At 53.5% G+C, this 45,345-nt stretch carries 38 protein-coding genes; 18 read left to right on the plus strand and 20 right to left on the minus strand.

Annotation, left to right across the window (positions count from 1 at the left end; translation table 11 throughout):
• Nucleotides 1-105: 105 nt before the first annotated feature.
• Both RSX24_RS26775 and RSX24_RS26780 read right to left on the minus strand, forming a co-directional pair.
• Nucleotides 106-789 (minus strand): S-layer homology domain-containing protein, encoded by a 684-nt coding sequence (locus RSX24_RS26775; RefSeq protein ID WP_343262272.1) that lies wholly within the window; start codon nucleotides 787-789, stop codon nucleotides 106-108.
• 92 nt (nucleotides 790-881) lie between these two features.
• A complete protein-coding gene (locus RSX24_RS26780) occupies nucleotides 882-1,784 on the minus strand; it encodes an AraC family transcriptional regulator (RefSeq protein ID WP_343262273.1) in 903 nt (300 codons plus the stop codon).
• Between the two features lie 238 nt (nucleotides 1,785-2,022).
• On the opposite strand from RSX24_RS26780, the gene RSX24_RS26785 reads away from it, so the two are divergent.
• Nucleotides 2,023-3,081, plus strand: a complete 1,059-nt coding sequence (locus RSX24_RS26785) for a lactonase family protein (protein WP_343262274.1) — start codon at nucleotides 2,023-2,025, stop codon at nucleotides 3,079-3,081.
• A 214-nt stretch (nucleotides 3,082-3,295) separates the two neighbouring features.
• On the opposite strand, the gene RSX24_RS26790 is transcribed toward RSX24_RS26785, so the two are convergent.
• The 6 genes from RSX24_RS26790 to RSX24_RS26815 all read right to left on the minus strand — a co-directional run bounded on the left by RSX24_RS26790 (nucleotide 3,296) and on the right by RSX24_RS26815 (nucleotide 10,384).
• Entirely contained in the window at nucleotides 3,296-4,261 is a 966-nt protein-coding gene (locus RSX24_RS26790; RefSeq protein WP_343262275.1) for an ABC transporter ATP-binding protein, read from the minus strand.
• Entirely contained in the window at nucleotides 4,254-5,237 is a 984-nt protein-coding gene (locus tag RSX24_RS26795; RefSeq protein WP_236417572.1) for an ABC transporter ATP-binding protein, read from the minus strand. Before RSX24_RS26795 ends, RSX24_RS26790 begins: the two co-directional genes overlap by 8 nt.
• Nucleotides 5,238-5,249: 12 nt before the next feature.
• Nucleotides 5,250-6,281: an oligopeptide ABC transporter permease gene (gene opp4C, locus RSX24_RS26800; protein WP_339275817.1), complete on the minus strand. Its 1,032-nt coding sequence runs from the start codon at nucleotides 6,279-6,281 to the stop codon at nucleotides 5,250-5,252.
• 12 nt (nucleotides 6,282-6,293) lie between these two features.
• The gene (locus tag RSX24_RS26805; protein WP_343262276.1) at nucleotides 6,294-7,250 is read right to left on the minus strand and encodes an ABC transporter permease; all 957 of its coding nucleotides are present in this window, start codon (nucleotides 7,248-7,250) and stop codon (nucleotides 6,294-6,296) included.
• 122 nt (nucleotides 7,251-7,372) lie between these two features.
• Complete coding sequence (locus tag RSX24_RS26810) at nucleotides 7,373-9,109, minus strand: ABC transporter substrate-binding protein (RefSeq protein WP_236417569.1); 1,737 nt, start codon at nucleotides 9,107-9,109, stop codon at nucleotides 7,373-7,375.
• Between the two features lie 327 nt (nucleotides 9,110-9,436).
• Entirely contained in the window at nucleotides 9,437-10,384 is a 948-nt protein-coding gene (locus tag RSX24_RS26815) for an ArsR/SmtB family transcription factor (RefSeq protein WP_343262277.1), read from the minus strand.
• A 256-nt stretch (nucleotides 10,385-10,640) separates the two neighbouring features.
• On the opposite strand from RSX24_RS26815, the gene RSX24_RS26820 reads away from it, so the two are divergent.
• From RSX24_RS26820 to RSX24_RS26840, 5 genes are all read left to right on the plus strand, one after another.
• Nucleotides 10,641-12,515 (plus strand): rhamnogalacturonan lyase, encoded by a 1,875-nt coding sequence (locus tag RSX24_RS26820; protein WP_497198220.1) that lies wholly within the window; start codon nucleotides 10,641-10,643, stop codon nucleotides 12,513-12,515.
• A gap of 382 nt (nucleotides 12,516-12,897) precedes the next feature.
• Nucleotides 12,898-13,983, plus strand: a complete 1,086-nt coding sequence (locus tag RSX24_RS26825; RefSeq protein WP_343262278.1) for a sulfate ABC transporter substrate-binding protein — start codon at nucleotides 12,898-12,900, stop codon at nucleotides 13,981-13,983.
• A 105-nt stretch (nucleotides 13,984-14,088) separates the two neighbouring features.
• Complete coding sequence (gene cysT / locus RSX24_RS26830) at nucleotides 14,089-14,925, plus strand: sulfate ABC transporter permease subunit CysT (RefSeq protein ID WP_339275824.1); 837 nt, start codon at nucleotides 14,089-14,091, stop codon at nucleotides 14,923-14,925.
• Nucleotides 14,926-14,983: 58 nt separating this feature from the next.
• Nucleotides 14,984-15,859: a sulfate ABC transporter permease subunit CysW gene (cysW, locus tag RSX24_RS26835; protein WP_236417565.1), complete on the plus strand. Its 876-nt coding sequence runs from the start codon at nucleotides 14,984-14,986 to the stop codon at nucleotides 15,857-15,859.
• A 229-nt stretch (nucleotides 15,860-16,088) separates the two neighbouring features.
• Nucleotides 16,089-16,328 (plus strand): YezD family protein, encoded by a 240-nt coding sequence (locus RSX24_RS26840; protein WP_236417564.1) that lies wholly within the window; start codon nucleotides 16,089-16,091, stop codon nucleotides 16,326-16,328.
• Between the two features lie 105 nt (nucleotides 16,329-16,433).
• Here the strand turns inward: RSX24_RS26840 and RSX24_RS26845 are convergent, their stop codons facing one another.
• On the minus strand, nucleotides 16,434-17,306 hold the full coding sequence (locus tag RSX24_RS26845) for a hypothetical protein (protein ID WP_343262279.1): 873 nt from the start codon (nucleotides 17,304-17,306) through the stop codon (nucleotides 16,434-16,436).
• A 138-nt stretch (nucleotides 17,307-17,444) separates the two neighbouring features.
• On the opposite strand from RSX24_RS26845, the gene RSX24_RS26850 reads away from it, so the two are divergent.
• The 3 genes from RSX24_RS26850 (at nucleotide 17,445) to RSX24_RS26860 (ending at nucleotide 20,573) form a co-directional block, all read left to right on the plus strand.
• Nucleotides 17,445-17,858 carry a GNAT family N-acetyltransferase gene (locus RSX24_RS26850; protein WP_339275828.1) on the plus strand — a complete coding sequence of 138 codons (414 nt, stop codon included), beginning with the start codon at nucleotides 17,445-17,447 and terminating at the stop codon, nucleotides 17,856-17,858.
• A gap of 199 nt (nucleotides 17,859-18,057) precedes the next feature.
• Entirely contained in the window at nucleotides 18,058-18,690 is a 633-nt protein-coding gene (locus tag RSX24_RS26855) for an NAD(P)-dependent oxidoreductase (protein WP_343262280.1), read from the plus strand.
• A gap of 218 nt (nucleotides 18,691-18,908) precedes the next feature.
• On the plus strand, nucleotides 18,909-20,573 hold the full coding sequence (locus tag RSX24_RS26860; protein ID WP_343262281.1) for an NAD(P)H-hydrate dehydratase: 1,665 nt from the start codon (nucleotides 18,909-18,911) through the stop codon (nucleotides 20,571-20,573).
• A 305-nt stretch (nucleotides 20,574-20,878) separates the two neighbouring features.
• On the opposite strand, the gene RSX24_RS26865 is transcribed toward RSX24_RS26860, so the two are convergent.
• The 4 genes from RSX24_RS26865 to RSX24_RS26880 all read right to left on the minus strand — a co-directional run bounded on the left by RSX24_RS26865 (nucleotide 20,879) and on the right by RSX24_RS26880 (nucleotide 26,499).
• Nucleotides 20,879-22,531, minus strand: a complete 1,653-nt coding sequence (locus RSX24_RS26865) for a methyl-accepting chemotaxis protein (RefSeq protein WP_343262282.1) — start codon at nucleotides 22,529-22,531, stop codon at nucleotides 20,879-20,881.
• Nucleotides 22,532-22,596: 65 nt separating this feature from the next.
• Entirely contained in the window at nucleotides 22,597-23,613 is a 1,017-nt protein-coding gene (locus tag RSX24_RS26870; RefSeq protein ID WP_236417558.1) for a BMP family lipoprotein, read from the minus strand.
• A 257-nt stretch (nucleotides 23,614-23,870) separates the two neighbouring features.
• The gene (locus RSX24_RS26875; protein ID WP_343262283.1) at nucleotides 23,871-25,481 is read right to left on the minus strand and encodes a gamma-glutamyltransferase family protein; all 1,611 of its coding nucleotides are present in this window, start codon (nucleotides 25,479-25,481) and stop codon (nucleotides 23,871-23,873) included.
• A gap of 118 nt (nucleotides 25,482-25,599) precedes the next feature.
• Nucleotides 25,600-26,499, minus strand: coding sequence for a glucose 1-dehydrogenase (locus RSX24_RS26880; RefSeq protein ID WP_236417556.1), 900 nt, complete (start codon nucleotides 26,497-26,499; stop codon nucleotides 25,600-25,602).
• Nucleotides 26,500-26,648: 149 nt separating this feature from the next.
• Here RSX24_RS26880 and fosB point away from each other — a divergent pair, with 149 nt between their 5' ends.
• Both fosB and RSX24_RS26890 read left to right on the plus strand, forming a co-directional pair.
• Nucleotides 26,649-27,074, plus strand: a complete 426-nt coding sequence (gene fosB / locus RSX24_RS26885; protein ID WP_236417555.1) for a metallothiol transferase FosB — start codon at nucleotides 26,649-26,651, stop codon at nucleotides 27,072-27,074.
• A 196-nt stretch (nucleotides 27,075-27,270) separates the two neighbouring features.
• Nucleotides 27,271-29,085 carry a S9 family peptidase gene (locus RSX24_RS26890; protein WP_343262284.1) on the plus strand — a complete coding sequence of 605 codons (1,815 nt, stop codon included), beginning with the start codon at nucleotides 27,271-27,273 and terminating at the stop codon, nucleotides 29,083-29,085.
• A gap of 187 nt (nucleotides 29,086-29,272) precedes the next feature.
• Here RSX24_RS26890 and RSX24_RS26895 read toward each other — a convergent pair whose 3' ends face one another.
• From RSX24_RS26895 to RSX24_RS26905, 3 genes are all read right to left on the minus strand, one after another.
• A complete protein-coding gene (locus tag RSX24_RS26895; protein WP_339275840.1) occupies nucleotides 29,273-30,247 on the minus strand; it encodes an SMI1/KNR4 family protein in 975 nt (324 codons plus the stop codon).
• Nucleotides 30,248-30,479: 232 nt separating this feature from the next.
• Complete coding sequence (locus tag RSX24_RS26900) at nucleotides 30,480-31,511, minus strand: ribonucleotide-diphosphate reductase subunit beta (protein ID WP_236417551.1); 1,032 nt, start codon at nucleotides 31,509-31,511, stop codon at nucleotides 30,480-30,482.
• 148 nt (nucleotides 31,512-31,659) lie between these two features.
• A complete protein-coding gene (locus tag RSX24_RS26905; RefSeq protein WP_339275842.1) occupies nucleotides 31,660-33,993 on the minus strand; it encodes a ribonucleoside-diphosphate reductase subunit alpha in 2,334 nt (777 codons plus the stop codon).
• Nucleotides 33,994-34,758: 765 nt separating this feature from the next.
• On the opposite strand from RSX24_RS26905, the gene RSX24_RS26910 reads away from it, so the two are divergent.
• Nucleotides 34,759-35,094 carry an MTH1187 family thiamine-binding protein gene (locus tag RSX24_RS26910; protein WP_236417549.1) on the plus strand — a complete coding sequence of 112 codons (336 nt, stop codon included), beginning with the start codon at nucleotides 34,759-34,761 and terminating at the stop codon, nucleotides 35,092-35,094.
• 122 nt (nucleotides 35,095-35,216) lie between these two features.
• On the opposite strand, the gene RSX24_RS26915 is transcribed toward RSX24_RS26910, so the two are convergent.
• Entirely contained in the window at nucleotides 35,217-35,738 is a 522-nt protein-coding gene (locus RSX24_RS26915; RefSeq protein WP_236417771.1) for a stalk domain-containing protein, read from the minus strand.
• 356 nt (nucleotides 35,739-36,094) lie between these two features.
• Nucleotides 36,095-37,231 (minus strand): PsbP-related protein, encoded by a 1,137-nt coding sequence (locus tag RSX24_RS26920; RefSeq protein WP_339275844.1) that lies wholly within the window; start codon nucleotides 37,229-37,231, stop codon nucleotides 36,095-36,097.
• Nucleotides 37,232-37,588: 357 nt separating this feature from the next.
• Here RSX24_RS26920 and RSX24_RS26925 point away from each other — a divergent pair, with 357 nt between their 5' ends.
• The 3 genes from RSX24_RS26925 to RSX24_RS26935 all read left to right on the plus strand — a co-directional run bounded on the left by RSX24_RS26925 (nucleotide 37,589) and on the right by RSX24_RS26935 (nucleotide 40,235).
• Nucleotides 37,589-37,693: a YjcZ family sporulation protein gene (locus tag RSX24_RS26925; protein WP_236417547.1), complete on the plus strand. Its 105-nt coding sequence runs from the start codon at nucleotides 37,589-37,591 to the stop codon at nucleotides 37,691-37,693.
• Nucleotides 37,694-38,104: 411 nt separating this feature from the next.
• A complete protein-coding gene (locus RSX24_RS26930; protein WP_236417769.1) occupies nucleotides 38,105-38,227 on the plus strand; it encodes a YjcZ family sporulation protein in 123 nt (40 codons plus the stop codon).
• Between the two features lie 484 nt (nucleotides 38,228-38,711).
• The gene (locus RSX24_RS26935; protein WP_343262285.1) at nucleotides 38,712-40,235 is read left to right on the plus strand and encodes an HD-GYP domain-containing protein; all 1,524 of its coding nucleotides are present in this window, start codon (nucleotides 38,712-38,714) and stop codon (nucleotides 40,233-40,235) included.
• Here the strand turns inward: RSX24_RS26935 and RSX24_RS26940 are convergent.
• The gene (locus tag RSX24_RS26940) at nucleotides 40,228-40,881 is read right to left on the minus strand and encodes a phosphatase PAP2 family protein (protein ID WP_343262286.1); all 654 of its coding nucleotides are present in this window, start codon (nucleotides 40,879-40,881) and stop codon (nucleotides 40,228-40,230) included. The two genes, RSX24_RS26935 and RSX24_RS26940, sit on opposite strands and share 8 nt — an antisense overlap.
• A gap of 221 nt (nucleotides 40,882-41,102) precedes the next feature.
• On the opposite strand from RSX24_RS26940, the gene RSX24_RS26945 reads away from it, so the two are divergent.
• Nucleotides 41,103-42,515 (plus strand): ATP-binding protein, encoded by a 1,413-nt coding sequence (locus RSX24_RS26945; RefSeq protein WP_339275848.1) that lies wholly within the window; start codon nucleotides 41,103-41,105, stop codon nucleotides 42,513-42,515.
• A gap of 157 nt (nucleotides 42,516-42,672) precedes the next feature.
• A complete protein-coding gene (locus RSX24_RS26950) occupies nucleotides 42,673-43,047 on the plus strand; it encodes a RidA family protein (protein WP_236417543.1) in 375 nt (124 codons plus the stop codon).
• 115 nt (nucleotides 43,048-43,162) lie between these two features.
• Here the strand turns inward: RSX24_RS26950 and RSX24_RS26955 are convergent, their stop codons facing one another.
• A complete protein-coding gene (locus tag RSX24_RS26955; RefSeq protein ID WP_236417542.1) occupies nucleotides 43,163-43,921 on the minus strand; it encodes a TspO-related membrane protein in 759 nt (252 codons plus the stop codon).
• Nucleotides 43,922-44,143: 222 nt separating this feature from the next.
• On the opposite strand from RSX24_RS26955, the gene RSX24_RS26960 reads away from it, so the two are divergent.
• On the plus strand, nucleotides 44,144-45,112 hold the full coding sequence (locus RSX24_RS26960) for an arsenic resistance protein (protein ID WP_343262287.1): 969 nt from the start codon (nucleotides 44,144-44,146) through the stop codon (nucleotides 45,110-45,112).
• The last annotated feature ends 233 nt before the right edge of the window (nucleotides 45,113-45,345 follow it).

Genomic DNA, 45,345 nt, shown 5'->3' on the forward strand with positions numbered 1-45,345 from the left:
TAATGGAATTGCGGTTGTTTGCGTTTTGTTTGCGTTTTTTTGATTGCTTTTGTCGGGACGCGTTGTCCACGTATCATGGATCGATTAAAGCATCGCTTTGCCTCGTTATTTTTCCGGCATTTCCGGAATTTGAGGCGCATGGAAGCTCTCCATGTGTTTGATCGCGTTGTACATCATGACCGCGGCTTCGGCGCGGGTGACCGTTTGTTTAGGATTGAACTTGCCGTTCTCGTCAAGGGTATTGATTTTGAATACGAGGGAACGCTGGATGGCTCCCTGATAACTTGGCGTAATCTCATCTTCGTCAGCAACGTCGAGCGGATTGATTTTGATCATGGGGAGAGCACCTTTGCTCTCGATGCCTTGCATCAGGAACATGGTGAACTGCTCGCGCGTCAGCGGCTGGGACGGATCGATGTCGGCTTCAAGCTGGATTCCATTATATTGGGCGCGGATAAAAGCGTCGCTATACCATACCCCGTCGAGCACCTTCGAGAACCTGTCGCTTGGCAGCGGCTGTTTGACGAAACGGATGGCATCGAGATTGAGGTCCAGTCCATCCGCAATAAGTTGTATGCCTTGAGCGGTGGTGAGCTGCTGCCCTGGTTTGAACAGGGAATCGGTGATGCCCTTGATCCGGCCGTCCTGATGCAGCGATTCGATCTTGTCCGCTCCGGCGAGACCCTGAATATCGGTGAATTTGGCCTGATCGGCATGAATCGGACCGGCGCCCAGCGAAATGGTAAGCAGTGCTCCAGCGGCAACTGTGGCTAAAATGTTCTTTTTCATTGAGGTTCGCCTCTCTTTTCCAGGGGATATCCCTTTAACTAAAAGCTATTTGCCCCTTTAGACGAACCTTGGATTCAAAAGGTTGCTGCCATTTATCCTTTCGATTTGTTGCGATATTCGGTAGGCGAACGGCCCATCATTTTGCTGAATAGACGTGAAAAGTAGTAGGGGTCCTTGAACCCGAGCTCCGAGCTGATCTGTTTGACCGTCCAATCGGTAAAATCAAGGTAGCGGCAGGAATGCTGGATTTTGAGCCGCAAATAATAGTCGATGGGCGAGTAACCGGTCGCCTGCTTGAACAATTGCGAATAATGAGGGACGGACAGGCGGGCTTGAGCCGCTAGTTCCTTGAGACTGACCGCGCCTTCGAGATGCTGGAGCATGTATTGCACCGATTTCTCGGCTGCCCGTTTGCTGCTCATTGACTCATGATCTGTCCCGGAGCCGTATGCGAGCATGCCGAGCATGTATCCGGCGATCTGGGAGGCATACATCATCGTTTGCATCGAGTAACCGGTCTCCAATGTACCGTAACATTCGTGAAAAAGTTCAAGCCATTTTTGCGTTTTGGCGGGAGCCATGGCGGTCACGCCTTCGTTCAACAACGGCTCGATGTAATTGTTCGACAGGGTGCCGCGCAAGTGAACCCAGTAGATGCTCCAAGGTTCGGACGCATGCGCCCCGTACACGTGAGCCATGTTGGCAGGGAGAACAACCAGATTGCCTGCATTCACCTCATGCCGCTCGCTTCCACCGACGGAATACCATCCTGTGCCCTCGGCACAATACATGATGATATGGGAAGGGCAACCGGCAGGACGATTGCGGTAATGGTGCTCTGCCTTGTGGAAATACCCGATATCGGTCACGTGCAGTCCGGCGGTAACGGGATGGTCGGAGGCTTCTTGCAGCAGCGGGTCAGGCAGAACGATCAGCTTTTGCAGGTGAAATCCGTCCGATTTGCGCATGGCGAGAAGTTTGTCATATGGTTTCATACTTGTATTATGGTAATGGCGCGGCAGTGGAGTCAATCCCCAAACCGATCGCGTTATCATGGGCATGAAGCGGGGATGAAAATCGATCAGGATGAAGCATATGGACCTGGGATGGGTAAATACATAACAGCCAAGATTGCCGGTGGACTTTTAATGGACAGACATAAGTTATGGGGTTCGTCGGGGGATAGAGATCAGATGTTTTTAGATAAAAGACAGACAAAGGAGAGGGTACGCGATGGAACAGTCAATCCACAATGAGACGTTATTTTATGTAGGGACGTATGCTTCTGCCGATCAGCCGGGAATCTACCTGTGCGCCTTGAATAATGACACGGGCGAAATGAGAGTGGTCAACTGGATGCAAGGCGTGGACAACCCTTCGTATCTGGCGCTCTGCCCGAAGGCCAACTGCCTGTATGCGGCGAGTGAAACGGAGGAGGGCGAATTGTTCGTGTACCGCCGCGACCCGGCGACGAGCGAGCTTCATTTGATGGATCGCAAACGTACGGAAGGATCGTCCCCTTGTTACGTGTCGGTCACTCGCGATGGTCGATGGGTCCTGACCTCCAATTACGGAAGCGGCAGCGTCAACGTGTTTCCGGTCGGGGATCAAGGTACGCTGGATGAAATGAGCGCAATGGTGCAGCATGTCGGCAGCGGGGAGAGCAAAGAGCGTCAGGAAGGCCCGCATGCGCATTCCATCCAGCCTGACCCGTCTGGCCAATACGCCGTGGTGTGCGATCTGGGATTGGATCAAATGATCGTCTATCGGCTGGATGAGGAGGGACGCCTTGTTACCCACCGCGAACTCAAGCAGCCGCCTGGTTCAGGTCCAAGGCATCTTGTGTTCCATCCGAGCGAAAAGTGGGCATATGCCGTCAATGAACTGAACAACACGGTTTCTGCGTATTTGTACGACCTTCGCAGGGGAGAATTTACGGTCATCCAACATGTCTCCACACTGCCTGAAGGGCATGACGGCACGGGAACGGCAGCCGATATTCGCGTATCGGCATGCGGACGATTCCTGTACGCGTCCAATCGCGGCGACGACAGCATCGTGCTCTATCACATCGACCAGGAAACCGGAAAGCTGGAAGCAGCGCAATGGACATCCACGATCGGCCGGACGCCGCGAAATTTCAACCTTTTGCCCGGAGGCATTCTGCTCGTGGCCAATCAGGATACCGACAGCATTGTAGGCTTCCGAATGGATGAGGAGGACGGAAGGTTGACCCATAACGGGTTCAAGCTGGAGATACCGCGCCCGGTGTGCATCGTGCCCGTCGTTTGACGTGAACCTTGACATGAACAGAACAGGCGCGAATGGAATGGATTGCAGAACATGTTATGCTGTTCGGGTGCATTTGGATTGAAGAAAGGCCGCTTAATCATGCATAGAGCATGATTAAGCGGCCTTTTTCGGAATCTGCGCTGCGGTGGGAGTTCAATGGATCGGACCCTCGAAGCGCCCTTGACCATTGCACGAAACAAGTCGATGAGGAGGCCTATACCAAATGGCAGGCTACCCAGTGATCGCCGCCGGCATTTCGGTACTCGGGCACTTGCTGCGAGCAAACTTCCTGTGCCCACGGGCAGCGGGTATGGAATTTGCAGCCAGCCGGCGGGTTGACCGGACTGGGGATGTCTCCTTGCAGCACGATGCGTTCCCTTTTGAGCTTGGGAATCGGCAGGGGCACTGCCGACAGCAAGGCTTTGGTATATGGATGAAGCGGGTTGCGAAACAGCTCGTCCCGGCTCGCCGTTTCCACCATGGAACCCAGGTACATCACGCCGATGCGGTTGCAGAGATGTTCGACGACGCTCAAGTCATGGGAGATGAACAGGTAGGAAAGGCCCCGTTGTTGCTGCTGCCGTTTGAACAAATTGATGATCTGTGCCTGGATCGAAACGTCCAGCGCGGATACCGGCTCGTCGGCAATGATCAGGTCGGGATTCAGTACCAAAGCTCTCGCAATGCCGATCCGCTGTCGTTGACCGCCCGAAAATTCATGCGGAAAGCGGTCGATGTGGGCGACGGAAAGGCCGCATGCCTCCAATATTTCCTTAACCTGGTCGCGTACATTGCCGGCATCGCTCAGTCCGTGGTCGAGCAGGGCTTCTCCGATAGCGTCCCCAATGCGTATTCGGGGATTCAGGGAGCTGTATGGATCTTGAAATATCAATTGCAGCCGGGGCCGAATCCGCCGGATGTCTTGAGGAGACAAGGCGTGAAGGTCTGCCCCCTTGAACAGAACCTGTCCGTCGGTTTTATCCGTCAGCCGAACGATCGTGCGTCCAACCGTGCTTTTGCCGCTGCCGGATTCGCCAACCAGGCCGAAGGTTTCGCCCGGGCGGATCGTAATGCTGACGTCGTCCACCGCTTTGACGTATCCGGTCGTGCGGTTAAGCAGCCCTTTTTTGATCGGAAAATACGTCTTCAGGCGTTTTACTTCCAACAGAGGCTCACTCATGGGCATTTACCTCCTCATAGAGCCAGCAGGATGCTTTTTGTCCTTGGCCCACGTCCCGCAGCCGCGGCGGGCGCTCCCGGCAGATGGGCATGCACTGCCCGCAACGATCATGGAAATGACAGGAGTCCGTTAGGGAAAGCGGGTCCGGAACTTGACCAGGAATCGAGTACAGTTCCTCGTGCCGCTGATTCAGAATGGGCTTCGAACGGAGCAGTCCCTGAGTATAAGGATGCTTGGGATTTTCGAACAGCTGTACGACTTCTCCCTCTTCCACCACCTGGCCTGCATACATGACGACCACGTAATCCGCCATCTCGGCAACGACTCCAAGATCATGGGTGATCATCAGGATGGACATGCCCGTTTCGGATTTGATGGTACGGAGCATATCAAGAATTTGTGCCTGGATAGTTACGTCCAGCGCCGTCGTAGGCTCATCCGCAATCAATAGCTTGGGACCGCAGGAGACCGCCATGGCGATCATGATTCGCTGAAGCATGCCGCCGCTAAGCTCATGGGGATAGCTGTCGGCAATCTGTTCGGGCCGCGAGATCCCTACCTGCCGGATTAACTCGATGGCACGTGCACGGGCCTCCGCTCGCGTCAGCTTCAGATGGACCCTGAGTGGTTCCATAAGCTGCTGCCCGATTTTCAGCACAGGATTCAACGAAGACATCGGTTCCTGAAAAATCATGGAGATGTCATTTCCGCGGATATGACGAAGGGATGCCTTGCTCTCACGCAGCAAATCTTTGCCGCAGAAACGAATCTCGCCATGCGTAACGCGCCCTGTCTGTTCGTCGACCAGCCCCATGACGGACATGGCGGTGACGCTTTTCCCACATCCCGATTCTCCGACAATGCATACCGTTTCGCCTTCGCGTACGCTAAGACTTACACCGTTGACGGCGGTAATAAGACCTTCTTCCGTCTGGAATTTCGTTTCCAGGCGGTCAATTTCCAAAATGCCGGCCATCTCGGCAATCACCTACCTTTTCTGTTTTGGATCCAGGACGTCGCGCAGGCCGTCGCCGAAAATGTTGATGGCAATGACCGTGAGGAAGATGGATAACCCGGGAGGAATCCATAACCAAGGGTGCGTCTGGAAATCGATCATGTTGTTGGCTGCATCGATCATGTTCCCCCACGTTGGTGTCGGGGGCATAACGCCCAAGCCAAAAAAGCTGAGCACCGATTCGCTAAGAATCGAGCCGCCGATGCTAAGCGTAGCCATAACGATCAGCAGTGGAACGATATTTGGCAGCAAATGATGGAACAGCTTGCGTCGGTCGCGCAGCCCAAGCACTACCGCTGCCTGCATGAATTCTCTCTCCCGCAGGCTCAGCATCTGTCCGCGAATCATGCGGGCCATGCCGGGCCAGTTGACGAAACTGAGCATAAGCATCACGATGTACATTCGCGATTCCGGGGGCACCTTCCATTCGGAGAGCAGTGCTCCGAAGATGAAGAGCAGCGGCAGGCCCGGAATGGTCAGCAGCAGGTCGGCTACGCGCATGATGACTTGATCGACGATACCGCGATAATAACCTGCGATCGCTCCGAGCAAGGCACCGATGAATACGGACAATACCATGGAGGCGAGTCCTACCGTCAATGAGATGCGTCCGGCCATGAGCACGCGTGTAAGCACGTCCCTGCCCAGCGCGTCTGTGCCGAGCCAGTGACGCAAGCTAGGCGCCTGTTTCATGGCCGCCATGTTGATTTTGTTATCGGTGTAGGGAGAGAACAGCGGCCCAAGGAAGCAGGCGAGAAACATCAGAACAACGACGATCAAGCCGGCCATGGCCAATTTGTTTTTGGACAATCGCCGGATCGCGATCCGCCACAGGGAAGACTTGCGCGACTGCGGCGGCAAATTCGGCTGAGATTGCGGCCCGGGCTCGATGCCATAACCGGGTGCTTTCCGTCCAGGCTCTGCTTGGGGGGCTTCGACATGTGCCAGCGTTTGGCGGAGCTGCCCGCTTTTCGCACGGGAACCGCTAATAGGGGGGAATGACATGGCGTGTACCTCCTATTGCAGCCGGACGCGCGGGTCGGCAACATGGTAGAGCACGTCCGACAACAGCGTCCCGATCACGGTCAGAATGGCGATGAATATGGTGAAACCCATCAGCAACGGATAGTCCCGCAGCGTAAACGACTGCATGTAGAGCTGGCCGATGCCCGGCCAATTGAAGATTCGTTCGATGATCAGTGATCCGCCGAACAGCGATGGCAGCTCGAAGCCTACCAGCGTGATGGCCGGAAGGAGCGCATTCCTTAGGGCATGGGTATACAGCACCTTGTTTTCCTTCAGTCCTTTGGCCCGCGCGGTGCGTATGTAGTCCTGCCGGATAACTTCGATCATGTTGCTGCGGAAGTACCTGGTTAACGACCCTACACCCAGCAAAGTCATGACAATGACGGGGAGTGTCATATGTTCAATGACCTCCCGCACGTAGGCCATACCCGTCGCATTGCTTCCGGTAGTCATCATGCCCCCTGGCGGCAGCCATTTCAGATCGACGGCCAGCATTTTGATCAGAAACAGGCCAATAAAAAAGGACGGTACCGACATGGCTGCGAATATGGCGACCATCACCAGCGTATCGAACCATGAATACTGTTTGTAGGCCGCGATGACCCCGACAATGACGGCTATGATCCAGGTGAAGAAGGTAGACACTGCGGCGAGCAGGAACGAGTTCCAGATATATTCGTTGAACAGCGTAAGCACGGGCTTCTGCTGTGCCAGCGAATAACCGAATTCGCCCCGCATCGCATTGCCCATCCAGGTCAAGTACCTGTCCAGAACGGGTTTGTCCAGGCCGTAAATTTCCCGAAGCTCCGCCTTTCGCTCCGGGCTGAGCTTGATGTTGCTGGAGATGAAATCCCCCGGCGTCAGTGCGTACAGGCTGAAGATCAGTACCGACGCTGCCAGAAGAATGAGAATCATATAGGACAATCGCTTGGTGACGTATGTGCTCATGGCAATATCAGCTCCTTATCGGCACGTCCCCTCCAGTCTTGATGATACGGCTGAAGGGGACGCGGATTTGGCGTTGCATATGGTCGGTTAACGTTAGAAGGACATTTCTTCACGCGACCCGCTTATTTCAAGCTCCATTCCGGCAGGCTGGTCGCGATCCCGCGGAACGGGCTGACGGATAGCCCTTCGATGCGCCCGTTATAGGCATATACCGTTTTGCGATAGCTGGTGAAAATAACGGGGAGTTCATCGTTCAGAAGCTGGTAGAGCTCTTTGTAGACTTGTTTGCGTTCCTCGATGTCTGTCGTGGCGAGCCCTTTTTGGTACAATTCCTTGACTTTGGGATTGTCATATCCCTTGATCTCGCCATCCACGAATTGATAAACCCCTTCGGAAGGGTCAGTCAGCATGGGAGTCGAGAAGGAGGCCATGTCATAATCCCCGCCCTCCACTTTGGAGACGAGCGCGTTGAAGTCGGCGAATACTTCCGGCTGGAACTGGATGCCGATCGCTTCGAAGTTTTCCTTGGCTACGGCAATGAAAACATCGGTTGCCGGGCTTTTGGTGCCGAGGAAGTGCAAGGACAGCTTGGTGCCGTTCTTTTCGCGTATGCCGTCCGCGCCGCGAACCCAGCCCGCTTCATCCAGCAGCTGGTTGGCTTTGTCCGGATCATAGGCATACGGATTGATGCCGTCTTCCGTATAGGACCACGAAATCGGGGAGGCCGGGATGTTCGCTACTGCACCGGCTCCCTGGTTGGCATCGACATAGATCGATTGCCGATCAAGCCCGTAGGTAATCGCTTGGCGGACCTCTTTTTCTTTCAGCTGTTCATGTTCCAGATTCAACTGCAAATACCCGTATGTACTTGGCGTGTAAGGCAGCAGATTCAGGTATGGCAGCGATTTGAGTTTGTCGATATTCTCCTGGGTGGCCGTGAACGCGGCAAAGTCGATCTCGCCTGTTTCGATGAATTGCCAGGTATCCCCCTCGGACGTTTTGTAAATAAAACGCTCGGCTTTCGGTTTACCTTTGTAGTAATACTCGTTGGCAATGAAGCGCACTTCCTGCCCGGGCAGGAACTTATCCAACTTGTACGGCCCGTTGCCGACTGGAGCGGCATGCAGCTGCTTGATGTAGTCGAGTTGGCCGAATTTGTACTCTTTGCCGTAGTAGGCTTTGGACAACACTTCCGAGCCAAGTGTCAACAAAGCGGTTGCGTTGGGCTGCTCAAGCGTAACGGAGATCGTTAGCGGATCAATGATTTTGATGCCCTCGATATGATCCGCTTTCCCGTCCGTATAGGCCTGCCCGCCTTTGACGTGAGTCGAGAAGATATCAAATCCGCCGTCATAAGCTTTATCGTGCAGAATGGTCCAGGTAAAGGCTACGTCTTCAGAGGTTAGGGGCGAACCGTCGCTGAATTTGGAGTCAGGGCGAAGATGGAATGTATAGGTCAGCTGATCGTCCGACACGTCCCAGCTTTCGGCCAGATCAGCCACGGGCAAGCCTTGTTGATCGACGGTGACGAGCGAAGCAAACAGCAGTGAGGCAACATTGCCGTCATAACCGCTCTGGTGGAAATAAGGAGTGAATGCGCCGCTCGGATCCGTCAATGCCACAATGATCGTGTCCGTACGTTCCTTGGCAGACGCCGGCAATTTGCTCAAATCGGTGGCTTGATAAGGTCCATCCAAGCCGACGGCGGCAGTGGATTGGGTCTGGGCAGCCGAACCTTCGGCACTCCCGGAAGAGCCGGCTGTTTCGGATCCGGAGCTGCTGCCTGCCGAGCAAGCGGACAACAACAACACTCCGCTAAGAAACATGGTGGACAACATCGAAGCTTTCTTCGTTTTCATAGTATCCTCCCTTGATTGCAATCTTCGATTTTTCCTCTCTCCTGAGCCTTGTCTGAGGATGTTTAAATTTTTATAATTCCTATGAACTTAGTCAGGTATGAGAGCGATAAGCCTTATTATAGAAATGCGGATTGGTTCTGTAAATAGAGAACCGGAATATTTTTTTTATAGATTAACCATAATTAACCACTTCAACGTGTTAAAATGCCGCATGATCAGGGCCGAAAATCATTGAACGGTCAAGTTCTTCGGCAGTCCTGCCATGCGGCATGTTGTACAGTGCGAAGGAGAATATTTTTGTGCAAATCCGAAATCCGGGGGGACAATTCAATCGCGTTCGATGTATTCATGAACACTGGGAATCAGCTTGTCCAGCGCGCGTCGACGAATGGAATACTCGATCAGGTTCTCTCCCTCGAAGTGGGAGTAAATCAGCCCTGCTCCGCGAAGCTTGGAGATATGGTCATGCGTAATTCCTTTGGAAAGACCCAAATGGCGAACGATCTCGATGAAACTTCGAGGCCCATGATGCAGGAAACGTAAAATTCTGAGACGATTTTTCTCGCCGAGGCTTCGGATGACGCGAAGTTCGTGGGTGGACATATATTCTTCGTTGCCGAAATACAGGCGTGCAGCATAATGGCATACCAAGGTATCGTCCAACTGCAGAATGATGTTCAAAGGCTGAAAGTGAAACTGTGGCACCAGTACGATGCGTCTCAATCCTTCCCGTGGACGGAACATGATGCCATTGGTTGCATCGTCGAGCACTTCATCGGGGGGGAGAACATTCAGCTGTTCCCGACGTGCGGTCATTTCCTTCAGCAAGGCCGGATGGATCCGCGAATCGGTAGAGGCGAAATAATGTTCGTTCCAGCCTTGCAACACTTGGGTCATCGCGGAGTGAAAGGCTTGCACATCTTCCGGGTAGGGGTAGCTGTAGCGCAGGAACAGCTCCGTTAACCCGTCGGTTCCCATCATGTCGAACCACCGAATAAACGATTCAGGGTCATTCTGATGACGTGGATCGGAAATTGATCCGTTCTCTGAAACGTCCACGTACAGAAAGGCAAGCAGCAGCATCCAGTTCCAATCGTCGTCTACCTTAAGCTCGTTCAGAGCAGATGCCAGTCCTGTCGGCAGTCGTTCCTGAACGTCTTTGGCCCATGATGCGGACAGATCGATTTTTTTATGTGATTTTCGGCAAATATACGTATGCAAGCTGGCGATAAACTCCAAAGCCGGTGCGTATAATATCTCGATTTGAGGGTTCAATTCGGAAGCCACCTTTCTGGAAAACAAGGGTCACTCCATTATACCTTTATCGAGGTGATCGACGCCATGTTGGCTCAGACGTTATACGTTGAACGACCGCGTCGTCAACAGTGTAAATGAAATGAGTGAAAATGTTATTTTAGTCCTATATATGGAATTAAATGTTTAATGTAATATAAGTTATAATTAAAGCGCTTACATAAATATGCGCTATCGGGCATCGGGCTTACCAAATTCATGGGGGAGGCTGTTGAATATGGTGAATCGTCGGTCTTGGAAGCGAACATGGCAAAACGCGGGTTTGTTAATGTTGAGCTCGGCCTTGCTGGCGGCGACGCTTGGACTGGGCAGCCAGCAGGCGGCCCATGCGGCGGAGGCGCGCCAGATGGAGCTGCTGGATCGCGGCGTCGTGGCCGTTAAAACGGGCCAAGGCGTCTTTGTCAGCTGGAGGCTTTTCGGCAATGAAGGTTCTAATGTGTCGTTCAACGCGTACCGGGACGGGAAGAAGGTGAACACATCCCCGATTACGAACAGCACCAATCTCCAGGATGCAAACGGGACAAGCAGTTCCACATACACGGTCCGGGCCGTCGTTGGAGGTGCGGAGCAGGCGGCATCCGCCCCTGTGGGTGTATGGGGGAACAATTATTTGTCCGTCCCGCTCAATGTGCCGGCAGGAGGCACGACGCCGGACGGGGTTGCTTATACGTACAGCGCCAACGATGCAAGCGCGGGCGATCTGGATGGGGACGGCGAGTACGAACTGATCGTCAAGTGGGACCCGTCCAATTCGAAGGACAACTCCCAGAGCGGATACACCGGAGAGGTGTTCATCGATGCGTACAAGCTGAACGGAACGCATTTGTGGCGCATCAGCCTGGGCAAAAACATTCGTGCAGGCGCCCATTATACCCAATTCATGGTCTATGATCTGGACGGAGACGGCAAGGCCGAGGTGGCGATGAAAACCGCCGATGGCACGAAAGACGGGGCCGGCAGGGTCATCGGCGATGCGGGCAAGGATTATCGCAATTCGAATGGCTACGTGCTGTCCGGACCGGAGTACCTGACCGTGTTCAACGGGGAGACGGGCGCGGCCCTGTCCACCGTGAATTATGATCCTCCGCGCGGGAACGTTTCCGACTGGGGAGACAATTACGGCAACCGGGTGGATCGTTTCCTGGCGGCGATCGCGTATTTGGACGGAGAGCGGCCAAGCCTGGTCATGGCACGCGGATATTACACCCGTACGGTACTTGTCGCGTACAATTGGCGGGATGGACGATTGACCAAACAATGGACCTTCGATTCCAAAGCTTCGGGCAACTCGGGTTATGCGGGACAAGGCAACCATAATTTGAGCGTCGCCGACGTGGATGGAGACGGCAAGGACGAGATCGTTTACGGCGCCATGGCGGTCGATCATAACGGAGCCGGGTTGTATACGACAGGGCTGAAACACGGGGATGCGATGCATTTGAGCGATCTTGACCCGGATCGGCCGGGACTGGAGGTATTCCAGGTGCACGAAACCCCGTCCAACGCGGGTGTGGAGTTCCGTGACGCAGGGACAGGGCAGTTGATCTGGGGGGTCCCCACAACGAGGGATGTTGGCAGGGGGATGGCTGCAGATATTGACCCGAGATATCGCGGGGTGGAAGTATGGGCAGACGGCGCGCTTTATACGGCTCAAGGCCAGAAGATCGGGACAAAGCTGCCTTCATCCACGAATTTCGGAATTTGGTGGGACGGCGACTTGCTGCGGGAGCTGCTGGATAGCAACCGGATTGACAAATGGGACTATGCCAACAGCCAAACGGTTAATTTGCTGACTGCGTCGGGGGTTTCCTCCAACAATGGCACGAAGTCCACGCCGAACCTGCAGGCGGACCTGCTGGGAGATTGGAGGGAGGAAGTGGTCTGGCGCACGAATGACAGCTCGGCGCTGCGCATCTATACGACAACGGATGTTACGGACAAGCGCATTTATACGCTGATGCACGATCCGGTCTACCGGCTGGGCGTGGCCTGGCAAAACGTCGCCTACAACCAGCCGCCGCATACCGGATTTTATCTGGGAGATGGCATGAGTGCCCCTCCGATGCCTCATATCCGGTTTGCCGGGCAGTGAAGGCCGATCACGAGGCATGACCCGGAAGGTTTGAAGCGGTTAGGGGTACGGATATGTTCCGTACCCCGCTTGTTTTCTGCGCATGAAAAATATTGGAATTTTGCGTAAAAAACGTTTGACAGACCTGGGGACTGCCCTTATTATAGGCATATAACTTACTAAACAGGTAGGAATAATTGTTTAGAACAGCATACGTTCTCACCGTACAGACGGAGGAACTCCACAGCACGTCATCCTGGATGAAGCTTGCACGCGTATTCGGCGGCAGGACTTCATAGGAGGATCGGGCATGGGGTTCCTGCGTCTATTTTTCGTTGAACGTCATACGCTGTTCAGCCTGCCGATGCAGTCACGCAGATTCATTCAGGGGGAGTGTTGAGCGATGAAAAAGGGAGTTCGGAGAAGCATTTTGGTTGGTCTTGCTTTGGTGTTGACGGGGGTGCTGGCTGCATGCGGATCAGGCAGCGGAAGCGGCGCATCAAGTGCTGCGGAAAGTTCGGGAGAACAGGGGAGCGGTTCCGGGAAAGCCAAGGCAGTGGAGCTGCTGAACGTATCCTATGATCCGACCAGGGAACTGTACGAACAGTTCAACAAGGCATTTGCGGCGCATTGGCTGCAAGAGAAAGGTCAGGAAGTGACCATCAAGCAGTCCCACGGAGGTTCGGGCAAACAGAGCCGTTCCGTCATCGACGGGCTTGATGCAGACGTGGTGACGCTCGCGCTCGGTTACGATATTGATGCGATGGAGGACAAAGGGCTGATCAATGCGGGCTGGCAGGACAAATACGAGCACAACAGCTCTCCATATACGTCCACCATCGTGTTTCTGGTGCGCAAAGGCAACCCGAAAGGGATCAAGGATTGGGATGACCTGATCAAGGATGGCGTCGAGGTCATTACGCCGAATCCGAAGACGTCCGGCGGAGCGCGCTGGAACTACCTTGCAGCTTGGGGTTATGCGCTGAAGCAGAACAACAATGATGAGGAAAAGGCGAAAGCGTTCGTGGCAGAGTTGTTCAAACACGCACCGGTGCTCGATTCCGGAGCGCGCGGGGCAACGACGACATTTGTGGAGCGCGGCATTGGCGACGTGCTTCTGGCTTGGGAGAATGAAGCCTTCCTCTCCGTCAAGGAACTGGGACCGGACAAATTCGATATCGTGGTGCCTTCAATCAGTATCCTGGCTGAACCGCCGGTCGCGATCGTTGACAAAAATGCGGACAAAAAAGGAACTCGCGAGGTCGCGGACGCTTACCTGAAATACCTCTATAGCGAAGAGGGGCAGACGATCGCGGCCGAAAACTATTACCGTCCGACGCTGGACAGCGTAAAAGAAAAGTTCAAGGATCAATTTCCGGAGCTGGAACTGTTCACATTGAAGGATGTATTCGGCACATGGCGGGATACGCAGGCCAAACATTTCAACGATGGGGGCATCTTCGACCAGATCTACGTTCCGGGGAGCTGATTGTCGCAGTCAGGCAAGGCGACAGACGGCCCTGAACGGCCGTCTGTCCTAAAGTGTACGCAGCCAACCGGTCCTACCGACCGAAGGCAGAGAGGATGATGGTTCATGAGCAAGGTAATGGCAGCCCGGCGACGCACGTTGCCGGGGTTTGGGCTGACGATGGGGTATAGCGTGTTCTATCTGAGCCTGGTTGTTCTCATTCCGCTGGCGGCCTTGCTGTTCAATTCGACCGGATTGACCTGGTCAACGCTTGTGGAGAACGCGACCAATCCCCGGGTGCTCGCTTCGTTCAAAGTCAGCTTTCTGACGGCCGGCGCGGCAGCCTTGATCGATCTGTTCCTGGGGTTGCTGCTGGCCTGGGTGTTGGTTCGTTACGAGTTTCCCGGCAAGCGGCTGTTCGATGCCGTGATTGATCTGCCGTTCGCCCTGCCGACGGCAGTGGCCGGCGTTGCGCTTACGGCGCTGTATGCGGGAAATGGCTGGATAGGCCAGTTCTTCGAGCCGCTCGGCATCAAACTGGCCTATTCCCAGGCCGGTATTACGCTGGCCTTGATGTTTATCGGCATCCCGTTCGTGGTGCGCACGGTCCAGCCGGTGCTGGAGGAACTGGAGGCCGAGGTGGAGGAAGCTGCAGCGACGCTCGGTGCGGGACGGTGGCGCATATTTCGGGCCATCTTGCTGCCGGACCTCGTGCCGCCGCTGCTGACCGGCTTTGCGTTAGCGTTTGCCCGGGGAATCGGGGAATACGGGTCGGTCGTATTCATTTCGGGCAACATGCCGATGAAGACGGAAATTGCGCCGCTCTTGATCATGGCAAAGCTGGAACAGTTCGACTATGCGGGAGCGACGGCGGTTGCACTGTTATTGTTGCTCGTTTCCTTCGTCCTGCTGCTCGTCATCAATTCGCTGCAGCGCTGGAGCCGCAAGGCGGGCAGGGCTTAGCTCCTGTCGTTCAAGGATGGAAACGATCAAAAATACCGTTGGAAGGGGGCGAAGGCATATGGCTGGTTCCGTACCATTAACTCCGCTGCGGCCGGCGGGAAAGCAATCCGGGACGAACAGGGCGACGTCCGAAGCGCCCTGGGTGAAATGGCTGCTCATCGGACTGGCAACGCTTGTGCTGCTGTGGCTGCTAGTGCTGCCGCTCGTCATCGTGCTGATGGAGGCTTTGAAGCAAGGCTGGGGGGTCTACATTGCCGCGCTTACGGAGCCGGATGCCTTGTCCGCCTTGAAGCTTACCCTGCTCGTGGCGGCCATTACGGTGCCGCTTAACACGATTTTCGGGGTAGCGGCGGCATGGGTGATCACCAAATTTCAATTTCGGGGAAAAGGGCTGCTGATCACCTTGATCGACCTGCCGTTTTCGATATCTCCCGTTGTGGGCGGTTTGATCTTTGTGCTCGTCTTCGGCTCGAACGGCTGGTTCGGCCCGTGGCTGGAGCAGCATGACATCAAAATCATATTCGCCCTGCCCGGCATCGTGATCGCTACGCTGTTCATCACGTTTCCGTTTGTGGCGAGAGAGCTGATTCCCTTAATGGAAGATCAGGGCACGCGGGAGGAAGAGGCTGCAGTTACGCTGGGTGCATCCGGCTGGCGCATTTTTTGGAGCGTGACCTTGCCCAACATCAAGTGGGGTTTGCTGTACGGCATCATACTGTGCAATGCCAGGGCGATGGGCGAATTTGGCGCGGTATCGGTCGTGTCGGGACATATTCGCGGTCAGACGAACACGCTGCCGCTGCATGTCGAGATTCTGTACAACGAGTATCAGTTCTCGGCTTCGTTCGCGGTTGCTTCTTTGCTGCTGATATTGGCGCTGGCCACACTGCTGCTCAAAAGCTGGTTAGGGCACAAGGCTGCACATGCCAAGTAATCCGGATATGCCATAATGCTCTTAAACCGGATTTGATGCGGATAATCAAGCAGTGGATAATTTCATTCTGACTTTAAGTCCAAAACCAATTGACAGTAAAATACAGCCCTGATAATGTATAATCCAAGTATATGGGTTGGATAAGAATGAATTATAGACGGGTACATGGAAGCGAAGCATTCGATGCAAGAAATATGGCGGGCACGGCCCGGGAAGAGGAGGCGGCTCTATGGCTAAGCCGTTAAAAGTGGATGAGGTATGGCTGGACCGCATTGCCGGACAATTGAACGACATGGAGTTTGGCTCGCTGCATATCGTTGTGCATGAAGGCCAGATCGTGCAGATGGAACGGACGGAACGCAAGCGTTTTGAAAATGTGTCTTCAGGCAGCGCCTCCAAATCCGGGAGCACTGCGAGAAGCAGCTCTGCCCGTGCTCTTCGGAGCCCCAAGGCAGGCACGAAGGGATAATAATTCAGGATCGAAACGCAAAAGGAGAAGCACGTTAAGACGGCTTCTCCTTTTTTATTTGTTGTTTTAAGAAAGTGCCATTTTAGGATAAAGTCTGCCGTATCGTCAGCTCTGGCCGTCTGCTCCGTCCGCTCCATCCGTGTGGGCAGCTTGAGCCGTTTCCATCCCGTCATGCCCGGCATAGGGGCGATTGCTGCGGGAACTGGTCCTGGTAAGGCCGAAGCCGGAAACGATGAGGATGAGCTGAAGGCCAAGGGCATAAGGCGCAGCTGCGGAACCGATCAAATGCAGCAGGGCAGCCAGCACGATCGAAAGCGACAACAGCTTGCTCAGAGGAGCAGGCGTGCTCCCGCGCGGTCCGGACCAGAGCAGGTATCCATACAATATCGTGATCAACAGCGAAACGAATTGCATCCATGGCAAGGCATTGTCCCAAGCTGCCCAAAAGGGGCGGTGCAACCCTGACTGCCGGAAGACGAAATCCGCGCACAGCGCTGCCGTGGCAGCAAAGGCGATTGGTTCTGCGGCAGGACGAAACACGTTCCAGACACCCTGTCCCCAACCTGCCGGGAGTTCATTGCGTCCGAGTTCGTCGGACAAGGCCCCGGTTTCCCTCTCCAGCGCTTTGTGCACGAGAGACAGGCGTGCAGGTTCGGGATGTCGGGTACAGTCCCGAATCTGCTCCTGCAATGGCATGGACAAGCAGGCTGCTGCTTTGCATGACAGCATCGCTTGCAAAAGATCGGGAGAAGAGTGCTCGTCGAACATGTACCCATGGGTTTCTTTTGCCGCAAGTTGTCCCAACAAGGGTGTGCTTATGTATAATGTATCTCGTATACTCCGCATTCGCCGTTCGCGGTTGCGTCTGACTTCGGTTGCCGACCATAAATAGATGCCTGTTAGCAGCGCGGTCATTGCAAGCAGCAGCCCCCAAAATCCGGGATAGCTGAGCATGTTATGCAGCCAAAATGAAAACAAGGGTAACCCTCCTTTACTTAGGAATCGTTGCAAGTAAACGCACGTATCGTGAAACACGGTTCACGCAAGCTTTTCTCTCACTATTACACAGGAATTGCCTGAATTCAAGCATGAAGCGAAACGAAAGGGGATTGGATTATGGACGCCATTCATATTGTACATACGCCTCCGAAGGCAGAAGAGTATCTTGCGTTACGCAAACGGGCAGGCCTTAGCGCCATGAGCAGAGAAGGAGCCGAAGCAGGTTTGCCAAACTCGCTGTTTGCCGTATGCTTGCGCCGTGGCGAGGAGCTTGTCGGCATGGGCCGGGTGATCGGCGATGGAGGGTGCTTTTTTCAGGTGGTGGACATCGCGGTACATCCGGATTCGCAGGGGCAAGGATACGGCAAACGGATCATGAGCGAGATTATGGACTATTTGCGGCGTCATGTTCCGCCTCGCGGCCTTGTCAGTCTGCTGGCCGATGTTCCGGCCGATCGGCTGTATGCCCAGTTTGGCTTCACGTATACCAGTCCGAAATCCGAAGGTATGTGGTGGAGACAAGAAGAGTAGTCGGGGGAACGAAGTCCTTTGATCTGGAAAAACGATCTTGGATCGAAAACAAACTGCATTTTTTTAGGCGTTGCGATTGACTTCATCGGATCATGAGGTTTAAGATGGCGTGTGCCGTTTAAGATTTATAACAACAGGAGTAAATTGGGACAATAATGATGCATTGAGCTTAGGACTTTGATGAAATGAGGGATTATATATGAAAGTTGCGCTGTTTGGAGCTACGGGAACGATTGGGAAAACGATATTATGGGAGCTGATGGACCGCGGGCATGAAGTGACGGCCATCGTGCGCGACCCATCCAAAGTGGAAATGGTGCATGAACGTTTGCACGTGGAGCAGGGCGATCTGCTTAATCCGGATCAGATTGCCGATTATACGGCAGGTCAGGATGCTGTTGTGAGCGCCTACGGGCCTAAGTTTGGCGAAGAGGAAGAACTGCTCGAAGTCACGCGTTCGCTGCTGGAAGGCGTTCGCCGGGGCAAAGCGGGCCGTTTGATCATCGTTGGCGGCGCAGGAAGCCTGCTGACGGATTCCGGTGAAATGCTGATGGACACGCCCGGATTTCCGGAGGAAGTCAGAACGCTTGCCAAAGCTCATCTGGACGCCTACGGATTAATCGAAGAGTCGGACATTGCCTGGACTTATCTGAGTCCTGCGGCAACGATTACTTCGGGCAGACGTACGGGTCAATTCAGGATTGGCCTGAATCGCATGATTACGGATGATCTGGGCGAGAGTACGATTTCCGTTGGAGATTTTGCGGCAGCGCTGGTGGATGAACTGGACGATCCGAATTTTATCCAGACGCGGTTTACGGTTGCTTATTAATGAGGGAACGGCTTAAGACCGGGTTTTCGGGGTCGCACCGGGACGTTTGAATTCGCGAACGGCATCGGTGCGTGCGTAATCTCCAGTGGGCAGAAACCTGCTGCAAATCTGATAGCATATCGCTGTATCGATTGGTGCTTCGCGTAAAGGATGATGGAACCTGGGATATGCCGGTTCGCATGAAGTCTGGATGTTAATCTTCCGGGAGGGGAATTGCGTTGTATATCGTAACGGCTGAACAGATGAGGGCGGTGGACGAACATACCATCCGCGAGCTCGGCATTCCGGCCCTCAGTCTTATGGAGAATGCGGGACGTGCCATTGCCGAGGAAGTAATCCGGCTATGCCGGCAGCAGGAGGCGGGCGTATGCCAATGCCCGGAGCCGCCGCGTGGGGCGGATCGCCAGGCAGGCCGCGTGCATGGCGGTCCGCCGGGGCTTCCCGGCTTCATCGCCGCCGACCCGGCGCTCGTGATGAAGCGGCCCCGCGATCAGCATTGGTACATGCTGATCGGCAAGGGCAACAATGGCGGCGACGGGCTTGTGGCGGCGCGCCATTTGGTGGAGGCGGGGCTCGGCGTCACGCTGGTGTACGCCGATGCCCCGGAGGCACTGCGGGGCGAAGCCGCAGTGCAGCGGGATGCCGCCGCGAAGCTCGGCATCCCTGCTTTGGTCCACGGGCGCGAAGCCGTGGACTTCAGCCGGTGCACGGGCATCGTGGATGCGCTGCTCGGCACCGGCTCGCGGGGAGCGCCGCGAGACTCTTACGCGGCGCTGATCGAGGCAGCGAATGGCAGCGGCAAGCCCGTTGTGGCGGCAGATATTCCGAGCGGGCTGGATGCGGACACGGGTGAGGTGCATACGCCATGCATTCAAGCCAAGGTCACCGTGTGCCTTGCGCTCTTGAAGCGCGGACTGGTGCAATATCCGGGGGCTTCTGCCGCCGGGCGCATCGTGGTGCGTTCCATCGGTATTCCCGCGCGGCTGGCCCCGGAACACGGAGCCTCTGTACGCTTGTTGACGGAAGAGGTGCTGCGCGATGATCTCGGCGTAGATACCGGCCGTGTGCGCGTTCCTGACGGGCACAAGGGCACCTACGGCCACGTGCTGCTGGCTGCAGGCAGCCTGCCGATGAGCGGCGCAGGCCTGCTCGCGGCAAAGGCCGCGCTGCGCGCCGGCTGCGGGCTCGCCACGTGGGCGCTGCCCGCGGCACTGCTGCCGCACGTCGTCGGCAGCGTGCCCGAGGTCATGCTCGCCGCCGCAGCCGAAGGCCCCGGCGGCGAATGGAACGCGGCTTCCGCGGACGCCGTGCTGCGTCTCGCGGAGAGCCGCGACGTGCTCGCGACCGGCCCCGGTCTCGGTCGCTTCGCGGGGGACACAGGCTGGCTGCGCAGCCTGTGGCAGGGCACGGATCGTCCGCTCGTCATCGACGCGGACGGCCTCAACATGCTGGCAGACGCCGGCCCGGACGGGCCCCGCGTCTGGGGCAAGCGCCGTGCGGCGGTCGTGCTGACGCCGCACCCGGGCGAGATGGCGCGGCTGCTGCGCCTGCCGACCGCCGAGGTGCAGCGTGACCGCATCGGATACGCTGCGAGGTACGCCCGCGAGCAGGGCGTGACCCTGGTGCTCAAGGGAGCACGCACGGTCATTGCCATGCCTACCGGCGAGGCGTACGTCAACACCACCGGACATGCCGGCATGGCAACCGCCGGCGCCGGAGACGTCCTGACCGGCATCATCGCCGGTCTGCTGGCCCAAGGGCTCGGCGCGGAGCAAGCCGCTGCCTGGGGCGTGTATTTGCACGGCCTTGCCGGGGAACGCGCCGCGCAGCACCGGGGCGATCCGTCTGCCGTGCTCGCAGGCGACATCGTCGAGGCCCTGTGACGCCTGTAAAGTCGGGCCGAACAGGGTTGGTGGATCGTGCCAATGCGTTTCGTGCGTTTAATTTAAAGAGAAGAAGATGCTTCTACAGCCGATGATAACGGGTTTCAAGCCCGTTGCCTCTGAATACACATCAAAGAGACGCTTCCATCACCACACCTGTCGTGGTGGCGAAAGCGTCTCTTCTTATTGGTTCCGGACCGACTCCTTCGTTGTGATCCTGATCGTTAGGTAACCGTCCTTTCGGTACGCCTGCTCCCCGTGCCGAAGATTTCCCAAACCCGGTCGTTCCGGCACCGATTTCCCGGTTACATTTTGAACCTTGCCAGTTCCCGGTGCATCTCCGCGCTGATGTCGCGGAGCGTTTTGACCTTGTCTGCCGCCTCTTCGAACGAGCGCTGCTGCTCGGCAGCGGAGGCGGTAATTTCTTCGCTGCTGGCTGCGGATTGCTGCGTGATGGCGCTGATGTTTTCGATGGCCTGGTGCACGCGGGAACTCCATTCATGGGATTGCTGCATCTCCGAGGCCAACTGCTTGATCTGGGCGCTGATCCGCTCCGCGCTGCCTTCGATTGTTGAGAAGGATTGGCCGGTTTGTCTGGCAGCTTGTTCCTGCTGCGCAACAAGGCCGATGCTGTTCAAGACGGATCGTTTCACGTTGTCCATGGCGGTTGAAATCTCTGTCACGGCCGCATAAATATGCTGCACGGACTGTTCCGATTGCTCCGCCAATTTCTTGACTTCGCTCGCCACCACGGCGAATCCTCGGCCGGCTTCGCCCGCCCGCGCCGCCTCAATGGAAGCGTTCAGCGACAACAGCGTGGTCTGGGAAGCGATGTCGGACACGTAGCCTGTCATCGTTTCGATCCGTGCGGCGCTGTCCTCCAGCTCCCGGAAGGTCTGCTCGACTTCCGCCATCGCTTTTTGGTTGACCTCGCTGAGTTTGAGCTGTTCCTGCATGAATGCTCGGCCGTCCGAAACCGTGCTTAACACTTCATTCCCGTATTCCGCCGATTGCGAGGTGGATTGCAGGCTGTTGTCGAACGTGTGCTGCATCTGTTCAACGATCATGACGGTTTCGGCCAGATCCTCGGCGATTTTCTGGCTGCCGATGGACAGTTCCTCCGTCGTACGGGTCACCTGCTGCACGATGGCCAGCATCGTGTCATTGCCGCGGTCAATGTCCTGCGCCATCGCATCCACCCGATTGCCTGCGGCGCCGATCGACTCGACCATGCTCCGAATGCTGTCGATCATGACCCGGAAGGAGGCGCTAAGCTCATCCAGCTCATCTTTTCCGCGGGTCGCCGCCAATTGGACGCTCAGATCGCCTTGGGCGATCCGTCCGGCAGCATCTTTAAGCACACGCATGCGTCCTGCCAATCGGCGGGAGGTGAAGAAGTTGAACAGGGTGACGGTGATGATCAGGAAAATTCCCCCTGCCAGCGCGATTTTCCATGTATCATCGATATCCTTGTCCAGTTGGGCAGTAAACTGCTCATAACGCTCGCGCGTGAGCTCATCCAGCATATAAATGTCATTCTGGATGCCTTTCACCCTTGAGCTGTAACGTTTGGCTTCCGTGCTGTCCTGGGCATTCATGGCTTGAGTTGCGCCCTCGCCCAGCGCGGTCAGCTTCTCCTGAATGGTTCCGATCAGGCGCATCTGCTCCTCCGTTTGCAGCAGCTCTGCCGCGAGCTGGTCCGCCAGCTGTTTTCCTTCGTCCAGCAAACGCAGCACAGCGTCCTGATTGGCTGCCGACATGGAGGTGGAGTAAACGTCCAGCGCCTGCGCCGTCTGCAGCTGGTTGGCATCCAGCTCGGAAACTTTAAGCATGGCAGGCACCAGATTTTGATTGCCGGCATTCATGCCGAGCAGTTGGAATATGATGTAGGCCACCAATACGAGGGATGCCAGCATTGAAAATAACGCATAACCGATCAGCTTGCCTTGAAGCTTCATAACATATGCCCCCATTGTTGAGTATTCACGTGCTTTGTCCTTATTGGTTACGACTGCTGCCTTGTTCAAGGGCTAAGCGTAATTTTGGTCTCGCCTGAAGCAATCTTTGCTTTCTGGTCTTCAAATTGTTTCTGCTGCTCGTCGCTCAAGGTAATATTGTGAAGCGCCGTGATGCCGATGCCGTTTTCAGCCAAGCCGTATACCATGACCTTTTGCGGGAAAGTGTTGTTGTTCTCTTTATATGTAGCGATGGCATTGCGGATGGAGACGTCCACGTTTTTGAGCATGGAGGTCAAAATCGCTTTTTCAGCCAAAAAGAATTGATCCGTATCTACGCCGATGGCATGTTTTCCCGCCTGCTGAATTTCGGTAAGAGCGCCCACGCCGGTCAAGCCTGCGGCAACGTAGATCACATCTGTGCCTTGGTCCTGCATCATTTGGGAAGCGATCTGTGCTCCCAGCTCGGGTTTGCCAAAATCGCCGGCATACACAGCATGAACGCTGGCATCCGGGTTGACGGCATGTACGCCTTGTTCGAAGCCTTCCTGAAAATCATGCAGCACCGGGATGTCCATTCCGCCCAAAAAGCCAACGTGGTTATCCTTGGTGGCAAAGCCGGCAATCATGCCTGCCAGATAACTGCCTTCCTCCGCTTTGAACTTAATGGAATTGATGTTGGGGAGTTCGGACTCGCCGTCTATCATCAGGAAGGTCTGATCGGGATATTTTTCCGCCACCTTTTCCAAATCGGCTTTGACCGTATCGGTCAAGGCGATGATCAGGTCCATTTTTTCTTGTGCAAATTGCTCGAAAGCCTGCTCTGGCGTCAGGCCGTTGGCAGGTTCCTTATAGTCAAAAATGATGTTGCCTTCATTCCGTTCCTGAATCAGTCCGTCAAAGGCAGAGTCGTTAAATGAGCGATCGCCAAGCCCGACTTCGGTCAGGACAACGCCAACCTTAATCCGGTTTTCCTGCGTGCTTCCGTTCGTCGAGCCATCGGGTGCGGAGCATGCCGTCAAAAGCAGCATAACGGCAAATATGTTCAGTACCAACACAGGAGAAATCCATTTTTGTTTTTTCATGGCCGGGTCCTCGTTTCTTTTCAAAATGTCTTGGGTGATGAATGAGTATACTTCTAGAACTATATCGGTAAAGTCCGGAAGGATTTTCATTGTTTTATTGAAAAATTACGCAAATAGTTCAATTTTCATGGAAATAATCATTGGATTTTACAGAGGGGCGGTATTTCAAATGTTGAATTTGGTCAAAAATAAAAAAAGATCCCGAACCGTTTTCTCAAACGGGGGATCTTTTGATTTACAAGACGAGTACCGGAGCGTCACCAGGCCGCAATGGTACCATCGGTTCGGCTCTCGGTGCCGCCGCATAAAACGCCGTTGTCCGGATTGCGCCAGATGATCTGGCCGCGTCCGAAGGTGGAGGAATCGAGCGCGACCTGAATGTCATGGCCCTTTCGGGCAAGCGCCTGGGCAATGTGCTGCGGGAAGCCGGGCTCCACCATGACCGTCCTGCCCTTGGTCCATTGCCAGCGCGGTGAGTCCAGCGCAGCTTGCGGATTCAGGTGAAAGTCCAGCGTATTCATAATGACCTGCACATGGCCCTGGGGCTGCATGAAACCGCCCATGACCCCGAACGGGCCGACAGCCTTGCTGCCGCGGGTGAGAAAACCGGGAATGATGGTGTGGTAAGTGCGTTTGCCGGGTTCCAGCCGGTTGGCGTGAGAAGGATCTAGGGAAAAGTTGTGCCCCCGGTTTTGCAGCGCGATGCCTGTGCCCGGCACGACGATGCCGGAGCCGAAGCCCATGTAATTGCTTTGGATAAAGGAGACCATGTTGCCTTCGCCATCCGCGACGGCCAGATATACGGTGCCGCTTGCCTGCGGGTCGCCGGCTTCAGGAAGGCGGGCCGTATCGCCGATCAGCTTCCGGCGCTCATCCGCATAGGTTTCGGATAACAGCTCCTGAATGGTTACTCCCATTTTTCCGTGATCGGTAATATATTTCTCTCCATCGGCAAAGGCAAGCTTCATCGCTTCCAACTGACGGTGGTACGTCAGCACCGATTCCTTCTCTTCGAACGCGAAGCCCTTCAGCAAGTTCAGCGCCGACAGCGCGATGAGTCCTTGCCCGTTCGGCGGAATCTCCCAAACGTCATACCCGCGGTACGAGACGGAGATGGGCTCGACCCACTCCGGTTTGAACGAAGCCAGGTCGTCTCTTGTCATATAGCCGCCATGCTCTGCCATGAATGCATGCATGCGTTCCGCCAGCCCGCCTTCGTAGAAATCGCGTGCATCGCTTTCGCCAATCTGTCGCAAGGTGGTCGCATGATCCGGCGAACGCCAGATTTCGCCGGAAGCAGGTGTACGCCCGCCCGGTGCGAAGGTTTCGAACCATGCGCTGCCTTTAAGCACCTCTCCTTGCGAAGCATAGATCCCGGCTGCCCTTGCCCAGTTGCGCGCCAGACCTGGTGGCAGGGGGTAACCCTCTTCCGCATAGCGTGCTGCAGGCTCGAGTGCTTCCGCCAGCGTCAGCCGCCCGAAACGCCGGCTGAGCTCGGCCCAGCCAGCAGGCGCGCCGGGAACGGTTACCGGGACGACGCCAAGTTTCGGCATTTCGGTGTAGCCGGCACTTGTGAGGGCTTCAATGGATAGGGTCCCGGGGGCCGGGCCGCTGGCATTCAGGCCGTACAGCTTGCCGCCCGTCCAGACCAGCGCAAAGGCATCGCCGCCGATGCCATTTGAAGCCGGCTCCAGCACGGTTAATGCGGCAGCCGTTGCCACAGCTGCATCCATGGCGTTGCCGCCCTGTTTCAGAACGTCCAGTCCGGCTTGTGCCGCCAAAGGCTGCGAAGTGGCGACCATGCCCTTATTGGCGTAAACGGGAACCCGATGTGACGCAAACGGCTGGTAAAGGGGATCAAAGTTCATCGAATGGTTCATCTCCTTGTCGCGAAATGTCAGCTTTCGGCCTGTCGAAGGCTTTGGTTCCTGAACCTTTTTCGCAGCCGGGGAACCGAACTCCTGCCTGAACTTCAAATCCGTTTGCTCAGGTAGTTACCATATCCCCGCCGTTGACGTGAATGCATTCGCCGGTGACATAGGAAGAGTCGCGAGATGCGAGATAGACATAAGCTGCCGCAAGCTCATAGGGTTGACCTGCCCTGCCCATCGGCGTTTCCGTGCCGAACACTTCGACATCCTCGGCGGAAAAGCTGGACGGAATGAGCGGTGTCCAGATCGGGCCGGGCGCGATGGCATTGACCCGGATGCCCTCGGCCGCGAGCGATCTCGCGAGCACGCGCGTCAGCGAGACGACGGCCCCTTTCGTGGAAGAGTAGTCAATAAGCCGGACGTCTCCCTTATAGGCCGTGATGGAAGCGGTATTGATGATGGAGGCTCCCCTTTTCATGTGGGGGTAAGCTGCCTGAATCAGGAAAAAGTAGGAAAATACATTGGTTTGAAACGTGTGATACAGCTGTTCCTCGGTAATATCGACGATGCTTGGCTGCGTATACTGTACTCCATGATTATTCACGAGAACGTCGATGCTGCCGAATGCGTCCATCGTGGCACGGATGACCGCTTCACAGTTGACTTTCAGCCTCAGGTCGGTCTCGACCAGCAGGCAGCGCTGCCCCAATTCCTCGATGCGGTGTTTCGTCCATTCGGCATCCGTTCGTTCGTACAAATAAGCAATGACGATGTCGGCGCCTTCCTTGGCAAAGGCGATGGCCGCCGCCCTGCCGATGCCGCTGTCTCCTCCGGTGATGATCGCAACCTTGCCTTGCAGCTTGCAGCTTCCGATGTAAGCCGGATCTTCGCTGATGGGTTCGGGCACCATCAAGGTTTCGAGTCCGGGCTGAACGTTCTGATGTTGGGGCGGGAACGCCAGCTTTTGCTCTTTGCAGACCGTTCTTTCGCCGTGAAAAGGATAGACCGGGTTCATACGCGTTGCATCCTCCTCGCACTAAGGTTATATGCCTACACTATGCATTCGCCCATGGGATGGTGTGAGGACGAGAAAGAGGGGTTTGTTTTTTGACCAAAATATTCCATAATAAAGATAACCAAGACCATGGAGGTGTCAGGAGCCCAATGAACATTCAGGGAATCAATCATCTGTGCTTTTCCGTATCCGATTTGGAACGATCCATTGCTTTCTATGAGCAGGCCCTTGGAGCCAAGATCCTGGTAAAAGGCCGCAAGCTGGCCTATTTCGAACTTGCAGGCCTCTGGGTTGCCTTGAATCAGGAGGATGTGATCCGCAATTATACGGAACGAACCTATACACATATTGCATTTACGGTAAAAGAAGAAGAGTTCGAGGCATCGGTACAGGAACTGAAAGCCGCCGGCGCAAAGATTCTCCCTGGAAGAGAACGTGATCCGCGGGATGCGATGTCGGTGTACTTTACCGATCCGGACGGCCATCTGTTCGAATTGCATACCGGCACCATGGCCGAAAGGCTGGCCTATTATCGCGAAGAGAAGCCTCATATGACCTTTTATACGGAGTCATGAAGAATGCAGGCTTCCTATGCCATGCGGGGAATCGCAAATATACACGAATCTTCTATTTTGTTAGCATGGCGGCGGAATGATTTTAGCGGATAGCTTACACAGGTATTGTGGTAACAGGTAACTTCCATATATTATGACTAATAGATTCCTAATTTACCACTGTTCAACTGGTGAGCCATTATGGAGGAGGTTGGTCATGCTTACTTTCCCGAAACCCGATGTGGAGCAATTTTTTCAGACGTACCGCATTTCGCATTTTGCCGTATCTTCCGACGAGAAGCGTTTGTTTTTCGACAGCAATCTGAATGGAAATCCGAATTTGTGGGCGATGGACCTGCCTGGCGGGTTTCCATACCCACTGACGTACCTGAACCAGAGCAGCCAGTTTATCAAAGCCGATCCGCAAGGACGCCATTTGCTCACCGCCTTCGACAAGGATGGGGACGAGAGTTATCACCTTTATGCCTTGCAGCCGGAGGGCGGCGCTCCGTTACCTGTCGTACCCGCGGGGCCGGGGGACCGCTGTTATTATGTAGAGCTGTCCGAGGACGGGGAACGTCTCTATTACATCACAAGCGCCGGCAATCCGAATTTCCTGGATTCCAGGATCATGAACTTGCGGACGGGAGAAGACGCGTTGCTGCACAAGGGTGAAGGAACGACCAGCATGCTGGCCGCTGTAAGCCCGGATGAGAACAGCCATGTGGTCATCAAAATATACTCCAATACGTACCAGACGGCCCATCTATACAGGAATGGGAAGGAACAAGCCGTTTTGCCTGCATCGGAACGCCAGAGCCAGGTTCCGTATGTTCTTTTTGCCGACAATGACCGTTTGCTGGTGATCACGAACGACAACGAATCGTATTCCTATGTTGCCGAATATCGGGGCGATACGGGAGAATTCCGCCAGTTATGCCGGGTGGAAGGCGAAGACGTGCAGAGCATTGCATGGCATAAGGCATCCAAGACGCTTTATTTCTGGACGCTCAAAGGAACCGAGAATCGGATGTATACGCTGGGCGAGGGGGAAGAACAACCGAAACAGGTGGATATGCCGCTGGACTTCGTGGAACAGTCGCTGGTTACGAAGGCAGGGAATGTATACGTCCTTGGACGCGGAGCCATCCAGCCGCATAACATTTATCGCCTGATGGCGGGGGAAGAGAAATGGCAGCAGCTTACGTCCAACCGGGTCACCGGACTGCATCCGGAAAATCTGGTGTATCCGGACGTCGTTCGTTATGAATCCTACGATGGATTGGAGATCGAAGCCTTGTTGTTCAAAGCCAAGCCGGAGAACGCCAACGGGCATACCGTGTTTTGGCCGCATGGCGGTCCCCAGGCGTCCGAGGCGAAGTTTTTTCGCCCGATGTTCCAATTCATGCTGGCCCAGGGCTATCATATTTTCGCGCCCAATTTCCGGGGCAGCACGGGATATGGCGCGGAGTTCGTGAAAATGGTCGAACGGGACTGGGGAGAAGGTCCGCGTCTGGATTGCGTGGCCGGGATGGAATGGTTGTTCAGCGAAGGAATATCCTCGCCAGACCGACTGTTCGTCGTGGGCGGCAGCTATGGCGGATACATGACTTTGCTGCTTGCAGGCCGCCATCCCGAGTATTTCCGGGCAGCCGTGGACATATTCGGGCCTTCCAACCTGTTCACGTTCATTGAATCCGTACCCGACGACTGGAAGCCGCTGATGGACAATTGGCTTGGCGATCCGGTTCGCGACCGCGAGCGATTGACCAAGGATTCCCCGATAACGTATCTCGATCAGATGAGAAACCCGATGCTGGTGATTCAGGGAGCCAACGACCCGAGAGTGGTCAAGGCCGAATCCGACCAGATCGTGGCTGCGCTGCAGGAGAAAGGCGTGAACGTGGAATATATCGTGCTGGATGACGAAGGACATGGTTTCTCCCGCAAAGAAAACGAAATTTTCGTATATCGGCGCATGCTGGAGTTCCTGCAGAGACATCAGGAGGCGGCGGTACCGCTTCAAAGCTAGGGACGAGGCAGAGAAAATGTCCTCATACCAATAAACGGCACCGGCTGGTCTGACAGATTCGTCAGCACCTTGCCGGTGCTGTTTGCCGTTTCTATGGCCGAGGTTCAACAGGTCGTCCGCTCAGGGGGGATGATGGGATCCTTCAATCCATGCTCCGAAACAGAAGATTTTTACTGCACTAATGGCCTTAATCCTCGATATCTTCGCCTTCGTCTCCCTCATCAAACACGCTGTCATCCACCAAGCCGCGAATGAAGGCTTCGAAATTCGGCGCAAGGTAGGTGATCTCGTAATCGTCTTCCTGGTCGACGTGTACGACCGAAGGCTCGCCTTCCGGCCCGCAGAGACGGTAATCCAGCATGACGACGTCATGGCCCGCGGACGGGCAATCGCAAATGACGATGCCAAGATCGGGATATCCCCATTCTTCGATCATGAAACGGCTGCCCAGGCCACCTCCAAAGGAATGGGACCTGTCTCGGCGGATGCCGTGAATGTCCGTTATGGCAATATGGTCTTCGGCCCAGGATGTCGCTTCTTGGGTGGGAAAAGAGGTGCGCGACGGCGTGCCGCCGTTTTGCGATTTCATGAGGGCGATGTAGGCCGCGGGAATTGTATATCCGAGTTCTTGCTCAATGGACCGAACCACGGCTTCGTCCACCGGTTCAGAAATTTCATTTGCTCGTGCATACTCGTTTCCTCTCCAGAATGAAGCAAGGTCGAACCCTTCGAACGGCAAGGCGCTCCCATGTTTCTGTTTCCAGATGGCCGCATCCAGTTTGCAACGCTGCTGATCCCGGATCATTTTCTCTGCTTTGGGACGAATATATTCGATGTAATCGAGCGTATCTTCGTCGCCCGGCTGCAGCCTGTTCGCTTCACGGAAAGCATGCAGTGCCTGGTCATACAGCCCCAGATGATGATAGGCGAAGCCCAGCCGGAAATGCCAAAGCGGATCCTGCTTACCTTCGTCGGCAACGGATAACAGCTGTTGGATCGCTTCCCGGTAGCGCTCGTCATTGTTATATGCCCGGGCAAGCTGGCTGATCAGCCCATAGCCGCGCTCTTGTACCGGGACTTGCTGAATTCGTTCGATAATCCGGCTGTATTCGTCATTGTCGTGCCAGTCGTGAAGCTGTGCAAGAAGCTCTTCATGATCCATGATGAGGCCCCATTTCGTTGAAAGATGTGAATCCCTTCCATTATACTGCAGCTTGTTCGCTTTACTCAAAATGAAGGGAGGGAAACGTGGCCGCGCCTACGATTGTATGTGATCGCTGTAACGATCCAATGAAAGTGGGATCGACAAAAAAACGGATGAAATCCTATTCCGGGATTTCATCCGTTTTCTATTCTGCCAAGTCAGGCATGGGCAAGCCGATGTTGACTGAGTTTTACAAATCGTCGAACCCGTTGTCGTCGCCGACTTTGCCGTAGTTGCGGGATTTGGCTTCGAAGAAGTCTGTTTTGGTTGCGTTCAGCGCTTCGTCGGAGAATGGTTTGATCCAAGGCATGCAGTTGACGTCAACGCCTTCGTACGCTTTTTCCATGCCCATCAGGCGCAGGCGTTTGTTGGCGATGTATTTGATGTAATCGGAAAGCTCGTTCAGGTCGATGCCGTTTACGTTGCTGAGCGTGTAATGGGCCCAGTTGGTTTCGAGCTGCACGGCACGGTCGATCGTTTTGTAGACGTAGTCCATGTTTTCCGCTGTGTTCAGTTCTGGGAAGTCTGCGAGCAATTGTTTGAACACTTCGGCGAAGAAGTAGCAGTGCTGGTTCTCGTCGCGTTGGATGTACGAAATCATTTGGCTTGTCGCCATCATTTTCTGGTCACGGGCCAGGTTGTAGAAGAAGGCAAACGTGCTGTAGAAGAAAATACCCTCCAGAATGAGGTCTGCAACCATCGCCTGGAAGAACGTCTGCGGAGACGGTTCGTCCCGGAAGCTTTGATAGATGTCGGAGATGAACTGGTTGCGTTCCAGCAATACCGGATCATGTTTCCAATACTCGAAAATTTCCTTTTGTTCTTGCTCGGATACGATGGAAGAAAGCACGTAGGAGTAGGATTGGTTATGAACCACTTCCTGCTGCCCGATAATCGCCGAGATCGCTTCGAGCGAGGAATCGGTGAAGTAGCGTTTCACGTCGCCCACAAACATCGTTTGCATGGAGTCCAGCACCGCAAGCAGGGAAATGTTGATCTTGAACGTACGCTGCTCCTCGGGGTCCAGCTGCGCGAACTGGGAAGCATCCTTGGACATCGGGATTTCATCCGCGATCCAGTGATTCAGGAGCAAAACCTTGTACAATTTGTACATGTGAGGCATCCGAATGTCATTCCAGTTCAGAATGCCCGAGCATTCACCTTCGATAATGCGGGTCGATTGGTTGGGGGCTTCCGTATTGAAAATTTTCTGTAATTGCATGAAACGATTCACTCCTTAAAAAATCTATTTCAACATCCGGGTGGATGCAATGATCCGGTTTTGGGCAAAAAAACAACCAGGGCAGCGCCGGTTTGCAAAGAAAACAGGGTGCCCTGGAGGTTATCGTAACTCAGGGATAATTCATTAATCAGCTAGCGCAGGATTCGCATTCTTCGATGGTCAATGCGCGGCTGCGGACGTAATAGGTTGATTTCAGACCGGCTTTCCAGGCATGCAGATGCAGGTCCAGGAATTCGGTTGCTTTGATGTCCGGACGAACGTACAAGTTGAAGCTTTGGCCTTGGTCCACGTGGCGCTGGCGGGCCGAGGCCATGTTGATCGAAGCATGCTGATCCACCATGAACGCCGTTTTGTAGTACCAGATCGTTTTTTCGGACAGATCCGGTGCCGGGTTGGCGATTTTGTACGTCGTTTTCTCTTCGTAGGACAACAGCTCATAGAGCGGGTCGATGCTGGCCGTCGAGCCGGCAATGATGGACGTCGAGCCGTTCGGCGCGATCGCGAACATCCACGCATTGCGCACGCCGTTCCGCTGCACTTCGGCTTGCAGTTCTTTCCATTGCTCCGTCGTTACGAATTCGCCGACGCGGTTGCCTGTCGTGTAATCACGCTGCTCGAAATATTGCCCGCTTTCCCAGTCGGAGCCTTTGAATTTCGGATAATGTCCTTTTTCCTTGGCCAGTTCCATGCTGGATTTCACGAGCAGGTAGTTGATTTTTTCGTACAGGTTGTCGTTGTAGGTCACGGCTTCGTCGGACTCCCAACGGATGCCTTCCAGGGCAAGCAGATGGTGCAATCCGAATGTTCCAAGGCCCACGGCACGATATTGGCTGTTCGTGTATTGGGCTTGCAGCACTTCGATATTGTTGATGTCGATCACGTTGTCGAGCATGCGAACCTGGATCGGAATCAGGCGCTCCAACACATTATGAGGCACGGCGCGTGCCAAGTGGATGGAGTTCAGGTTGCATACCACGAAATCGCCGGGAACTTTTGAAATGACGATGCGCGTTTGGCCGTCCTTCGTGACGAGTTCTTCTTTTTCCACGACGGTTGCCGATTGGTTTTGCATGATTTCCGTGCACAGGTTGGAAGAGTATACCATGCCGTGTGCGCGGTTCGGGTTCGCGCGGTTGACCGTATCGCGATAGAACATGTAAGGCGTGCCGGTTTCAAGCTGGGACTTCATGATACGTTTCATGATGTCGATCGCTTGTACCGTAATGCGGGACAGCAACGGATGGTTGACGGCTTCCTCGTACTTCTCGCGGAATGTACCTTGGCCAAACGTTTCATCGTAGAAGTCTTCCAACCCGAGTGCACGTCCGTTTTCGTCTTTCCATCCCATCACTTTCTTCACTTCGTGCGGGCAGAACAGGCTCCACTCGCCACGCTGCTCGACACGTTCCATGAACAAGTCAGGAAGACATACGCCGTGGAATACGTCATGCGCACGCATACGCTCGTCCCCGTTGTTCAGCTTCAGGTCAAGGAAGGCGAGAATGTCTTTGTGGAATACGTCCAGATAAACGGCGATTGCGCCTTTCCGCGTACCGAGCTGATCCACGCTGACGGCTGTATTGTTCAACTGGCGAATCCATGGGATGACGCCGGAGCTTGTGTTTTTGTGTCCGCGAATGTCGGAGCCGCGCGCTCTGACTTTGCCGAGGTAGACGCCGATGCCGCCGCCCATTTTGCTGAGACGTGCCACGTCGGTATTGGAGTCGAAGATGCCTTCCAGCGAGTCATCCACGGTATCGATGAAGCAGCTGGAGAGCTGTCCGGCTACCTTTTTGCCGGCATTGGACATCGTTGGCGTCGCTGCCGTCATGTACATGTTGCTCATTGCCCAGTACGCTTCTTTGACCAGGTCCATGCGTTTCTCGGCTGGTTCCTGGTGCATCAGGTACATGGCGATGACCATGTAACGCTCTTGCGGAAGTTCCATGACTTTGCCGTCAAAATCATGGGCGAGGTAACGTTCTGCCAGCGTAAGCAGGCCAATATAGTCGAACAGCAGGTCATTGCGGTAGTCGATGCAGTCTGCGAGCTCGTCGATCTGCTCTTTGGTATAACATTCGAGCAATTCTTCGCGGTAGATGCCCTTTTTCACCAGATCTACGATCAACGGGTAGAAAGCACCGTACGGCTCGTCCGGATAGGATTTGTAGCGGCGGTTGTTGGCCGCTTTTTTGTACAGGGAAGTGAGCAGGGAACGCGCTGCGGCGAATTTCCAGTTGGGTTCCTCTTTGCTGACGAGCTCCAAGGCGCTCATCATAAACGCGGAACTGATTTCGTCCCCGGTGACCTCGTCGCGGCGAAGCTTGCTGTTCACCCCGCGTACCAGGCGCTCCTTGTCGAGCATCTCCAAATCTTGCAGAATGCGGTCGGCATAGACCGAAATGCGCATGTCGTCAAAGGCCAGCTGACGATTGTTCGGCTTGGTCACAACTTGTGGCATGGATATTCCTCTCTTTCATACGGTCAAAGTGTTTTGGAAAATTCTTATGTTAAGAATTGAGTTGTTACGATGTGGTGTAGCTGCTAATTCGTGCTGTTTCGTATGCGGACAAAATGGCTGCTGCAATGGCTATTCAAATGCTTAGGCAGCAAGTTGCGGGTAAGGCAGTGCACGGTGCATGTCCATACAAAAAGCATTCTCCCTGCCTCACGGCCGAAAATGCTTTCTGATGTCCGGCTGTCCTCTTCATGCCTCCAAAAAGCTGGTTAACACAGGGACACCGTATGTAAACAGTGCTGGTGCCAAAATATGATGTAAGCCGATGGACTTGGCCAGTCCAAACAGCCCCGGTGCCTCGAGGTCGACTCTGTTCGTGGAGAGCAATGCGCACCTGCCAAAGATGTCTTTGTAGGTAGTCCCATTTTTGTTTCTCGCGAACCTGCAGAAGTAGACTCATAGAAGCGGGGTTATAACATTTCACTACATTTTGTTGCTGCTATCCTAATGTAACCCAACATATAGTGTTTGTAAACAGGACGATAAGCCAAAACGTAATTCCGAGTATATCATATGAAGCCTCAATACCGCAAAGGAAAAGGACTGGAAGATTTGCGGATTGCCCAAAAAAAATTTTCGTCAAAAGAGGGTGACGTTTTAACGTCAGTTTGAATTGGCGTTCATTCAACTGGTACAATAAAATAAGTCAAAAACGATCACAAAATGGGTGGCCGAGCGGATTTGCACGGTCAGAGGGAGGCTAGCGAAATGGCAATAGCGGAAGTAACTGTAATTCCGATCGGAACCGGAACCACCAGCTTGAGCGGTTATGTAGCGGATATGCAAAAAGTATTGGAAAGGCAGCGGGGAATTACATATCAGCTGACCTCGATGAGCACGATTATCGAAGGACCGCTGGACGAAGTGTTCACGGCGATTGCCGCGCTGCACGAGGCGCCGTTCCTGTCGGGAGCGCAGCGGGTATCCACGTCCGTAAAAATCGACGACAGGCGCGACAAACCGGGTGCATCCAGTGAACAAAAGCTGCAGTCGGTGCGCGACAAACTAACTGCGCTGCCGTCCCGTCCGCAAGAATTGAATTAAACCTGCATTTTCGTGAATTGTGTTGTGTAAATTACGTATTCCTAGCATCATGTTATATGCCTAAATTGATGCAAACAAAAAGCTTCACGCTTACACAGCGGAAGCTTTTTGTGGATTCATAATTAACGGATGAGGCCCGCTTCTTTTAGATCTGCCCGTTTAAGAACGAGGGAACCTTGAAGCTTTTTATAGCGAATGGTTTTTCCGGTCGGATCGGCAACAACCTTTTCCTCATTTTCTTTCAGGCCATTGGCATCCACGGTTAATAGCGTTTTTAGGTCTTTGGAAACGGTATATACATCTGCAGAATCACCCTTAAGCTTGACTTCATAACCATAAGAAGCGGACAGGTCGATTAGAGTGATCCACTCGGACTGGGACTGGCTTTTGGCCGAAAACTGAATGGACCGATTGGCACTTTGATAATTTACTTCGTAACCAAGCAGTTTCGCAGCTTCCCGCAATTGGACATATGTATTCCCTTTATAGAGCAATTGATCGGAGGAAACGGATCTCGATTGACCGTTGACCACGATTTTGAAGTTAGCAATAGTAGCCTGAATTTTTTGAGAAGTTGCGGCTACAGCCATGGAAGAAGACCCAATCAACATCCCCAGCGATAATGCCACAATCACCTTTTTCATTTTCACTTGAATCATCACTCCTAGAACAAGATATGGTGTTATCTGAGAATCATACCCGATTGTGACAAGATAGACACGGGTTGATATCATTATTTTTATAATGCTAATGGCTCAATTATCATTTTGATTTATGTTCTGAGGTTTTTATGAAAGAAGTACTATTGTCCTTCATTTTTGCGATAAATTCTTTGATGACTGTGTCCTTTTTTGACATGAGTCCGGTCTAGACGTGCACGAACGCCTATAGAGAGTCAAAGAGCGAGCCTCCCGTTGTTTTAACATCGGGGGCTCGCTCTTTGTGTTTTACGGATATTCTGGTGAATATGGCGTTAACGTTCTCTTTCTGTGGAAAGAAATTATTCTTGTTCCAGGAGTGCTGCACCAATCAGTGTGGCATTCGTATACCCGCCGCTGATGTTGGCGAAAGAGAAATTGGTGATTGGCGGCCCAATCACAGTGGCATAATCGCCTTCCAACAGATCACCGGTGCTGTTCGGATAGACTGCAACGATATTGTTCTCGTTATCATCCATGATGTGAATCACGGAGAAGGTTGCGCCCAAGGAATTATTTTCTTCGACGCTGACGACCTCGCCGCTAATTTGAATGAATGATTCGAAATAGTTGGCGATGTTTTTATTCAAGTGTTTCGGCGTTACGGCAGGGTCTACCAGTTTTTTAACTTTTTTCTGAACATCAGGCGTCTCGGGAATGAACAAGTCACTATTTTGGGCAAAGAAATCGTAGGATGGCTGCTCCATGAACGCAGTTTGTTCAGTGATGATTGGCGTGATCTCGTTGAAGAAATCAGCCGCCGTTTCAAATGCGACGTCATCTGATCCGGCAGCATCGCTGGCCTTCGTGCCAGTGGTTTGTGCTGTTGCCGGCGAAATGGTCACGGAATTCAAAATATCCTCAACCTCTTTTTTACCGGCATCATCGTAGGAATCCTTGCCATAGGTCAGCGTAGCAGTATACAGTTCCGCATTCACTGGAATCATGTATTGGACCATGACCACCTCGACGCCGGCTGCGTTTTTATAAGTGCCTTGCAACACGCCGCCTTTAAAATCTTTATTTGGCTTATCGGTGTAACTGGTTTTTTGATATCCTTCAATACCTGCGTTTATGCCGTTGTTAACATAGTAATCAACAAGCGTAGCGGCCAACTGCTCGGGATCAGCAACCCCGCTTGCGTTGGCTTCAATCGTAAAATTGATATTATCCGCAAACTTGGTTGCAGCAGGGTCGGAGAAGGCCGCTTTGATGGCAGGCGAGTTCAGCTGGCTTGTATCAAATTCTTTCCAATCTTCTGGATATGAGAAGGAAAAGCCTTCTCCGCTGTATGTAGTATATTTTGCGCTTTCATTGGCCGTTGCTTCGGTAGTCGTTGTCGTTTGAGGCTGAGTTGTTTCCGATGTTGTCGATTTTTCTGCATTCCCGCAAGCGCTGAGTAGTGCTGCAAGGGCGAGAACGGTAATTATTTTTTTCATTGATATATTCTCCTAAGTGCTATTCCCATCGGCTGGGATATTTTTTCTGTGGTTATTGTTGACTTTGGATTTGGTGAGGATATGCCAATGATGTGGATAGATTCGCCTTGTAGATAGGTTCCATCTCTTTCATAGAGAATCCATGTCCCGGTTGAACATAAACCGTTTCTTCTTTTTGCTTCTGCCTCCTTTCTTCATTGGTGTGCACCCCTCAGGTAAATTATAACGCTTCTTGCTGAATAAGGTTTCAATTTGTTTTTGTTTCAGGCAGAAATCGCCCATTTTCGGCATGAGCCCGGTCTTGAAGGGGAGAAATGCATATAGTGAATCGTACCCCACGTTAAAGGAGGGTTTTACATGAGTGGAGTTGTAGGTGCTTACGGCAACCCGTGGACATCGACAGGCGCCATCTTGGTCCTGTTCATTCTCTTGGTCATCATCACCAAATCTTTCTGGGTATAGCTTGATCGACTCCGCCGGGCAACCGGCGGAGTTTTTCTTTTGCGGACAAGCTCGGGGAGGAAGAAAGGCCAGAAGTTTCACAGCGGCATGGATCAAAGACAGGGTACGAAAGCCCATTTTGCGCCAAGAGGGCCATAGCCCGGTCCGGGAAAGGGCTGGATACATAGCTTAGGGGTGTAGGCAAATGCTAAGGAGGAATGAACGATGAGCGAAGTGAATAAACCGAAAACACCGAACGGGAAAGGTCATGTTTACTCTAATAATATGGGAGGTTATGGAAATATGCAGGGAAATGCAGGTTATGATGCGAATGGGTACGGACATGGTTACCCTAACAGTTATGGTTACGGTTACGGCTATGGAATGCCAACGGGGTATGGCTATGGATATCAGCCGAACCAAGGTCCTGTTATGAAACAGGATTATCAGCAAAACTATGGATGCTACGGGTACGGCGGCGGCTGGAGTTCGGTGGGCACCATCCTCGTATTGTTCATCCTTCTGGTCATTATTTCCAAAACGTTTTTCATCTAATGGGCACATAACATGGAAAAACACCCGGAACCCAATTCCGGGTGTTTTGTGTATGTTTTCAGTCTTCTCTGGAATAAGTGATGTCCAAACAACAAAAGCCCTGCCTCTCTTTTGTCCTTGCGGCTCCGATGACCGCGCCAGTGTGAATGGAAAAATCTTGCGTACCCTGCAAATACCGGGTCAGTGCAATTCAGGTTCTTCAATCTCCATGGGTTAAGTGATACATATTCGCTGCGGATGCAGCATGAAGAAAATATTCAGGGGTTAAAAGAAGAGTGAAAATCATTTGAGGTTGTAAACCAACTTTATTATCATACCACATCATGTAATTTTTTGCAAATATATTGAATCCTTTTCATGATTGCGCACGGCCTAAATATTAATTCTTTCCGCCCAATTTGCCGATAACACATATACAAGCGTCATCAAGATCCGCCTTATTGACAGGGGAAGAAGTGATGCAAATGGAGAGTGAGGGATAAGGGTGGAAATTTACCGTTCGTTTGTAGTTCGTTTGTTGCGGAATTATGTGATGGGCTCCGTGGCGGCTTTGGTCATGATTGGAACCGTCATGATGGTTTCCACCTTGCAATTCCCAAAAGCCCAACTTATGCACCTGATCGTTATTGTAGCGATTTCCCTGCTGTCGATGACAGGGTTCGAATGGCTGGTCCTCAAGCGTCAACTTCGCCCGATAAGGCGCTTTTTTGCTGCCAAGCGAACGGATCGGGCCGAATTGAACGGAATATATGAGCGAATTCACCGTTTGCCGGAACAGGCGGCTTATCGCATTCTGGGTCCCCATTTGTTTGGCTTTGCCCTGCCGGCAGCAGGTCTAACGTGGTGGATGTTCTTTAAGGGCTGGATCCAATTCTCGCCCGAATATGTAGCTATTGCAGCGGTCTGCGCGCTGTTGATTGCCGGGATGCATGCTTTGGCCGAGTATTATCTCACCGTGCTGGCCATCAGGCCGTTACTGCTGGAGGTAAGAAGGCTGGGAAAGATCCAGCATGGCTTCGAGCCGTCGCTTGGCGGTCGCATCATGGTATCCTTTCAGCGCAAAATTCGGTTAAGCACAGCCATGATCAGTCTGTTTCCTCTGCTATTGTTCTTTTTTGCCACTTCGATTCGCTTGCAGTACGTGGACCATGAGTTTGCCCGGGAATATCTGATATGGGCCCTTCTGATCGTCATCCTGGGGGCAGGGGTTGCCATGGTCGGGAGCTGGCTGCTGATTCGCGATGTACGAGACCCCGTGAAGGAACTGACCGAGGAGATGAACCGCATTCAAGAGGGGGATTTCGGCCGAAGGATGCCGGATTTGTACGGCGATGAATTTTCCGCGCTGATCGCCGGATTCAACATGATGATTAACCGGCTCGAAATCAGGCAGGAGCGCAACCGGCAACTGACGCAGAGCTACTTTACGATGCTGGCAGCCGCCCTGGATGCAAGGGACAAGTATACGGCCGGACATTCGATGCGTGTCGCTGAATATTCCCTCATGATCGGCAAGCTGAGCGGAATGAGCGAGGAGCAGTCAGACCTTTTATACAAATCTGCCCTGCTGCACGACATCGGCAAAATTGGAATTCCGGATGAAGTTCTGCACAAAGACGGCAAGTTGACCGACGATGAGTTCGACATTATCAAAACGCACCCCGTGCTGGGGGAAAACCTGTTGCAGCAAATCGAGCCGGCTGAAGCGATGGCGGATTTTCTGCCGGGAGTGCGCTCGCACCATGAACGTTATGATGGAAAAGGGTATCCGGATGGGAAAGCGGGTCAGGATATTCCGGTATTCGGTCGCATTATCGCGGTAGCGGATGCATTTGATGCCATGACCTCGGACCGCCCGTACCGGAGCGGAATGAGCCATGAACGGGCATTGGCCATTTTAGAGGAAGGAAAGGGGACCCAATGGGACCCCCATTATGCGGGTTTGTTCATCAATGAATGGAGGCGCAGGCAGCATCTCCACGGTTCGCCGGACAAAAGGGTCAGTTGATTCTTTCTGTCCATTTGGATTCTTTTCTGCGCCGGCGGTGCAGGAATAGTCCGGTAACCAGTGTGAAAATGAGCTCGCCCAAGATGATAGCTCCGAGCGCATCGTAGATAACATGCTGCTTGATCAGCAGGGTCGAGAGCACGATGACTGCCGAACCGCTGGCGATGAGCAGTTTCAATTGCCGCTTTATTCCCTGGACGGAGAATGCCGCCCGCATGACCAGGTAGGAGTATAAGGCATGAATGCTGGGAAAGCAGTTGAACGGTTCGTCTCGGCCATAAAGCCAGCTTACGATGGAACTGCCGATGCCGCTTCCTGTAATCACGGGGCGGTGTACCGTCGTCTGAAAATTGAAATAAATGAGATAACAGATCCAAACACAGATGTTCATGGACAACAACACCCGGTAATAGACTTCTCGGTCTTTGGCACAGAGATAAGCGAGCACGCCGAAAACGAACGGATACCATCCCAGGTATGGAATGGACATCAAGGGAAGGAACGGAATCGCTTGATCGATGGGTGAGCGCAACACGACGAATCCGCGATCAGGTGAATTGAGGACATCATAGAACAGTCCCATAACGACAAGCGAGAGCATCAGGCTCAAAGACAGCCAGTAGGATTTGCTTTTTAGCGATTGCACGGCAGTGCTTCTCCTTTCGTCCACGTCTGCAAGGAAGTGGATGCAACGAATAAATAGACAATAATATATTTTACAATTTTAAGCGCACAAATTGAATCGGGATTTGTGTGTTTTTTTGTGTACATTTTCCAGGGCAGAATGTCGAAGATTGGCTGAGCGTGATATGATGAAGGTACAAAAGGGCCGTCCATTGCGATGGTTGGGACAACGGGAGTGAGTGAATGGAATTTTCAAAAATGTTCGTCATGAATATGGGGATGCTGATTACATTCGCCTATCTTGCTAGTCTGTTCTATAAATACGTTGTCATACGAACTTCTCCCAAATTTAAACAAATGATATCGGTGTTCCTGCTCATACTGGCCGGGTGGATCAGCATGGTTTTTGGCTTCCAACTGAACGATGAGGTCATTTTCGATCTTCGCTTCGTTCCGTTGATCGTTGCAGTGCTGACGTACAGGCAGCCTTATAGCGTTTTCCTGATCGGGTTGGGGATCGGACTGACTCGGTTAACCTTCGGAATTAACGAGGCCACGCTGGCCGGATTGATCAACTTGACTATACTTGGCGCAGTGTGCGCAGGATTGAATGTCTGGATGAGGCGAACGGACTATAGGCTGATTATCAAGGCCGTGCTTGTGATCCTGATCGTAAATATGGTTAACAGCCTCAACATTGCCGCGTTTGGCGTCATCCCGGCAACGTACTTTTTCTCGCATATCATGCCTTACACGCTGCCGGCCGGCGTCGTGCTCAGCTTCGTATTTACCGTTATTCTGCGGGATTTTCAGAATGAACAGAATCGGATTGTGCTCATACAGAGCACCAATCGCCTGTTATCCTTGCAAAAGGAAGAACTGCAGCGCGCTCAGGCGGTGCTGGAGGAGCGTGCGAGGCAGCTTGCGCTGGCTTCGCAGTACAAATCGGAATTTCTGGCCAACATGTCCCATGAGCTGCGGACGCCGCTGAACAGCGTCATTAATTTTGCGCAAATGATCAGTGAAAACACGGACACGATGGACAAGGAGGAGATCGTCCGATTTGCGGAGATGATCGACCAGTCCGGTCAGGAGCTGCTCGCGTTGATCAACGATATTTTGGATTTGTCCAAGGTGGAGGCAGGACGGCTGGATATCGTGCTTGAGCAGATTGGCGTCAAGCAGCTGGCCGAGGATGCGATGAGCCACTTTCTGTTGGTTGCGGAGAAGAAGGGCATTCAACTGCTGATGGAACAGGAACCGGGCGTCCCCGAGACGTTGTGGTCCGATCCGCAGCGCATCCAGCAGATTTTGCGCAACCTGGTGTCCAATGCGGTTAAATTCACGCATCAGGGGACCGTAAAGCTGACGATCAGCAGCGAGGCCTGCAGCGAAGGCTTTTCGGGCCGGTGGATCGTCTTTTCCATTAAGGATACGGGAATCGGCATCCCGAAGGAACGGCACCAATCGATTTTCGAAGCATTTCAGCAGGCGGACGGTTCGATCAGCCGCAAATTCGGCGGCACAGGTCTGGGTCTGTCCATCAGCCGTGATTTGGCCGGATTGCTGGGTGGTTTTATTCAGCTTGAAAGCGCGGAGGGAGAGGGAAGCACCTTTCGTTTGTACCTGCCGTTGACTTGTGAAAAAATGAATTGACAACGCGTATGCCGCGAGTGGAAGTTGGAAAATTCCTGAAGGTTATCCTCTTTGGGCTGTGCTCCGTATTGCGTAAAGGACGTTAGTTGCCCGAGGACAGGATCGTGATATAATAATCATCAACCAAAACAGGATGAAAGCAAAGGAGATCATGTCCATGAAAAAACCAATCTCTACCGAGCAGGCGCCAGGCGCCATCGGACCATACAGCCAAGCGATCGAAGCCGGCGGCTTCGTTTACACTTCCGGCCAATTGGGACTCAATCCCCAAACGGGAGAATTTGGAGCAGATGTGCAGGAACAAGCGCGCCTGTCTTTGAGCAATGTAAAAGCCATTCTGGAAGCGGCGGGCACAAGCATGGATAAAGTGGTGAAAACGACGGTTTTCCTGAAAGACATGAACGATTTCGTGCCTGTAAACGAAGTGTACAGCAGCTTCTTCGAACAGCCTTATCCGGCACGCAGTGCGGTGGAGGTAGCCCGTCTGCCGAAGGATGCACTCGTCGAGATCGAGGTTATTGCCCTGAAATAGTTCTTGGACAGGCCAGAACCATAAAAGCCGAGTTTGGTTGGATAACCGGACTCGGCTTTTTATATGTCTATCGTTATGATGAAGCTAGTTTCTTATCCACCCCTATATTAAAATGTCAGTCCCGGTCCTGATTGCTGGCCAGGAACAGCCACACCGCATAAATCGCCAGCACAATCGCTGCCGCGATTGCCGTATAATAGACGGAAATGACATCCTTTTGTTTGATCGCAATCGCGATGTAGGCCCAGGTGAAAACGAGTGGATAGAATCCGTCTCTGTATGGGAAGCTTACCAGCACCGCGAGCAACGTGCCCACGGCAAGCATGATGATTGCCCATGTTGAATCGCTGAGCCCGAAGCCGTCCCAACCGATTTTGCGCAATAACACGGCGACGTTAATGATGGTTGCTACGCTTATCCAGCCCAGATAGATGCTGAAGGGCAGTTTAATGAACCAGATCTCGGCCGTGGTAGGTATCGTAATGGCGCGTGTTCGTAAATACAATGCAATCAGGGACAGGAGCAGCATGACCATGATCAGCAAAGACAGCCCGATTTGCAGGTTCTGAAAAGCAAAAATCCAAGCAATATTCAGAGCGCAGCTGACGGGGAACCAATAACCCAGGCTGGGGATGGAATCCCTTTTCCGGGAAGAAGGAAGGAATCCATAGATCACGAACCCGGCAAGCAGCAAATAAATGAGTGCCCAGATCGAAAAGGCATATCCGGCCGGGGTGATCAAGACGGGGTACATATCAGATACTTGTTTGTTGGTCCTGCCGCCGATCGGCAGGGCATTGGATAGATAGTTCACGACAACCATGGCGGCAAAGCTAATGGCATTGATCCATTTGTATGGAAGATTACGAGACATGGCATTTCCTCCTTGGTATGCAGCAGATGAATGAACAGCGGGTCATCCTACCTTGAATATACCCAATTCCGGAAAAGTTTAAATAAGCGCATCTGAAAATTGTGACAGATAGGGGAGCAGGGAACGAAATGCGGATTTGTTTGCAGCGTCCTGTCCAAGGTTACGCGGAGGCGGAACATAATATGTCCCTCAGGGGATGGAGAAGAGCGGGGAGAGCATGGAATGAGACGTGAAACGATGGAGAAATACCAAAGCTGGTTTTACGTTGCGGCGCTGCTGGCAGGGGCGGCCATCGGACTGGGAAGTGAAAAGGGGGGAGCTGCGCTTGGAATGGCCGTATCCCCGGTACTCGCGGTGCTGTTATACAGCATGTTTGCGCAAATTCCTTTTTTGCAAGTCAGGGAGGCCTGGTCCAACCTTCGTTTCATGGGGGCGCTGTTAACGGCGAATTTCGTCGTGGTGCCCGTGGTTGTACTGGGACTTACGCTATTGTTCCCTCAATCGTCTCCTGTGCTGATCGGGGTTCTTTTGGTGCTGTTGACGCCTTGCATCGACTATGTCATCGTGTTCACCCAGTTAGGCAAAGGGAACGAGAAACTTGTGCTTGCCGCAACGCCATTGCTTTTTATTGCACAGATGGTGCTGCTGCCGCTGTATTTGTGGCTGTTTGTCGGTAGTGAGGCAGCCCGGGTGATGGAAGTGGGGCCGTTTGTCGAAGCCTTTCTGTTTTTGATCGTTATTCCGATGGTGTTGGCGCTCCTTACGCAGCTGTGGGGCAAACGCAGGAAAAAAGGAGAGGCCGTGCTTCAGGCAGCGGCCTGGCTGCCGGTCCCGCTGATGGCGCTGGCCCTGCTTGTGGTGGTAGCCTCCCAAATCGGCAAAGTTCGCGAGGATATCGGGGTCATCGTTGGCGTCGTGCCAATCTATGTGGCTTTTGCTGTCGTCATGCCAATCGTTTCGCGGTTCATCGCGGCAATTTTTCGCTTGGACGTCGGTTCGGGACGAGCCGTGATCTTCAGTTCGGCCACGCGTAATTCGCTGGTAGTTATGCCACTGGCCCTGGCGCTGCCGCAGGAATGGGCGACAATGGCGGCGGCGGTCATCGTGACGCAAACGATGGTTGAGCTAGCTGCGGAACTGGTTTATATCAGGTTGGTCCCTGCGTGGATCATGAGAGATCGACTGACTTGAGAAAAAGACGTCCCATGGCCCTGTACTATGCGCAACGAACATTGCACACCTTATTCGGCAGAATATGACCTTTAATTTCGGCTAACGAACCTCAGACACGCTATTGCTGGCCGAATGGACTCAGCACACACCATTTTCTTGAAATAGCGTGTCTACTGCTCTTCTGTCAATAAAGTGGACACTCTCGTTTATGAGGTTTTTTGGTAATACTGTTGCTCGAATTCCAAAGGAGA

This window comes from Paenibacillus hubeiensis (assembly GCF_032334105.1).
Taxonomy (GTDB): Bacteria; Bacillota; Bacilli; order Paenibacillales; family Paenibacillaceae; genus Paenibacillus; species Paenibacillus hubeiensis.

Bases quoted from the DNA above. Each gene is read 5' to 3' on its own strand.
- RSX24_RS26775 (WP_343262272.1), bottom strand. From the start codon at position 789: ATGAAAAAGAACATTTTAGCCACAGTTGCCGCTGGAGCACTGCTTACC.
- RSX24_RS26780 (WP_343262273.1), bottom strand. From the start codon at position 1,784: ATGAAACCATATGACAAACTTCTCGCCATGCGCAAATCGGACGGATTT.
- RSX24_RS26785 (WP_343262274.1), top strand. From the start codon at position 2,023: ATGGAACAGTCAATCCACAATGAGACGTTATTTTATGTAGGGACGTAT.
- RSX24_RS26790 (WP_343262275.1), bottom strand. From the start codon at position 4,261: ATGAGTGAGCCTCTGTTGGAAGTAAAACGCCTGAAGACGTATTTTCCG.
- RSX24_RS26795 (WP_236417572.1), bottom strand. From the start codon at position 5,237: ATGGCCGGCATTTTGGAAATTGACCGCCTGGAAACGAAATTCCAGACG.
- opp4C (WP_339275817.1), bottom strand. From the start codon at position 6,281: ATGTCATTCCCCCCTATTAGCGGTTCCCGTGCGAAAAGCGGGCAGCTC.
- RSX24_RS26805 (WP_343262276.1), bottom strand. From the start codon at position 7,250: ATGAGCACATACGTCACCAAGCGATTGTCCTATATGATTCTCATTCTT.
- RSX24_RS26810 (WP_236417569.1), bottom strand. From the start codon at position 9,109: ATGAAAACGAAGAAAGCTTCGATGTTGTCCACCATGTTTCTTAGCGGA.
- RSX24_RS26820 (WP_497198220.1), top strand. From the start codon at position 10,641: ATGGTGAATCGTCGGTCTTGGAAGCGAACATGGCAAAACGCGGGTTTG.
- RSX24_RS26825 (WP_343262278.1), top strand. From the start codon at position 12,898: ATGAAAAAGGGAGTTCGGAGAAGCATTTTGGTTGGTCTTGCTTTGGTG.
- cysT (WP_339275824.1), top strand. From the start codon at position 14,089: ATGAGCAAGGTAATGGCAGCCCGGCGACGCACGTTGCCGGGGTTTGGG.
- cysW (WP_236417565.1), top strand. From the start codon at position 14,984: ATGGCTGGTTCCGTACCATTAACTCCGCTGCGGCCGGCGGGAAAGCAA.
- RSX24_RS26840 (WP_236417564.1), top strand. From the start codon at position 16,089: ATGGCTAAGCCGTTAAAAGTGGATGAGGTATGGCTGGACCGCATTGCC.
- RSX24_RS26850 (WP_339275828.1), top strand. From the start codon at position 17,445: ATGGACGCCATTCATATTGTACATACGCCTCCGAAGGCAGAAGAGTAT.
- RSX24_RS26855 (WP_343262280.1), top strand. From the start codon at position 18,058: ATGAAAGTTGCGCTGTTTGGAGCTACGGGAACGATTGGGAAAACGATA.
- RSX24_RS26865 (WP_343262282.1), bottom strand. From the start codon at position 22,531: ATGAAGCTTCAAGGCAAGCTGATCGGTTATGCGTTATTTTCAATGCTG.
- RSX24_RS26870 (WP_236417558.1), bottom strand. From the start codon at position 23,613: ATGAAAAAACAAAAATGGATTTCTCCTGTGTTGGTACTGAACATATTT.
- RSX24_RS26875 (WP_343262283.1), bottom strand. From the start codon at position 25,481: ATGAACTTTGATCCCCTTTACCAGCCGTTTGCGTCACATCGGGTTCCC.
- RSX24_RS26880 (WP_236417556.1), bottom strand. From the start codon at position 26,499: ATGAACCCGGTCTATCCTTTTCACGGCGAAAGAACGGTCTGCAAAGAG.
- fosB (WP_236417555.1), top strand. From the start codon at position 26,649: ATGAACATTCAGGGAATCAATCATCTGTGCTTTTCCGTATCCGATTTG.
- RSX24_RS26890 (WP_343262284.1), top strand. From the start codon at position 27,271: ATGCTTACTTTCCCGAAACCCGATGTGGAGCAATTTTTTCAGACGTAC.
- RSX24_RS26895 (WP_339275840.1), bottom strand. From the start codon at position 30,247: ATGGATCATGAAGAGCTTCTTGCACAGCTTCACGACTGGCACGACAAT.
- RSX24_RS26900 (WP_236417551.1), bottom strand. From the start codon at position 31,511: ATGCAATTACAGAAAATTTTCAATACGGAAGCCCCCAACCAATCGACC.
- RSX24_RS26905 (WP_339275842.1), bottom strand. From the start codon at position 33,993: ATGCCACAAGTTGTGACCAAGCCGAACAATCGTCAGCTGGCCTTTGAC.
- RSX24_RS26910 (WP_236417549.1), top strand. From the start codon at position 34,759: ATGGCAATAGCGGAAGTAACTGTAATTCCGATCGGAACCGGAACCACC.
- RSX24_RS26915 (WP_236417771.1), bottom strand. From the start codon at position 35,738: ATGAAAAAGGTGATTGTGGCATTATCGCTGGGGATGTTGATTGGGTCT.
- RSX24_RS26920 (WP_339275844.1), bottom strand. From the start codon at position 37,231: ATGAAAAAAATAATTACCGTTCTCGCCCTTGCAGCACTACTCAGCGCT.
- RSX24_RS26925 (WP_236417547.1), top strand. From the start codon at position 37,589: ATGAGTGGAGTTGTAGGTGCTTACGGCAACCCGTGGACATCGACAGGC.
- RSX24_RS26930 (WP_236417769.1), top strand. From the start codon at position 38,105: ATGAAACAGGATTATCAGCAAAACTATGGATGCTACGGGTACGGCGGC.
- RSX24_RS26945 (WP_339275848.1), top strand. From the start codon at position 41,103: ATGGAATTTTCAAAAATGTTCGTCATGAATATGGGGATGCTGATTACA.
- RSX24_RS26950 (WP_236417543.1), top strand. From the start codon at position 42,673: ATGAAAAAACCAATCTCTACCGAGCAGGCGCCAGGCGCCATCGGACCA.
- RSX24_RS26955 (WP_236417542.1), bottom strand. From the start codon at position 43,921: ATGTCTCGTAATCTTCCATACAAATGGATCAATGCCATTAGCTTTGCC.
- RSX24_RS26960 (WP_343262287.1), top strand. From the start codon at position 44,144: ATGAGACGTGAAACGATGGAGAAATACCAAAGCTGGTTTTACGTTGCG.